This window comes from Erwinia sp. ErVv1, from assembly GCF_900068895.1.
Lineage (GTDB): Bacteria > Pseudomonadota > Gammaproteobacteria > Enterobacterales > Enterobacteriaceae > Erwinia.
On the sequence record NZ_CDPK01000005.1, the window covers coordinates 57,672 to 113,456 of the forward strand.

56 protein-coding genes, 3 tRNA genes and 5 pseudogenes (1 of these 64 cut by a window edge) are annotated in these 55,785 nt (G+C 55.9%); 42 read left to right on the top strand and 22 right to left on the bottom strand.

What is annotated here, in order from left to right; translation table 11 throughout:
• Positions 1–263, top strand: the 3' portion of a protein-coding gene (locus A1830_RS08920) for a DUF2778 domain-containing protein (protein ID WP_067704811.1). The gene continues 262 nt to the left of window position 1, outside the view; the window shows 263 of its 525 coding nt (coding positions 263–525); its start codon lies off the left edge, out of view; the stop codon is at positions 261–263.
• A gap of 239 nt (positions 264–502) precedes the next feature.
• A pseudogene (locus A1830_RS08925) lies at positions 503–883 on the top strand (Hcp family type VI secretion system effector); the annotation flags it as partial.
• A gap of 132 nt (positions 884–1,015) precedes the next feature.
• Here the strand turns inward: A1830_RS08925 and A1830_RS23955 are convergent.
• The 3 genes and pseudogenes from A1830_RS23955 to A1830_RS22140 all read right to left on the bottom strand — a co-directional run.
• Positions 1,016–1,198, bottom strand: a pseudogene (locus tag A1830_RS23955) (IS3 family transposase); the annotation flags it as partial.
• 57 nt (positions 1,199–1,255) lie between these two features.
• Positions 1,256–1,306 carry a hypothetical protein gene (locus A1830_RS23960; protein ID WP_156484981.1) on the bottom strand — a complete coding sequence of 17 codons (51 nt, stop codon included), beginning with the start codon at positions 1,304–1,306 and terminating at the stop codon, positions 1,256–1,258.
• Positions 1,307–1,325: 19 nt separating this feature from the next.
• Positions 1,326–2,120: pseudogene (locus A1830_RS22140) on the bottom strand (IS3 family transposase); the annotation flags it as partial.
• Between the two features lie 447 nt (positions 2,121–2,567).
• Here A1830_RS22140 and hemA point away from each other — a divergent pair.
• Genes hemA through A1830_RS08955 form a run of 4 tightly spaced genes read left to right on the top strand, consistent with a single transcriptional unit; the run spans position 2,568 to position 6,607 of the window.
• Positions 2,568–3,809: a 5-aminolevulinate synthase gene (gene hemA, locus A1830_RS08940; protein WP_067705554.1), complete on the top strand. Its 1,242-nt coding sequence runs from the start codon at positions 2,568–2,570 to the stop codon at positions 3,807–3,809.
• On the top strand, positions 3,806–4,318 hold the full coding sequence (locus A1830_RS08945; protein WP_067704814.1) for a GNAT family N-acetyltransferase: 513 nt from the start codon (positions 3,806–3,808) through the stop codon (positions 4,316–4,318). Before hemA ends, A1830_RS08945 begins: the two co-directional genes overlap by 4 nt.
• Positions 4,319–4,324: 6 nt before the next feature.
• The gene (locus A1830_RS08950) at positions 4,325–5,410 is read left to right on the top strand and encodes a Gfo/Idh/MocA family oxidoreductase (protein WP_067704817.1); all 1,086 of its coding nucleotides are present in this window, start codon (positions 4,325–4,327) and stop codon (positions 5,408–5,410) included.
• 27 nt (positions 5,411–5,437) lie between these two features.
• Positions 5,438–6,607 carry an MFS transporter gene (locus A1830_RS08955; RefSeq protein ID WP_067704819.1) on the top strand — a complete coding sequence of 390 codons (1,170 nt, stop codon included), beginning with the start codon at positions 5,438–5,440 and terminating at the stop codon, positions 6,605–6,607.
• Between the two features lie 129 nt (positions 6,608–6,736).
• Here the strand turns inward: A1830_RS08955 and A1830_RS08960 are convergent, their stop codons facing one another.
• The 3 genes and pseudogenes from A1830_RS08960 to A1830_RS08970 all read right to left on the bottom strand — a co-directional run.
• Entirely contained in the window at positions 6,737–7,750 is a 1,014-nt protein-coding gene (locus A1830_RS08960) for a zinc-dependent alcohol dehydrogenase family protein (RefSeq protein WP_067704821.1), read from the bottom strand.
• 377 nt (positions 7,751–8,127) lie between these two features.
• The gene (locus A1830_RS08965) at positions 8,128–8,505 is read right to left on the bottom strand and encodes an acetyltransferase (protein ID WP_067704824.1); all 378 of its coding nucleotides are present in this window, start codon (positions 8,503–8,505) and stop codon (positions 8,128–8,130) included.
• A pseudogene (locus tag A1830_RS08970) lies at positions 8,502–8,824 on the bottom strand (conjugative transfer ATPase); the annotation flags it as partial. The pseudogene A1830_RS08970 and the gene A1830_RS08965, both read right to left, overlap by 4 nt.
• Here A1830_RS08970 and A1830_RS08975 point away from each other — a divergent pair.
• Positions 8,824–9,389, top strand: a pseudogene (locus A1830_RS08975) (site-specific integrase); the annotation flags it as partial. The pseudogenes A1830_RS08970 and A1830_RS08975 sit on opposite strands and share 1 nt — an antisense overlap.
• Before the next feature lie 195 nt (positions 9,390–9,584).
• Here A1830_RS08975 and A1830_RS08980 read toward each other — a convergent pair.
• The 6 genes from A1830_RS08980 to A1830_RS09005 all read right to left on the bottom strand — a co-directional run bounded on the left by A1830_RS08980 (position 9,585) and on the right by A1830_RS09005 (position 13,504).
• A tRNA-Phe gene (locus A1830_RS08980) sits at positions 9,585–9,660 on the bottom strand.
• A 19-nt stretch (positions 9,661–9,679) separates the two neighbouring features.
• Positions 9,680–9,752: transfer RNA gene (locus tag A1830_RS08985), tRNA-Phe, on the bottom strand.
• Positions 9,753–9,942: 190 nt separating this feature from the next.
• Complete coding sequence (gene hpxZ / locus A1830_RS08990) at positions 9,943–10,326, bottom strand: oxalurate catabolism protein HpxZ (RefSeq protein WP_067704831.1); 384 nt, start codon at positions 10,324–10,326, stop codon at positions 9,943–9,945.
• Positions 10,323–11,723 carry an AtzE family amidohydrolase gene (locus A1830_RS08995; RefSeq protein WP_067704836.1) on the bottom strand — a complete coding sequence of 467 codons (1,401 nt, stop codon included), beginning with the start codon at positions 11,721–11,723 and terminating at the stop codon, positions 10,323–10,325. The genes hpxZ and A1830_RS08995 overlap by 4 nt, the downstream gene beginning before the upstream one ends.
• On the bottom strand, positions 11,720–11,905 hold the full coding sequence (gene hpxX / locus A1830_RS09000; protein WP_082804131.1) for an oxalurate catabolism protein HpxX: 186 nt from the start codon (positions 11,903–11,905) through the stop codon (positions 11,720–11,722). The genes A1830_RS08995 and hpxX overlap by 4 nt, the downstream gene beginning before the upstream one ends.
• Before the next feature lie 12 nt (positions 11,906–11,917).
• Complete coding sequence (locus A1830_RS09005) at positions 11,918–13,504, bottom strand: gamma-glutamyltransferase family protein (RefSeq protein WP_067704842.1); 1,587 nt, start codon at positions 13,502–13,504, stop codon at positions 11,918–11,920.
• Positions 13,505–13,658: 154 nt separating this feature from the next.
• Here A1830_RS09005 and hpxU point away from each other — a divergent pair, with 154 nt between their 5' ends.
• From hpxU to A1830_RS09060, 11 genes are all read left to right on the top strand, one after another.
• The gene (hpxU, locus tag A1830_RS09010; protein ID WP_067704845.1) at positions 13,659–14,498 is read left to right on the top strand and encodes a MurR/RpiR family transcriptional regulator HpxU; all 840 of its coding nucleotides are present in this window, start codon (positions 13,659–13,661) and stop codon (positions 14,496–14,498) included.
• Positions 14,499–14,788: 290 nt separating this feature from the next.
• A complete protein-coding gene (locus A1830_RS09015; protein WP_067704848.1) occupies positions 14,789–15,574 on the top strand; it encodes a transporter substrate-binding domain-containing protein in 786 nt (261 codons plus the stop codon).
• A gap of 7 nt (positions 15,575–15,581) precedes the next feature.
• Positions 15,582–16,250: an amino acid ABC transporter permease gene (locus A1830_RS09020; RefSeq protein ID WP_067704851.1), complete on the top strand. Its 669-nt coding sequence runs from the start codon at positions 15,582–15,584 to the stop codon at positions 16,248–16,250.
• Positions 16,247–16,903, top strand: a complete 657-nt coding sequence (locus A1830_RS09025; protein WP_067704854.1) for an amino acid ABC transporter permease — start codon at positions 16,247–16,249, stop codon at positions 16,901–16,903. Before A1830_RS09020 ends, A1830_RS09025 begins: the two co-directional genes overlap by 4 nt.
• A complete protein-coding gene (locus tag A1830_RS09030; RefSeq protein WP_067704857.1) occupies positions 16,884–17,636 on the top strand; it encodes an amino acid ABC transporter ATP-binding protein in 753 nt (250 codons plus the stop codon). Before A1830_RS09025 ends, A1830_RS09030 begins: the two co-directional genes overlap by 20 nt.
• Positions 17,637–17,651: 15 nt before the next feature.
• Complete coding sequence (locus A1830_RS09035; RefSeq protein WP_067704861.1) at positions 17,652–18,890, top strand: pyridoxal-phosphate-dependent aminotransferase family protein; 1,239 nt, start codon at positions 17,652–17,654, stop codon at positions 18,888–18,890.
• Positions 18,890–20,158, top strand: a complete 1,269-nt coding sequence (gene hpxK / locus A1830_RS09040; RefSeq protein WP_067704863.1) for an allantoate amidohydrolase — start codon at positions 18,890–18,892, stop codon at positions 20,156–20,158. The genes A1830_RS09035 and hpxK overlap by 1 nt, the downstream gene beginning before the upstream one ends.
• Before the next feature lie 27 nt (positions 20,159–20,185).
• Positions 20,186–20,689, top strand: coding sequence for a 2-oxo-4-hydroxy-4-carboxy-5-ureidoimidazoline decarboxylase (gene uraD / locus A1830_RS09045; protein ID WP_067704865.1), 504 nt, complete (start codon positions 20,186–20,188; stop codon positions 20,687–20,689).
• On the top strand, positions 20,676–21,011 hold the full coding sequence (gene uraH, locus A1830_RS09050; RefSeq protein WP_067704869.1) for a hydroxyisourate hydrolase: 336 nt from the start codon (positions 20,676–20,678) through the stop codon (positions 21,009–21,011). Before uraD ends, uraH begins: the two co-directional genes overlap by 14 nt.
• 260 nt (positions 21,012–21,271) lie before the next feature.
• The gene (locus tag A1830_RS09055; protein ID WP_067704876.1) at positions 21,272–21,964 is read left to right on the top strand and encodes a hypothetical protein; all 693 of its coding nucleotides are present in this window, start codon (positions 21,272–21,274) and stop codon (positions 21,962–21,964) included.
• Between the two features lie 238 nt (positions 21,965–22,202).
• Positions 22,203–22,682 (top strand): Hcp family type VI secretion system effector, encoded by a 480-nt coding sequence (locus tag A1830_RS09060; RefSeq protein WP_067704878.1) that lies wholly within the window; start codon positions 22,203–22,205, stop codon positions 22,680–22,682.
• Between the two features lie 112 nt (positions 22,683–22,794).
• Here the strand turns inward: A1830_RS09060 and A1830_RS09065 are convergent, their stop codons facing one another.
• Positions 22,795–23,583: a sulfite exporter TauE/SafE family protein gene (locus tag A1830_RS09065; RefSeq protein ID WP_067704881.1), complete on the bottom strand. Its 789-nt coding sequence runs from the start codon at positions 23,581–23,583 to the stop codon at positions 22,795–22,797.
• A 117-nt stretch (positions 23,584–23,700) separates the two neighbouring features.
• On the opposite strand from A1830_RS09065, the gene A1830_RS09070 reads away from it, so the two are divergent.
• Positions 23,701–24,504: an AraC family transcriptional regulator gene (locus tag A1830_RS09070; RefSeq protein WP_067704887.1), complete on the top strand. Its 804-nt coding sequence runs from the start codon at positions 23,701–23,703 to the stop codon at positions 24,502–24,504.
• Here A1830_RS09070 and A1830_RS09075 read toward each other — a convergent pair.
• The gene (locus A1830_RS09075) at positions 24,494–25,261 is read right to left on the bottom strand and encodes an amidohydrolase (RefSeq protein ID WP_067704889.1); all 768 of its coding nucleotides are present in this window, start codon (positions 25,259–25,261) and stop codon (positions 24,494–24,496) included. The genes A1830_RS09070 and A1830_RS09075 overlap by 11 nt on opposite strands.
• On the bottom strand, positions 25,249–26,409 hold the full coding sequence (locus tag A1830_RS09080; protein WP_067704891.1) for a pyridoxal phosphate-dependent aminotransferase: 1,161 nt from the start codon (positions 26,407–26,409) through the stop codon (positions 25,249–25,251). Before A1830_RS09080 ends, A1830_RS09075 begins: the two co-directional genes overlap by 13 nt.
• Before the next feature lie 201 nt (positions 26,410–26,610).
• Here A1830_RS09080 and A1830_RS09085 point away from each other — a divergent pair, with 201 nt between their 5' ends.
• From A1830_RS09085 to A1830_RS09095, 3 genes are read left to right on the top strand one after another with little or no spacing between them, the layout of a single operon-like run.
• Positions 26,611–27,225, top strand: a complete 615-nt coding sequence (locus A1830_RS09085) for a methylthioribulose 1-phosphate dehydratase (RefSeq protein ID WP_067704892.1) — start codon at positions 26,611–26,613, stop codon at positions 27,223–27,225.
• Positions 27,222–27,911, top strand: coding sequence for an acireductone synthase (gene mtnC / locus A1830_RS09090; protein WP_067704894.1), 690 nt, complete (start codon positions 27,222–27,224; stop codon positions 27,909–27,911). Before A1830_RS09085 ends, mtnC begins: the two co-directional genes overlap by 4 nt.
• The gene (locus A1830_RS09095; protein ID WP_067704896.1) at positions 27,908–28,450 is read left to right on the top strand and encodes a 1,2-dihydroxy-3-keto-5-methylthiopentene dioxygenase; all 543 of its coding nucleotides are present in this window, start codon (positions 27,908–27,910) and stop codon (positions 28,448–28,450) included. Before mtnC ends, A1830_RS09095 begins: the two co-directional genes overlap by 4 nt.
• On the opposite strand, the gene mtnA is transcribed toward A1830_RS09095, so the two are convergent.
• Positions 28,432–29,466: an S-methyl-5-thioribose-1-phosphate isomerase gene (gene mtnA / locus A1830_RS09100; RefSeq protein WP_067704899.1), complete on the bottom strand. Its 1,035-nt coding sequence runs from the start codon at positions 29,464–29,466 to the stop codon at positions 28,432–28,434. The genes A1830_RS09095 and mtnA overlap by 19 nt on opposite strands.
• 157 nt (positions 29,467–29,623) lie before the next feature.
• On the opposite strand from mtnA, the gene mtnK reads away from it, so the two are divergent.
• Positions 29,624–30,823, top strand: a complete 1,200-nt coding sequence (mtnK, locus tag A1830_RS09105; protein WP_067704901.1) for an S-methyl-5-thioribose kinase — start codon at positions 29,624–29,626, stop codon at positions 30,821–30,823.
• 197 nt (positions 30,824–31,020) lie between these two features.
• Here mtnK and fadE read toward each other — a convergent pair whose 3' ends face one another.
• Positions 31,021–33,558: an acyl-CoA dehydrogenase FadE gene (fadE, locus tag A1830_RS09110; RefSeq protein ID WP_073980985.1), complete on the bottom strand. Its 2,538-nt coding sequence runs from the start codon at positions 33,556–33,558 to the stop codon at positions 31,021–31,023.
• Between the two features lie 209 nt (positions 33,559–33,767).
• On the opposite strand from fadE, the gene lpcA reads away from it, so the two are divergent.
• Both lpcA and A1830_RS09120 read left to right on the top strand, forming a co-directional pair.
• The gene (gene lpcA / locus A1830_RS09115; RefSeq protein WP_067704903.1) at positions 33,768–34,346 is read left to right on the top strand and encodes a D-sedoheptulose 7-phosphate isomerase; all 579 of its coding nucleotides are present in this window, start codon (positions 33,768–33,770) and stop codon (positions 34,344–34,346) included.
• Between the two features lie 46 nt (positions 34,347–34,392).
• Positions 34,393–35,160 carry a class II glutamine amidotransferase gene (locus tag A1830_RS09120; protein WP_067704905.1) on the top strand — a complete coding sequence of 256 codons (768 nt, stop codon included), beginning with the start codon at positions 34,393–34,395 and terminating at the stop codon, positions 35,158–35,160.
• Here A1830_RS09120 and dpaA read toward each other — a convergent pair.
• Entirely contained in the window at positions 35,131–35,871 is a 741-nt protein-coding gene (gene dpaA / locus A1830_RS09125) for a peptidoglycan meso-diaminopimelic acid protein amidase (protein WP_067704908.1), read from the bottom strand. The two genes, A1830_RS09120 and dpaA, sit on opposite strands and share 30 nt — an antisense overlap.
• A gap of 242 nt (positions 35,872–36,113) precedes the next feature.
• Between dpaA and dinB the strand changes: the two genes are divergently transcribed.
• Entirely contained in the window at positions 36,114–37,169 is a 1,056-nt protein-coding gene (gene dinB / locus A1830_RS09130; protein WP_067704911.1) for a DNA polymerase IV, read from the top strand.
• Positions 37,170–37,253: 84 nt separating this feature from the next.
• Here dinB and pepD read toward each other — a convergent pair whose 3' ends face one another.
• The gene (gene pepD / locus A1830_RS09135; protein WP_082804132.1) at positions 37,254–38,711 is read right to left on the bottom strand and encodes a beta-Ala-His dipeptidase; all 1,458 of its coding nucleotides are present in this window, start codon (positions 38,709–38,711) and stop codon (positions 37,254–37,256) included.
• Positions 38,712–38,973: 262 nt separating this feature from the next.
• Here pepD and gpt point away from each other — a divergent pair, with 262 nt between their 5' ends.
• The 3 genes from gpt to crl all read left to right on the top strand — a co-directional run bounded on the left by gpt (position 38,974) and on the right by crl (position 41,273).
• Positions 38,974–39,432 carry a xanthine phosphoribosyltransferase gene (gene gpt / locus A1830_RS09140; RefSeq protein ID WP_067704917.1) on the top strand — a complete coding sequence of 153 codons (459 nt, stop codon included), beginning with the start codon at positions 38,974–38,976 and terminating at the stop codon, positions 39,430–39,432.
• A 119-nt stretch (positions 39,433–39,551) separates the two neighbouring features.
• Positions 39,552–40,802: an esterase FrsA gene (gene frsA / locus A1830_RS09145; RefSeq protein ID WP_067704920.1), complete on the top strand. Its 1,251-nt coding sequence runs from the start codon at positions 39,552–39,554 to the stop codon at positions 40,800–40,802.
• 69 nt (positions 40,803–40,871) lie between these two features.
• A complete protein-coding gene (crl, locus tag A1830_RS09150; protein ID WP_067704923.1) occupies positions 40,872–41,273 on the top strand; it encodes a sigma factor-binding protein Crl in 402 nt (133 codons plus the stop codon).
• 56 nt (positions 41,274–41,329) lie between these two features.
• Here crl and A1830_RS09155 read toward each other — a convergent pair whose 3' ends face one another.
• Positions 41,330–42,445 (bottom strand): porin, encoded by a 1,116-nt coding sequence (locus tag A1830_RS09155; RefSeq protein ID WP_067704936.1) that lies wholly within the window; start codon positions 42,443–42,445, stop codon positions 41,330–41,332.
• Between the two features lie 243 nt (positions 42,446–42,688).
• On the opposite strand from A1830_RS09155, the gene proB reads away from it, so the two are divergent.
• The 5 genes from proB (at position 42,689) to A1830_RS09180 (ending at position 47,371) form a co-directional block, all read left to right on the top strand.
• Positions 42,689–43,792 (top strand): glutamate 5-kinase, encoded by a 1,104-nt coding sequence (gene proB, locus A1830_RS09160; RefSeq protein ID WP_067704940.1) that lies wholly within the window; start codon positions 42,689–42,691, stop codon positions 43,790–43,792.
• 10 nt (positions 43,793–43,802) lie between these two features.
• Positions 43,803–45,056, top strand: a complete 1,254-nt coding sequence (gene proA, locus A1830_RS09165; protein ID WP_067704942.1) for a glutamate-5-semialdehyde dehydrogenase — start codon at positions 43,803–43,805, stop codon at positions 45,054–45,056.
• Between the two features lie 49 nt (positions 45,057–45,105).
• Entirely contained in the window at positions 45,106–45,735 is a 630-nt protein-coding gene (locus tag A1830_RS09170; RefSeq protein ID WP_067704944.1) for a LysE family translocator, read from the top strand.
• A 217-nt stretch (positions 45,736–45,952) separates the two neighbouring features.
• A tRNA-Thr gene (locus A1830_RS09175) sits at positions 45,953–46,028 on the top strand.
• Between the two features lie 161 nt (positions 46,029–46,189).
• Positions 46,190–47,371: a tyrosine-type recombinase/integrase gene (locus A1830_RS09180; RefSeq protein ID WP_067704946.1), complete on the top strand. Its 1,182-nt coding sequence runs from the start codon at positions 46,190–46,192 to the stop codon at positions 47,369–47,371.
• 1,476 nt (positions 47,372–48,847) lie between these two features.
• On the opposite strand, the gene A1830_RS09190 is transcribed toward A1830_RS09180, so the two are convergent.
• Together A1830_RS09190 and A1830_RS09195 are read right to left on the bottom strand one after the other, a co-directional pair.
• The gene (locus tag A1830_RS09190) at positions 48,848–49,099 is read right to left on the bottom strand and encodes an ogr/Delta-like zinc finger family protein (RefSeq protein WP_067704952.1); all 252 of its coding nucleotides are present in this window, start codon (positions 49,097–49,099) and stop codon (positions 48,848–48,850) included.
• Complete coding sequence (locus tag A1830_RS09195; RefSeq protein ID WP_067704956.1) at positions 49,096–49,818, bottom strand: hypothetical protein; 723 nt, start codon at positions 49,816–49,818, stop codon at positions 49,096–49,098. Before A1830_RS09195 ends, A1830_RS09190 begins: the two co-directional genes overlap by 4 nt.
• A gap of 519 nt (positions 49,819–50,337) precedes the next feature.
• On the opposite strand from A1830_RS09195, the gene A1830_RS09200 reads away from it, so the two are divergent.
• From A1830_RS09200 to A1830_RS09235, 8 genes are all read left to right on the top strand, one after another.
• Positions 50,338–50,595, top strand: coding sequence for a helix-turn-helix transcriptional regulator (locus A1830_RS09200; protein ID WP_067704958.1), 258 nt, complete (start codon positions 50,338–50,340; stop codon positions 50,593–50,595).
• Positions 50,592–50,840, top strand: coding sequence for a hypothetical protein (locus tag A1830_RS09205; RefSeq protein ID WP_067704961.1), 249 nt, complete (start codon positions 50,592–50,594; stop codon positions 50,838–50,840). The genes A1830_RS09200 and A1830_RS09205 overlap by 4 nt, the downstream gene beginning before the upstream one ends.
• 13 nt (positions 50,841–50,853) lie before the next feature.
• The gene (locus A1830_RS21335; protein ID WP_073980986.1) at positions 50,854–51,381 is read left to right on the top strand and encodes a host cell division inhibitor Icd-like protein; all 528 of its coding nucleotides are present in this window, start codon (positions 50,854–50,856) and stop codon (positions 51,379–51,381) included.
• Positions 51,378–51,647: a hypothetical protein gene (locus tag A1830_RS09215; RefSeq protein WP_067704969.1), complete on the top strand. Its 270-nt coding sequence runs from the start codon at positions 51,378–51,380 to the stop codon at positions 51,645–51,647. Before A1830_RS21335 ends, A1830_RS09215 begins: the two co-directional genes overlap by 4 nt.
• The gene (locus A1830_RS09220; RefSeq protein ID WP_067704972.1) at positions 51,637–51,984 is read left to right on the top strand and encodes a DUF5375 family protein; all 348 of its coding nucleotides are present in this window, start codon (positions 51,637–51,639) and stop codon (positions 51,982–51,984) included. Before A1830_RS09215 ends, A1830_RS09220 begins: the two co-directional genes overlap by 11 nt.
• Before the next feature lie 9 nt (positions 51,985–51,993).
• Complete coding sequence (locus A1830_RS09225) at positions 51,994–54,312, top strand: primase-helicase zinc-binding domain-containing protein (RefSeq protein WP_067704973.1); 2,319 nt, start codon at positions 51,994–51,996, stop codon at positions 54,310–54,312.
• Between the two features lie 259 nt (positions 54,313–54,571).
• Positions 54,572–55,390 carry an RNase A-like domain-containing protein gene (locus tag A1830_RS09230; RefSeq protein WP_067704976.1) on the top strand — a complete coding sequence of 273 codons (819 nt, stop codon included), beginning with the start codon at positions 54,572–54,574 and terminating at the stop codon, positions 55,388–55,390.
• Between the two features lie 8 nt (positions 55,391–55,398).
• Entirely contained in the window at positions 55,399–55,701 is a 303-nt protein-coding gene (locus tag A1830_RS09235) for a contact-dependent growth inhibition system immunity protein (protein WP_067704980.1), read from the top strand.
• The last annotated feature ends 84 nt before the right edge of the window (positions 55,702–55,785 follow it).

Consider the following 55,785-nt stretch of genomic DNA (forward strand, 5'->3'; position numbering starts at 1 on the left):
ATGAATGGTTTGCTTTATACAAGGATGATTGGGGTATTGATGATGGTACCTGGATTGATGGCGTTTATCGCGGGTTATTCCGACTTCATCCGGGGCGAGTGTCTGAGGGATGTATAACTATCGCACATAATTCAGATTATGCATTAATCAGAAATGCGCTTATGAATACAACCCCGATTCAGGTTCCTTGCATGCGTTCACTTATGGCTCGTGGTTGGGTTGAGGTGGTGGCTAGTGACTATAGCTCGAAAACTTGTCCGTAAAATTGCGAAAGTCGCATTCTACATCTTTCTTTCTTTGGCTATAGGCCGGACATTGGGAAGCCCTGAGATCTGGATAAGTGATCGCTTTTCTTCCTGGCTTGGTCATTTCATATATGGTCCGGGGGAAATAGGTGCTGATAACTATTATGATCTCTATTTTTACATATCACTAATGACTGTTTTTCTATAACTACAGTAATTTATTTCATTGTAATGCAGTTAACCGATAAAATAAGGAAGAGATAATAGGATTAAGTCACGGTATTAATTTACCAGTAGATAATGTTAATAGTAAGATTACAGGAACTCGTCAACATTCGTCGATGATCCTTGAAAAGGAAGTCGATAGTTCTACTCCTTATCTTTATAAATCTGCTGCTACAGGCCAGACACTGAATAGTGCAGAAATAAAATTTCATCACATTAGCGATGCAGGACAAGAGGTTTATTATTATACCGTGTTAATGGAAAACGTAAAAATCACAGGTGTTAACTGTGGTATGCCTAATGTTAAGTTAGCTGGTAATGATAAAATGAATCATGTTGAAAGCATCAGTTTACAGTATGAAAAAATTACCTGGCGAATTGTAGATGGCAACATTCAATATACTGATGCCTAGAATGAACGAGCAACTGTTTGAGAAACCATTTCTAACAACAGCAGCAGGAGTCTTTTTTTCCTGTTGCTGGCTCCCGGTAACCCTCCCAAAAAACCGGTGTGTTGATCTTAACCGCGTAATGTGGACACAGCACTAAGCGAGGGTCTGGTTTTCGAACTGTTCCGGGCTGAGGCCACCGCAGGCACAGTGGCGACGCCAGCGATAGTAATCACACTCGATATAATCAAACACCGTTGTCCGCATTATTTCCTGGCTGGCAAAACGTTCTCCGTGGACACATTCCACTTTCATTGAATGGAAGAAGCTCTCTGCGCAGGTACGTGATGTCACCGCACCCTTTCTGGTTCGGACCGCTGGCGCTGAAGTCCTGCTTCAGCAGNCCTGGCTGGCAAAACGTTCTCCGTGGACACATTCCACTTTCATTGAATGGAAGAAGCTCTCTGCGCAGGTACGTGATGTCACCGCACCCTTTCTGGTTCGGACCGCTGGCGCTGAAGTCCTGCTTCAGCAGGTTCTCTGACACCGGCAGCCCGTGCTCACTGTAGCTGACCTGGCTGAACCGCCGGGAGGCCTTTGCATGCAACCCATGCCGCCGCAGGCTGGAAGCGATGGTTTTAACATTACACGTCAGACCCTGCTCCCGTAGTTCATCTGCCAGGCGCGGCGCACCGTAGCGCTGTTTCGCCCGGGTGAAGGCGTCACTGACCGCAATGTCGCAGTCCTGCCTGAAGCGCTGACGCGCATTGATAACCCGGCACCGGTTGCACCAGGCCTGCCAGCCACTTCANACCGCAATGTCGCAGTCCTGCCTGAAGCGCTGACGCGCATTGATAACCCGGCACCGGTTGCACCAGGCCTGCCAGCCACTTCAGGACACACGCAATACCCGGCACGTGGCTTTGATGCTGAATTCAGCCTGATGTTTTTCGATGAAGACATACTTCATTTCAGGCGTTTCGCGAAGTATGTCGCAACCTTTTGGAGAATGGCCAGCTCCTCGTCCCGTTCCGCCAGCTGGCGTTTGAGGCGGGCAATCTCTGCCGCCTGTTCACTCTCGCGCTCAGAGGAGGTTGCCTGATGCTGCTGTTTGCTACGCCAGTTGTAGAGCTGTGATTCATAAAGGCTGAGTTCGCGGGCTGCGGCGGCCACACCAACGCGCTCAGCCAGCTTCAGGGCTTCACTGCGGAACTCAGGCGTATGTTTTACGGGGCTTTTTGGATACTGCTGGTTTTGTCATGTGAGTCACCTCTGGTTGAGAGTTTACTCACTTAGTCACGTATCCACTATTGCTGGGTAAGATCACAGTTCTGTACATGGCTGTCGACGACGTTGGATACAGCATCTGCCATGCTCAGGGCCGGCTCTCTATAGTTCATCATTTATACTTATCCTTTAAGCATGAGGTTTATCTTAAAAAAAGAGAAGTCGCCCATGAGAGGAAAGGGTGTTTTTTAATCAATCTCGTGAGTTTCCTAATAAATTCGTTCGCAAAATAGCCTTTTTAAATAACTTTCAGTTATATATAAATCCTGTTAGGCATAACGCATCGACCTTATAACAAAAAAGCAACTTTAAGTTACAAACAAGCAATAGATTATTAGATTAACTTAGCTATTATTAGCGCCCGCTTAGACACAACTTTACATTTAATGATAAAGCAGGCCGCAAAAAAATGGTTAACTCAATGAAATATATTGAATTTATTGAATCAAGGATTTCTGATCTTAAGGCTAGTGGACAGTATCGCACGTTTCAAACCATCAATCGGATTAATGGTTCGTATCCAGAAGCCTATACCGGCGATGATGACCAGAAGAAAGTGGTAGTCTGGTGCAGTAATGACTATTTAAATATGTCACAAAATCCCCAAGTTATTGAGTCCATGCATCAAGCAATTGAACAGTATGGCGCGGGATCGGGTGGTTCCAGAAACATTGGCGGTACGCACTCCTATTTTGAAAAATTAGAAAACGCTATTGCTGACTGGCATGGTAAAGACGCGGCCCTGGTATTTCCCACTGGCTACAGCTCAAATGATGCCACCATTCAGTGCTTGCTCAGACTCTTCGATGACTGCGTTGTCTTTTCCGATGCTTCGAATCATGCATCAATAATCAATGGTATTCGCAGTACTGTTATTGAGCGAAAGATATTCCGTCACAATGACGTTAAAGATCTGGAAAGACTACTTTCAGAGCAGCCTGTTGACCGTCCTAAAATCGTTATATTCGAATCCGTTTACTCAATGGATGGTGATATCGCGCCAGTTAAAGAAATTGTCGCGCTAGCAAAAAAATATAACGCGCTGACCTATATTGATGAAGTTCATGCCATAGGCATGTATGGCCCCAACGGAGCGGGTATTGCTGCCGGTCTTGGTATAGCCGACCAGATAGATATTATCCAGGGAACAATGGCGAAAGCTATCGGCGTTATCGGCGGTTATATTACTGCAAGCGCGCTGATTATCGACGCTATCCGCTCTTTTGCCTCTGGGTTTATATTTACAACTTCATTACCGCCGGCAATCACTGCCGCCTGCTATACGAGCATTCAATACCTGAAGAGCTCGAACGCAGAGCGGGATGAGCTGCATAAGAAAACAGCACTGCTCAGGAAACTCCTTCTGGAAAAAAACATCCCGGTAATGCCGATCAGTACCACTCACATCCTGCCGGTACTAATAGGGAGTGCGGATAAATGTAAAAAATCGGCACATTACCTTCTTGAGAAAAAAGGCATTTATCTTCAGCCTATCAACTTTCCTAGCGTACCGGTTGGCACAGAAAGATTTCGAGTAAACGTGACGCCAGGCCATTCTGAAGCACAAATCTACGCTTTGGCAGATGCTCTGGAAGAGGTGTTCCGCATAATGGACGTGCCTTTTATTCAGAAATCATCTCAGGAGTTAAAGACTGTCGCATGAAAGTTTTGGAAACCAGAGCCCCCTTCAGCGCAACATGCGTGAAAGCAGGAACAGCGGATATTGAAGGATTAATTCGTCTTCGGAAGCTGCTCCTCAGCGACGGCGACGCCCACTATTCTGCGACCTCATCCGAGGAAGACTTAGCGTGGCAGCTGCACTACCAAAAGTGGCTTCTTCAGAAGCTTAATGAACCCACAGGTAATGTGAGGGTTGTGGTTATACATGACGAAGCGGGCAACATAATTGCCTGCGCAACGGGCATTCTGGATGAACGAGCGCCCATGCCTGGCATTTTGAACGGCGTGCAGGGATGGATTCAGTCTGTGGTAGTGGCACCAGAATGGCGAGGTAACGGCCTCGCCAGCCTTCTCCTTTCTGCTTTATTTTCATGGTTTAGCGCCAGGGATGCTGGAAAGGTAGTGCTGCAAACAACGCCAGCAGGTAATGCGCTGTACAGAAAACTTGGGTTCAAAAATTCAGGTGAAGATCTTCTGATCAAAACACTGTGAGGAAAAATGGCCGCGTTAAATGTTCTTATTATTGGTCCCGGCTATGCCGGGAAAAGGTATATCAACGCTTTTCAGTCCTTAGAAGGGGAATTCAAGGCTACTGAATTTAACTATGCTTATGTCGCAGTAAGTAAGAAAGATCTGCCGTTCACTTACTATTCTTGTATTGATCAAGCGCTTAAGCAGCATCTCCCGGATGTTATTGTTGTGGCGGTCTCAGATGGAAAACATGCTGAAATCCTTTTCCAGCTGGAGGGCTATAGCGGTTTTATTATCTGTGAGAAACCGCTGGTTAATTCGGCAGACGATCTTCATCACATCCGTCAGGCGCTCGTCAATACGCTTGGATTCTGTATGGATATGGTTGAAAGGTATTCTGAAGCCACCGACTATTTAAAAAATTATATTCGCGACAACAGCCTCACTCTGCTACGGGTAAACTTCATTTGGGGAAAAGACAGGATACACGACCACAGAACTACCTGCGGCGTACCCAGTGAAATTATTCATTCCCTTGATCTGGTGGAATGGGTTGCGGGCATAAATGAGCATCTGGAGCTTGATGCCGCTATTGGGATAGAATCTAACTTTTCCATATCTGGCGATGACATCCTTGATAGCGTGTCGGTTACTGCCCGGCTTGGAGAAGCCCTTATCACCGGCTATAGCAGCTTCACCAATATAATTCGTCAGCGTACGCTCGATTTTATCTTTTCATCGCCAGAAAAAGAGCTGGTGTATGCCCGGCTGACGTTTGATACGCCTGAGTGGGACAATGACCATCTTAGGCTATGGAAGCACACAAAGAAGGGTGACGAATTGATTCAGGCATTTACCACCTCTTTCGATGAGTCTGAACAGGAGTTAAAAACTATTCAGAAGCTCAGGAAACAGGTGCGGGAAGTCATTCATTATATTCTGAATAACTTACCGCCTGAACACGCTTTTGCCGATCTCGATACTTCGCTGAGATTGCAGAGTCTGCTTAATACGATTGAGCATAAAGCGCGCCGACTTGGCCCGGCAAACTATGTCCTTAAAGATAAAAGGGAATTGTTCACTGAAAATGGCAGCCTTGAGCAATTAGGCTAGGCGGTTTCACCATTGTTTGAAGGTTCTATGAAAAAAATTATTTTCTTATCCATAGGAATGTTCGCTTTAGGTCTGGATGCGTATGTCATCGCCGGTATACTGCCAGCAATCGGGCTCACCTATGGTACCAGTGAAGCTCAAAATGCCCAGACCGTCACTGCGTTTACGCTTTGTTATGCTGTTGCCGCCCCTCTGTTTTCCGCCCTTCTGGCCGGAAAATCAGTTCGTAAAATTCTTAGCGTCGCGTTAGTGATTTTTTCCGCTGCGAATATCGGCAGCGCATTAAGTCCCGACCTGCATACTTTATTATTCTTCCGGGCGATTGCAGGGACAGGGGCGGGGCTTTTCTCACCGGTTGCAGCGGCGGCAGCAGCAGCCCTGGTTAGTCCGGAACGTAAGGGCCGCGCGCTGAGCATGATCCTGGGCGGTATGAGCACCGGAACGGTAATTGGCGTGCCTTTGGGTCTAATCCTCTCCTCACACTTTGGATGGCAAAGTACCTTGTGGCTGGTAACCGTTATTGGTGTCGTTGGGCTGATTGGCGTGGTGGCGGGCTTTCCTGATATCACCGTTTCAGCACCGCCTTCATTATCGGCTCGCTTTAGGATGTTAGGCAATCGTCAGGTAGCAGCAACAGTTGGTGTCACCTTTCTGACGGCACTCGCCAGTCTTGGCCTTTATACCTTCATTGCGCCCGTGCTTAAGGAAGTCTCTGATGTGAATGCTATTACGCCTTACTTATGGGCGTGGGGCATTGGCGGGATGATAGCAAGCTTCAGTGTGGGCCATGTGATCGACTGGTGTAAAAAACCCGCCATTTTGCTGGTCTTCATTTTGCTGATTATGACCCTGTCGCTGTTGAGCATACCGATTACTTCTCAGTATGGGCCGGCGTTCGCCTTTCTCTCTTTCATCCTCTGGGGAGCTACAGGCTGGTCATCGCTTGCTCCTCAACAGCACAGTTTGCTCAGAATGCAGCCTGAGCACGGCGCAGCTGTGGTAGCGCTGAACAGTTCCAGCAATTATTTAGGCGGTGCGGTAGGGACTATCTGCGGTGGGTTACTGATTTCTTACGGCATCCACGCCAGCAGCCTGCCTTATTTCGCTGGCACAGTGGCAGCACTGGCCCTAGTGAGCCATCTGGGGATTCTGGCATCACGACGGACTGCGGCTCGAGATAACTCTTTCAATAACTAAATAGATTAACAGGGGCCAATTCAGGCCCCTTTATTTTACAGCGTTTGCGGCCTTAGTGACTGATCTGTTCAAACCATACCGACTCTGAATCATATACACAGCACGCTTAAATCCTGCCGCTATTTTAATCTATTGAAGAGTAATAACAATTTTGCCCGTGTGTTTTTTCCCCTGCATAAAGCGCCAGGCTTTTACCGTATCGGCAAACGTAAAAGTCCTACTAATTAAAGGACGGAGTTGTGCCTGAGAGATAGCTCTGTTCATGTCCTCAAAGTCTTCACGCGAGCCCACACTCATCGGCATAAGCACTGCGCCACTTGCATATATATCCATAAAGTTCAGCATGCTGTTGCCCTCGGAAGCAAATCCAAGCAGAATAATTTCGCCACCCTGCGTACAGGACTTTATGGAGTGAGCTATGGTTCCTGGCCCCCCAACTTCTACAATACGATCCACGCCTCTGCCTTCCGTCAATTCTCTGACCTGGTGATACCAGTCGCTATGCTGTGTGTAATTAATTATATGGTCAGCGCCCTGCTCACGGAGTAGCTGCTCTTTTTCCTGAGTTGAGGTCAGTGCAATCACTTTTACGCCCAGCAGCTTTGCAAATTGCAATGCGAACAACGATACTCCGCCGGTGCCCTGTATAAGAACCGTCTGGCCTGCTTTAAGCTGTCGCGGTTTCATCAGGCTGTTCCACGCAGTCACTGCCGCACAAGGCAAGGTGGAAGCCTCTTCAAAAGAGAGATGTTGCGGAATGGAGACCAGCGCCTCCTCACTGATAACTTTATACTGAGTCAGCCATCCATCGTCTTCCAGCCCCCATGCCCCTCTTCCGGTATCCTGAGTTAAGGCGCCAGCCTGCCAGTTAGGGAAAAATATGCCTGCGACCCTGTCTCCCTTACGGAATCTGCTCACATCATCACCTGTCTCGACGATTTCACCGGCCCCGTCAGATAGCGGAATGAGGCCTTTGCGTGGAGAAAGGGTTCCTTTTCCAAAGAGCATTGAGAGATCGCGGTAGTTAAGGCTACAGGCTCTGACTTTGACCAGCACTTCTCTTCGGGATGGTTTCGGCTCGTCTTCAATACGCATATTAAGGGCGTCCAGACTACCAAAGCTGTTGATGCGAAAACATTTCATAATAAAATCCTGTGCTTAATATTTGCAGCATTAACTTTAGACGATTCAGCGAAGAAGAAAATGATATGTACTGTATATGCTGAAGATATAATCAGCTCAGATAGAGCAGTTACTCTGTCAGGAGAAATTTGAAATCAACGCACTGAGCATTTACCGATCATATGAAAGGCGACGTTTCTTTAGGCTCAATATTCGTAACCAGCAAGCGTATACCCTGAATCACCTAATAGCGTAAGTTTCAGGGTATGAAAGTCTATATTTCGCTCATTTCTGACTGAAAAGACCTTACATAAAATAAAACTCGGCCATGCCGGCCGGCATCAAAAAATATCATTTTCCTCTTATTATCAGGCCCTTGCTGAGGGCCAGTCTCTGTTCTAAACAATCAGCCCGTTTATCCACAGCATCAGATACACCAGGTCAGCCGAATCCGGCACCGTGATATACCAGCGCGGATGCGCATACTCATCTTCCTGCGGCCAGCTTGTCTGCCCCGTCACGGTGATAAGGATGTTCACCGCCTGCTTCAGCTTTCCCTCAATATAGATTGCCACGCTGCTGCTGAGCCCCACCCGGTGCGGGTGACAGGTCATTTTCACCGGCCCGGACAGGCGCTGTCTTATCTTTGCCCGCAGCCTTACAAGGTGCTGATGCGTCGCCGGGAGCACGCCGGGCTCCCCCTGAGGCGACAGGGTAAAAAGCGCGCCGCCACTGTGCTCATTAATAGCCGGTTCAGGGTACTTCAGTGTCATCATACCGTGGCAGGCTCCCGTTTTTTTCCGTCAGACCGCGCAGACGGTCCAGGTTCAGCGCGACGCGTTTTGCCGCCTCCAGTTCGCTGCAGTTAAACTGATTCATTAGCGCCCGGCGTTCGGCTTTCTCCTCTTTTTCCCTGATTCCCAGTGCCAAGAAGAGACTTGGGGGCACGGCACGAAACAGCGCTTCAATCCGTTTCGCCAGCACCACGCCTTCCGTATAACAGCCCGAGAGTTTACTGGCGGGAAGCAGCACCGACTCCTGCTCCGGCGTGAGCGCGCGGAAACGGCTGATGTCTTTCACCTCCTCCGGGGGCAACCGTCTTGGATACGCTCAGATATACGGGAATGAGGCAAAATCAACTGCTGCATATTCAACTCAGGGACGTCAATCTGACAGAAGGCTATATAGACCTGCGCCTTGAGGGGAGTAAAACGCATAGGGAATGGCGCGTTCCCGTTGTTAAGCAGCTGCGTTTGCGGCTACAGCTTCTTCTTACACGGGCAACGGAGGCTGGAGCTGGGCCAAAAGATAACCTCTTCGATATCAGTTTTTACATTGCCGGGAAAAAGGCAAAATTTGACAGGAATGATGTGACAGTGATGCATCAAAAGATCCGCTCATTTTTCGCCGTCTGTCAAAGGAATGTGGTTTTGCCGTTTCACCGCACCGTTTCAGACATACCTTGGCTACAGAACTGATGAAAGCACCGGAAAGGAATCTTCAGCTGGTTAAAGATTTACTGAGTCATCGTAGCGTAAGCACAACAATGGAATATGTGGAACTCAAGATGGACATTGTGGGAAAAACACTGGAAGAAGAATTTTCGCTGCACCCAGATCTCTGTGTAGAAAGGGAATTACAACTATTGACACAAAACTGATTGACTGGGCTTGTTGCCAGTTATCGAGAGAAGGGAGCCTGCTGTAACAGGCTCCCTCACTTGATGGACTGATTCAGAAACGTTAACCAGTGCCGATACGCTTACACCGGAGGACATTCCGTAATGGCCGGCCCCTGTATGAACCGCCCGTTAAGATTCTCATCTCTTAACCAGCGTGTTTTGATGCAAAATTAGTGGTGCCCGGACTCGGAATCGAACCAAGGACACGGGGATTTTCAATCCCCTGCTCTACCGACTGAGCTATCCGGGCAACGGGGCGCATTAAACCNTGCCCGGACTCGGAATCGAACCAAGGACACGGGGATTTTCAATCCCCTGCTCTACCGACTGAGCTATCCGGGCAACGGGGCGCATTAAACCCTTTTGGAGGAAAACCGTCAATGGCTTTATTGTGGAATTTGAACCGATTGCACTCTTTTCCATCAATGCGGGCGGTAAACGACACTTTTCTGTGCACTACGGCGAAATTTTGACAGGCTACCTGCCCGAATCCCCGAATCCCCGAATCCTGTGGCCTCTGGAGATAAGCACCTTAGCTCATTAAACTCACCTGGGCGGCGACAATGCGCCATCCGCAGGGGAGTTTGACCCAGGTCTGCTGCTGGCGGCCCACCCGGTCGCTGCTGTCACGGGTAAATTCCGTGCTGCATACCGCGAAGTCTTCGCCAAAGGTGGTAATAACCGTATTGCGCAGCTGGCGATCCAGCCCGGCGGCAGGGCGCGAGGCGCGGAAGGCCCGGATCGCGTCTATGCCATACAGATTTTCTCCGGCACCCAGCCGCACGGTGCGGCCGTCGTGCCAGAACAGCTCGTCGAGCACCACCGTATCATTGCTGATTAGCGCCTCTTCATAGCGGTAAAAGGCGGCGGTGACCTCCGCCAGAATCACCGGGCGGTCGATATATTCGCTCTTCATAGCGTGGCTCCCATAGTTGCTGGCAGTGCGGTGGTGATGCCCATCTGCTCCAGCGCCCAGGCGGCGCGCAGGCAGGCGTCTTCTTTAAAGGGGGCGGCAATAAGCTGTACGCCAATCGGCAGGCCTTCCGGCGTGCGCAGCGGCACCGTGGTCACCGGCAGCCCGAGAAAGGAGATGGGCTGGGTGAGCATGCCCATACTGGCGCGAATGGGCAGGTCGGTATCGTTAATGCGCAGGGTTTCCTGACCAATCAGCGTGGCGCTGTCCGGCGTGGCCGGGGCGATAAGCACGTCAAACTGCTCAAACAGCGGCAGCGTCTGCTGTTGAAAGCGGCGGCGGAAGCGCTGTGCCTGCACGTACCAGGCGGCGGGGATCATCGCCCCGGCCAGCAGCCGCTCGCGCGATAGGGGCTCGAAGCGTTCGGGTTGGCTGCGCAGTGCGGGCAGGTAGAGATTACCCCCTTCGGAGGCGGTGATCAGAAAGGCTGCATTACGTGCCAGTTCAGCGTCCGGCAGGGTAACGTTATCCTGCGCGTTAAGCGCCCGGGCGACCGTGGCGACGGCGGTACGCGCGTTTTCGCTGCACCAGGTGTGAAAGTAGCCATCCAGTACTCCCACGCGCAGCCCATCAGCGCCGCGTTCCAGCTGGTTAAAGACCGGATGCAGGGCTTTTTCCGCCTGAAATCCGTCCTGCGGATCGCGGCCCTGGAGGGCATCATATACCCAGGCCAGATCCTCCGTGCTGCGGGCAAAGGGACCAATATGGTCGAGGCTGGCAACAAATGGCTGGCTGCCGCTGCGGGAGAGGCGGCCAAAGGTTGGCTTCAGGCCGAAAATGCCGCACAGCGAGGCGGGCACGCGGATCGAGCCGTTGGTATCGCTGCCCAGTGAGAAGTTAACCAGCCCGGCGGCGACTGCCGCTGCCGATCCGCCCGAGGAGCCACCGGCGATACGCCGCAGATCGTGCGGATTTTTCGTGGCGCCGTAGTGGCTGTTCTCGGTGGTGAAACCATAGGCATAGGCGTCCATATTCAGCATGCCGGAGAGCAGCGCACCCGCGTCAGCCAGCCTGCGCACCGCCCAGGCATCCTCTGTGGCCGCCGGGCGATCGCTAAACAGGCTGGCTCCCGCCAGGGTGGTCTGCCCGGCCACGTCAAACAGGTTTTTTACCGCATAGGGTATCGCTGCGAGCGGCGGGAGGGGCAGGCCGGATTTTCGCCGGGCGTCAAGCCTGTCGGCCTCGCCGAGCATGCGATCGCGGGTGATATGCGTCCAGGCGTTAAGGGTCGGATTGTGCCGCTCAATATCAGCCAGGGTCTGCCGGGCAATATCGCGGGCGCTCAGTTCGCCACGGGTTAGCGCCGCCCGCACGGCGGCAATGGATAAGGTCATGCTCATGCTTTATACACCCCCGCCACGTCCAGACGCTCATCGAGCGGTAAGGCCATCAGCGGCTGCGCCATGGTGGCTATACGCGTAAACTGCACCCGCAGCGCGTCGCGGCGTGCATCGTCCAGCGTCACGCCCAGCACCTGCTCCATCTGTTCCAGCCACACTGCCCAGTCAGGCTCGTTACTCATGATGTTCTCCTGTTAAAAACCGGCTGCGCTGCCGTCGCTGCGGGGATCGCAGGCACCTTCCAGCATGCCGTTGGTATGCCGGACGATGGCACCTGCATGGCCGACGGCCTCGCTGAAGTCAGGGAGCTTTTCGACCTCATGACCCAGCGCCCGCAGGGTATCGAAGGTTGCCTGGCAAAAGCGGCCCTCCAGCTTCAGGGAGTCCGACGCCTGGCCCCAGGTGCGTCCCAGCAGCCAGCGCGGGGCGCTAACGGCCTGCTGGAGCGGCATGCCCTGTAATACATGGCGGGTAAAGATAGCCGCCTGCGTCTGCGGCTGACCGTCACCGCCCATTGATCCGTATACCAACGTGCGGCCATCATTCAGGCGCGCGGCTGCGGGGTTAAGGGTATGAAAAGGCTGCTTGCCCGGGGCCAGCGCCAGCAGATGCTGTGGATCGAGGCTGAAAGCCGCGCCGCGGTTCTGCCAGGTAATGCCGGTGCCGGGTAGCACCACGCCGCTGCCAAATTCGTGATAGATGCTCTGAATAAAGGAGACGGCCAGGCCGCTGCTGTCCATTACCCCCATCCACACCGTATCGCCCGGGCCTTTACCTTCTCCCCATGGCGCAGCGCAGCGATCGTCAATGCTGTCTGCCAGCCCGTCCAGGACGTCGCCATCCAGCAGCGCCTGCATCTCTTCCTGCATATGCAGCGGATCGGTGATGTAGCGGTCACGCAGGCCAAACGCCAGCTTGGTGGCCTCGACAATGCGGTGAACGGTTTGCGCCTCATTCGCAGCGGGCATATTCAGCCGATCGGTGATGCCCAAAATAGCCAGCGAAACCAGCCCCTGGGTGGGGGGCGTCATATTGAAAATGTCGCCGGACTGATGGCGGAGACGCAGCGGGGCGCGCCGCTTCGCCCGATGATTATTCAGGTCTTCCAGGGTGATCGGCATGCCCAGGCGGGACATCTCTCCCGCCATATGGTTTGCCAGCGGGCCGCGATAGAAGCTCTCCAGCCCCTGTTCGGTCAGTATGCTGAGGGTGTTCGCCAGCGCCGGTTGAGTAAAGCGGCTGCCCGCTTCAGGCACCTCGCCATCGGGCAGAAAGGTGGCGGCAAAACCGGGCTGATCGGCCAGCTCATGATATTTAGACCGGGTGGCATCGGCCTGAGAACCTGTTACCGGAATGCCGTCTGCGGCATAGCGAATAGCATCGGCCAGCAGGCGGGAGAGGGGCAGGGCTGCGCCGCCCATCCCGGCAGAGACGTTTAGCGCTTCGGCCCAGCCGCTGATGGTGCCGGCCACGGTCAGCGCCGCCCTGGGTCCGCGGTGCGGGATAGCCTGCGCCGGTTCATAAAAGGCCAGGCTGGCGAGGGATCCGGCCGCGCCGCTGGCATCAATGGCAATCGGGTCGCCCTTTGGCGGCACGATCAGCCAGAAGCCATCGCCCCCCAGTCCGTTCATATGCGGATAGACCACCGCAATGGTGGCCGCAGCCGCGACCATCGCTTCAATGGCGTTGCCGCCATCGCGCAATACGGCCAGCGCACTTTCGCTGGCGAGGTGGTGAGGGGCGACGGCCATGCCGAGCGGGGCGATATGACTCTGAATCATTTCAGTCTCTTTTTATCGGGTACATATGTGAAGTAAAGCAAGAGATGTTCCAGGTTGCCGTCGGTAATGTTTCGCTGCCGATAAATTTTTCTCCTCAAGGGCGATAATATTTGGTTATGCTGGGAAAAATGAAACGAAAGTTACAAGGTAAGCGATGAAACAGCTTGATGAGCGCCTGAAAAGTCACTATCCCCAGCTCTCCCCGCAGGAGCAGCGGGTCGCGGATTTCGTTTTCGATCATTTCGACGATCTGATCGGCTATAACAGCGCAGAGCTGGCGCGGCTCAGCGGCGTCTCAAAGGCGACCGTCAGCCGCCTGTTTAAGCGGCTGGGCTACGAGAAATACAAGGATATGCGTGACGAGCTGCGTACTCTGCGCCAGAGCGGTATGCCCCTGACCGACAACCGCGATGCGGTTCAGGGCAACACGCTGCTCTCGCGGCACTACAAGCAGGAAATGGCCAATCTGACGCAGTGGGTTAGCGCGATTGATCCCGGGCAGTTTGGCGAGGTGGTGCAGCAGCTCGCCCGCTGTAAACGCATATTTATCATTGGGATGCGCAACGCTTATCCGGTCGCGCTGCACTTTCGTCAGCAGCTCCAGCAGGCCAGAGGCGGTGTGATGGTACTGCCGCAGCCGGGACAAACGCTGGCAGAGGAGCTGGTGGAGATGACGCCGGATGATACGGTGGTGGTACTGGCGTTTCGCCGACGTCCGCGCATTATCAAACCCCTGCTGCTTGCGTTACAGGGCCGCGATATTCCCACGCTGGTCATCTGCGAGCCGCAGGCACAGGCGGTTATCGCGCTGGCCCGCTGGCAGCTGTGCACCCCGCTGGACAGCGTCTCCGCCTTTGACAGCTATGCTTCGGCAAACAGCCTGATCAACCTGCTTGCCAATGCGCTGCTGCATGAATCACTCAGCGAAGGACGGCAGCGGATCCATCATATTGCCGATCTCTACGGGCAGCTTGACGAGCTGGAGCGGCGCTAGTGGGGCACTGTTTTGGTGCTCTGCCCCTTTATGGGGCGATTCCCCGTATCACTCTTTATCTCCCTGAGCTGCGACGAGTGCGCTGAAGACATGCCTCTTACGGCCGTAACCCGGTCATAACCTCTTAAATTTCGAATAAATAGCGCTTTTCTGCTACTTACGCTCCGCGCTCTTCTGGCGGAGCAGTAGCGAAAAGTAATTATCTGTCGCCCCCGATGATGGCACATTAGTTGCAAATAAATTCTTTAAGAATCTTTCGTTTCATGTTTTATTAACCGGGGTAGATAAGAATGAAGAGAGCATTTTTGGCAGTGTTGGGCGCAGCTTTGATGTTGACTCAGGTCACCCAGGCAAGGGCGGATCGGCTACAGGATATTGAAAAGAGAGGCGTTATACGCATTGCCGTGCCGCAGGACTTCCCGCCGTTCGGCTCGGTAGGGACTGACCTTCAGCCGCAGGGTTACGACATTGATATGGCCACGTACCTGGCGAAGCAGATGAAACTTAAGTTGCAGCTGGTGCCGGTCTCCAGTGCCAACCGCGTGCCTTACCTGCAAACCGATAAGGTCGATCTGGTGATCTCCAGCCTGGGTAAAAATCCGGAGCGGGAAAAGGTTATCGCGTTTAGCCGCGCCTATGCGCCATTTTTCCTCGGCGTGTTTGGTCCAAAAGAGGATGACCTAAAGAGCGCGGCCGGGCTGGCCGGTAAATCCATCGGCGTGACGCGCGGGGCGGTTGAGGACATGGTGCTGAGCGATATCGCGCCGAAGAACGCGCAGCTGAAGCGGTATGAGGACAATAACACCACGCTCTCTGCTTACCTGTCGGGCCAGGTGCAGTACGTGGCGACCGGCAACCTGGTGGTCGCCGCCATCACGCGTCAAAACCCCGGTAAGGCGCCGGTCACCAAATTTATGCTGAAGGATTCGCCGTGCTTTATCGGTATGCGTAAGGACGAACCCGCCCTGAAGGCGAAGGTGGATGCGCTTATCGCCCAGGCGCTGGCGGACAAAACGCTCAACGGCCTGTCGCAGCAGTGGCTGAAAGCACCGCTTCCGGCCGATTTCGGCGCCTGAGGGAGCAATGATGGGACAACTTAATTTCCCTGCGCTGTGGCCCTTCTGGCCGGAACTGCTGGCCGGACTTTGGGTTACCGTCCAGCTGACGGTGCTGGCCACCGTGGGCGGGGTGGGGCTGGGGATCCTGGGCGCCGCGCTGCGTAGCGGCAGGCCCACGCTGCTCAGCCGCCTGTGGGGCGGCTACGTGGAGCTGATCCGCAACACGCCGTTTGTGGTTCAGCTGTTCTTTATTGTTTTTGGCCTGCCGAATCTGGGGCTGAAAATGACCGCGGGCGAGGCGGCGCTGCTGGCGATGCTGATTAACCTCGGGGCCTACAGCACGGAAATTATTCGCGCCGGGATCCAGGTCACCCCGCAGGGGCAGTGGGAAGCCGGGCGCGTGCTCGGGCTAAGCCGCAGCCAGACGTTTCTTCGGGTGGTGCTGCCGCCCGCGCTACAGCGCATTTATCCGGCGCTGGTCAGCCAGTGCATTATCGTGATGCTGGGGTCGTCGGTGGTATCGCAGGTTTCGTATGAGGAACTGACCTTTGCCGCCAGCCTGATCCAGTCGCGGACCTTTTTAAGTTTTGAGGTCTATCTGGTGACCACGCTGATTTATCTTGCGCTGTCGGTGGCGATGCGGCTGCTGCTGCTGGCCGCCGGGCGTAAATGGCTGAGAGGAGCGCAGAGATGACCACTTTTACCGACTGGGACATTGTTCGCAATCTGCTGCTGGCCGCACGCTGGACCCTGCTGCTGTCGCTGACCGCTTTTTTCGGCGGCACGGTGGTGGCGCTACCGCTGGTACTGGTTCGCCTCAGTCGCCGACGCTGGCCGACGCGGCTGGTGCGCTGTTACAGCGAACTTTTTCAGGGGACGCCGCTGCTGATGCAGCTGTTTCTGGCCTTTTTCGGCGTGGCGCTGTTTGGCATTGACGTCTCGCCCTGGACCGCCGCCTCGCTGGCGCTGACGCTCTATACCAGCGCCTTTCTGGTGGATATCTGGCACGGGAGCATCAGCGCGCTGCCGAAAGGGCAGTGGGAAGCCTCACGCTGCCTGGGACTGAATACCGGGCAGACGCTCTGGCGGGTGGTGCTGCCGCAGGCGCTGCGCATCGGCATTGCCCCCACCGTGGGCTTTGCCGTACAGGTGGTGAAAGGCACCGCGCTGGCGTCGATTATCGGCTTTGTCGAACTGACCAAAGCCGGCACCATCCTGAATAACGTGACCTATCAACCTTTTAAAGTGTTCGGGCTGGTGGCGCTGGGCTACTTCCTGATGTGTTATCCGCTGTCCCGCTACAGCCAGTATCTGGAGAAGAAATTCAATGCCGCTCATCACCATTAATCAGGTACAGAAATACTACGGTGATAACCACGTCCTTAAGGGTGTGGATCTCGACGTCGATATGGGCGAAGTGATCTCGATTATTGGCCGCAGCGGCTCCGGCAAAAGCACCCTGCTGCGCTGTATGAATGGCCTTGAAGCCTATCAGGAGGGCAGCATCAAGCTGGGCGGTATGACCATCACCCACCGCGACTCGCAGGCGCGCGAGATCAGCCGATCGGTCGGCATGGTTTTCCAGAACTTCAATCTGTTCCCGCACATGACCGCGCTGGAAAACGTCATGCTGGCGCCGCGCCGCGTGCTGAAAAAGAGCGAAGCCGCGTGTCGCACGCTGGCGGCGCAGATGCTGGAAAAGGTCGGGCTCGGCGACCGGATGAACTACTACCCGGCAAACCTCTCTGGCGGACAGCAGCAGCGCGTGGCGATTGCGCGTGCGCTGGCGATGTCGCCAAAGGTGCTGCTGTGCGACGAAATCACCTCTGCGCTCGATCCCGAGCTGGTCGGCGAGGTGTTAAAGGTGCTTGAGCAGCTGGCCCGCGAGGGCATGACCCTGATTCTGGTCACTCACGAAATGAACTTCGCCCGGGAAGTGGGCGATCGCGTGGTGTTTATGCATCAGGGCCGCGTCTGGGAGCAGGGAGACAGCAGGACGGTATTTGCCAACCCGCAGACCCAGGAACTGAAACAGTTTATCTCGTCCGTGCGCGGCCTCGGCCAGGCGCAGGGCGACTGACAAAGGAGAGAACAGATGGAATTAAGCCACTACCCGCAGATTAACCCGCCTCCGCGCCTGCTGATGGGCCCCGGCCCGATCAATGCCGACCCCCGCGTGCTGCGCGCGATGTCCAGCCAGCTGCTCGGCCAGTATGACCCGGCGATGACCCATTACATGAACGAGGTGATGGCGCTGTATCGCGGCGTGTTTCGCACCGAAAACCGCTGGACGCTGCTGATTGACGGTACTTCCCGCGCCGGGATCGAGGCGATTTTACTGTCGGCGATCCGCCCCGGCGACAAAGTGCTGGTGCCGGTATTCGGTCGTTTTGGTCATCTGCTGTGTGAAATTGCCCGCCGCTGCCGCGCGGAGGTGCACACCATCGAGGTGCCCTGGGGCGAGGTCTTTACGCCGGACAGGATCGAGGACGCGATCAAAGCCGTGCGCCCGCGCCTGCTGCTGACCGTGCAGGGCGATACCTCCACGACGATGCTTCAGCCGCTGAACGAGCTGGGTGCCATCTGTAAAAAGTATGGCGTGCTGTTCTACACCGATGCCACCGCGTCGCTGGCCGGTAACGTACTGGAAACCGACGCCTGGGGTCTGGACGCGGTCTCCGCCGGGATGCAGAAGTGCCTTGGCGGCCCGTCAGGCACCTCGCCTGTCACCCTCAGCCCGCAAATGGAGGCGGCGATCCGCCGGCGTAAATGCGTGGAGCAGGGGATCCGCACCGCCGATCACCAGCAGGGTGAAGAGGAGATGATCTGGTCGAACTATTTCGATCTCGGCATGATCATGGACTACTGGGGACCGGAGCGGCTGAATCACCATACCGAGGCCACCAGCGCGCTGTTCGGCGCACGCGAATGCGCCCGGGTGATTCTGGAAGAGGGGCTGGAAAAGGGGATTGCCCGCCACCAGCTGCACGGCGATGCGCTGCTGAAAGGCATTCAGGGTATGGGGCTGGAGGTCTTTGGCGATCTGCAACATAAGATGAGCAACGTGCTGGGGGTGGTGATTCCAAAGGGGATCAACGGTGACCAGGTGCGCCATCTGATGCTGGAGGATTTTGGCATTGAAATCGGCACCTCGTTTGGCCCGCTGCACGGCAAGGTGTGGCGTATTGGCACCATGGGCTACAACGCGCGCAAAGCGTGCGTGATGACCACCCTGAGCGCGCTGGAGTCGGTGCTGACGCATCTTGGCTACCAAACGACCCAGGGCGCGGCCATGCAGTCGGCGTGGGATCGCTATGCGCAGGAGAACGGCTGATGAGTGATTGCCAGATGAGCGAAGCCAGCGCCACGCTGGCCGCTGCACGGGTGATGGCACGCTGTGACGCACTGGCTGAAATCAGTGAAACGGCAGGCGCCCTGACCCGCGTCTATCTGTCGCCCGAGCATCTGCGCGCCAATGCGCAGGTGGGGGCGTGGATGGCAGCGGCGGGCATGCGGGTCTGGCAGGACAGCGTCGGCAATATCTGCGGTCGCTACGAGGGACAAAGCGCAGACGCGCCTGCGCTGCTGCTGGGGTCGCATCTTGATACCGTGCGTAATGCCGGTCGCTACGACGGCATGCTGGGCGTCCTGACGGCAATAGAAGTTGTGCAGGCGCTGCATCAGCAAAACCAGCGTCTGCCGCTGGCGATTGAGGTGATAGGCTTTGGTGATGAGGAAGGCACGCGGTTTGGCATTACGCTGCTGGGGAGCCGGGGGCTGACCGGCCGCTGGCCGGAGAGCTGGGTTAACCATCCTGATGCTAACGGGGTCACGGTGGCGCAGGCGATGGATCAGGTCGGCCTGGACGGGGCCGCGGTGCAGAACGCCGCGCGCAGAGCAGATGATATCGCTGCCTATCTCGAACTGCATATTGAACAGGGGCCATGCCTGGAGCAGGCAGGACTTGCGCTTGGGGTCGTGACCGCCATCAACGGTGCCCGTCGTCTGAACTGCCGGTTTACCGGCGAGGCGGGCCATGCCGGAACGGTGCCGATGACGCACCGTAAGGATGCGCTGGCCGCCGCCGCCGGATGGATGGTATTTATTGAACAGGCCACGCAAAAACGCCATCCGCAGTTGGTCGCCACCGTCGGTACGCTACAGTGCCAGCCGGGCGCGGTAAACGTTATTCCCGGCGAGGTTCAGCTGACGCTGGACGTACGCGGGCCGGACGATCGGGCGCTGGCCGAGCTGCTGGCGGAATTACTGCACGAGGGTGAAGCGATTGCGCTGCGCCGTGGGCTGACCTTCAGCGCCGATGAGTATTATCACATCCCGGCGACGGGCTGCGATGAGAAACTCCAGGCGGCGCTGAGCCTCGCTGTGGATCGGGTTCAGGGTCGCAGCCTGTCGCTGCCCAGCGGCGCGGGCCATGATGCAATCGCCATCGCGGAGCGCTGGCCGGTGGGAATGCTGTTCGTGCGTAACGACCGGGGGATCAGCCACCATCCGGCGGAATCGGTGATGGAAAGCGACGTGGCGCTGGCGCTTCAGGCGTATCAGCAGGCCGTATGCAATGTGGCGCTATCATTAAGTGAGTAACGGGATGGGCAGATTTAGAGGAATCTTATGACGCTGGAATATTTTAATCAGGCGACGGCTGATGAGGCTAAAAACCAGATTGCACACTGCGTGGCGCTGGAAGCGTGGGCCGCCGCCCTGGTCGCGGCCCGCCCCTTTGCCTCGCTGGACGATTTACTCAGGGCCGGAAGCGAGCTGGCCCGTCGCTGGGATGAGCAGGCGTTAAGCCTTGCGCTCTCTGCGCATCCGCGCATTGGCGAAAATGCCTCGGGGAATAGCAAAGAGGCGAGGTTGTCCAGAGGTGAGCAGCAGCAGGTCAGCCGCGAGGATAGTGAACTCCGGCAGGCGCTGCGGGCAGGGAACATGGCCTACGAGCAGCGTTTCGCACAGGTATTTTTAATCCGCGCCAGGGGCCGCAGTGGCGAAGAGATCCTGACCGAGCTGCATCGCCGCCTGCTTAATACGCCGCAGCAGGAACGCCAGGAAGCGCTCGATCAGCTGCGGGAAATCACCCTGCTGCGCCTGAAGGAGACGTTTAATGAGCACGATTAGCACACATGTATTGGACACCGCGCTGGGCAAACCGGCGGCTGGGGTAGCTATTGCGCTGGAACGACAGGAGCAGCGTGGCTGGCGGGCGATCGCTCAGGGCCATACAGATGGTGACGGGCGACTGAAGGCTTTAACCCCGAACCCGCTGCCGCCGGGGCGCTATCGCCTGACGGCGGAGATTGGTGACTACTTCGCAGCCAGCGGGCGCGATGCCCTTTACGTCAGCGCACAGATTGATTTTGTCCTGCCTGAATCGGGCAGCCATTACCATCTGCCATTTCTGATCTCCCCCTGGTCATGGTCCACCTACCGGGGCAGTTAAACCGGCCGTGAATCCACCTCATCCGCCCCGGCTTGCGCATCCCTGCCAATTCCCTCAAATAATGATGGGTGATGCTCAGCTATTACAGATGCAATGACTGGAATGACTGGAATGACTGGAATATTACTGAAAATAAAAGAGCGGAATTTTTTATAATTCAGACTTGCCTCTCATTTTATGAAATAAATGCTCATTTACTCATCAGTACCGAAGGCATATACTCTCCGAAAGGGATGAGTAAAAATTATCATGGAGCGATAATGTATTACGGTAATGAAGTTATAGGCTTTTTACAGTCCAATAAAATCCTCGCACTGAAGCTCGACCACGCCTTTACAGGCGTCGGCAAGATGGTATCAAAGAAGGTGGATACAATAAGCGCAGGTGCAAAACGTGCGCTGTATTACACATCCTGCTTTACTGACGAATATCAGGACGTCTGCCAGCAGCAAAAGATCGAAGATATTCGATTTGCTAAAGGGGTATATTATCTTCTGCGACATGAAGATGTTGTATATGAAATGCTTAAGATTTACTTTCAAGAACTCTTCCGATACAGGGCCTCAGAACAACTTGAGAATATCAAAAAAATGCTTATGGCAGTGAATGTCCATATAGCCGCCAGCTCACTCACCAACGCCGGATTCGCCTTAGCGGCAGCATCGTCCGTCGCCGTTGGTTTGAACCTAAATCTCGAAATCAGCGCACTCTTAGGCAACTGGGCTTCGAGGGGGATCGCGGCTGTTGGCATATATGGCATCATTCAGAAAGCAGCAGAAAGCGCACATCGCCTTCAATTTACTTACCCTGCATTCTACGCTGCGCTCTATGCTCGAGAGTTGGAAATGATGTACTTCCTGACAGAGCCATTGTTTGAAAAAGCGGGTGCGCTTAAAGCAAGGTGGGCGTCGGATGATGACATTAAAGATATCATTATCAACATGATTAGATAGCCATGATGAATCTTATCCGAAGGTTTTTTAGACGATTGTTCAGGTCATTGTTTTCGATGTACGGCCCCGCAGTGCTAACACTGATTTTTGCCGTCGTTCTGGTGCGTTTTTTCCCTGATGGCCCAATATGGCCGGTACCCATATTTCTCCTTTTCATGCTATTTATTTTTGGCCGCTACGTGAAATGGTAACCTACTGAACGTTAGCGCCCTTTAAAATTTATTTATAAGGAAATAACATGTCTGCTCCCGCACATTTGTGGCTTGAAGATGAAAATGGCTCTCCTGTTGTTGGCAGTTGTTTAATTCCACAACGCTTAGGCTCAATCGAATTAAAATCTTTTTCGCATGGTGTAACCATTCCTGTAGAGTCGGGCTGGGGAAAACTTACGGGCACGCGCGTTCATCGGCCTGTCGTAATAGTGAAAGAGTTCGATCAGACAACGCCACTCCTTTATCGCGCTGTATGTGAAGGTCGCACACTGAAAAAAGCCCTGGTCAGGATGTACCGAATTTTTGAATCAGGCATTGAGTCTGAATATTTCAATATCATCATGGAAAACGTCAAAATTACCACGGTTTCGCCTTATCTTGCCCCTAACGGCATAAGTAGCACCCACCTTGAAACGCTTGAAGTGCGTTATGAGGCAATCACCTGGACGTTTACGGAAGGAAATATTATCTACCGCGACGCATGGAACGATCGCGTCTGTGCCTGACGACGGCGGGCATCGGTAGAGGCCATCCTTTAAAGAAGAGGGTACTGAAAAAATCACCGTCCGGAAATTTCAGCGGTTCCGGCATAACACTCTCTGTCGTGCGCTGGCCACGTCACAGCACAATCGCGACCAGCACCGCCAACAGCAGGGCAATATAAACGCGGGCGTGCAGGGCATCCGGTACGGCCGGAACCACGCGGCGGGTAAACAGAATGCCCAGCCAGCCTGCCAGCGTCAGCAGCGCCAGGATTTTCAGATTGATAAAGCCGAGGTAGCCGGGGGCCTTGACCGCCTGTAGCCCGCTTGCGATATAGACAGCCGCGCCGCAAACGGCAACGGGCAGGGAGAGCGGATTCGCCGCGCTTACGCAGTCACGCATTGTGTAGCCATGTCGCCTGAGCAGCGGTACGGTCATCACGCTGCCGCCCACGCCAAGCAGTGCCGCCACCAGGCCGATCGCCACCCCGCCGACGCCAGAGGTTAAGGCCGAAAGCCTGCGCCGGGCGGGGCGGTGTAGAAAGCCTTTGCGCATCAGGCAGTCTGCCAGGGTAACCAGCATATAAATCATAAACAGCAGCCGGATGGTCCGATCGGCAATCTCTCCGGCAAGCAGCGATCCCATTACAGCCCCTATTGCGATGTACCCTGCCAGCGGAAACAGCATGGCGGCTGACAGCCTGCCCGCCCGCCAGTTCTGCCTGCTTGCCCAGCCGGCGTTAAATATCATCACCGCCGTGGAGGTCGCGACGGCAATATGCATGGCGCTGTCGGACAGGTCGGGCTGGCGCACCAGCATCTGATAGACAAAAGGCACCACCACAAAGCCGCCGCCAAAGCCAAAAAGCACCGTGGTGATGCCGGTGACAAAACCCGCGAGTAAAATCGTTATTAACTCCGCCATTCATTTATTCCATCAGATGCGTTAAGCGACGATCCTAACGTGGGAACCTGGCGCTTCCCATTTCTGCGGCGCTCATTTACCCTTGCGAATCGGTCAGGCTGGGGGGTGACGGTGTAGATGCGTAACGTGCATATTGATGATTATGATGCGCTCGCCCGCGAAGTGGTGGCGGTGGGTAACGACTATCCGGAGGGGTATCGGCTTCCCACGCACCGCCACCGGCGGGCGCAGATTTTATATGGCGCTACCGGGCTGATGGAAGTCACCACGGATATGGGGCGCTGGACCGTGCCGCCGCAGCATGCGGTATGGATCCCGCCGCAGATGGCGCACAGCGTGAAGTTTACCGGCGTTTCAACGCGCAGCCTCTATATCGAACCCACCAGCGCCAGCAGGCTGAACGTCGGGGAGGCGTGCAAAATTATCAGCGTGTCGCCGCTGCTGAGGCAGCTACTGATTGAGGCGGTAATGCTGGATCCACTCTACGACTCGCCGCGCGATCGCCTGCTGATCTCGCTGCTGCTGGAAGAGCTGGCACTGATGCCCTGCCGCCAGTTTGATATCCCCCTGCCACGTGAGGAAAAGCTGTTGAAGCGGTGTCAGGCCTTTCTGGCCGCGCCGGATATCCACGATGCGGCGGATGACTGGGCCGCCATGCTGTTTATGAGCCAGAGCACCTTCCGGCGCTACTTCCTTAAGCAGACGGGGATGTCGTTTATGGCCTGGCGGCAGCGGGCCTGTGTGGTTGTCGCGCTCAGCAGGCTGGTGGAGGGAACGCCGGTATCCGGGGTGGCGCTGGCGCTGGGCTACGACAGCGGATCGTCGTTTTCCACCATGTTCCGCCGGGTTACCGGCCAGCCGCCTTCGTTTTACCTGCCTGGCGGTCAGCTGGCGCGTACAGAACACCCGCTCAGAGGGTAAAGGTATCCGCATCGCGCCACGCCGGGAAGCGCTCGCGATAGTCGCTCAGCGTTTCCAGAGACAGTTCAGCATTTAACACGGCGGGCTGATGCGGCTCGCCCGCCGCCAGGATCTCACCCTGCGGGCTGATAATTCGGCTGTCGCCGCTGTAGTGATGGTGGTTGCCGTCGCTGCCCACGCGGTTGCACCCGGCGATGTACGCCTGATTCTCAATGGCGCGGGCCAGCAGCAGCGCCTGCCAGTGGGCGGCGCGCGCTTCGGGCCAGTTAGCCACGTAAAGCGCCAGATCGTAATCATTGCGACTGCGTGAGAACACCGGGAAACGCAGGTCATAGCAGACCTGCGGCAGGATCCGCCAGCCGCGCCACTCGATTATCTCCCGACGGTCGCCCGCCAGGTAATGGTGATGCTCATCGGCCATGCGGAACAGATGTCGCTTATCATAGCGATGCACCTTACCGCCCGGCTCCACCAGCAGAAAACGGTTAACCGCGCCTTTTGCGGTCTGAATGGCAGCACTGCCCCCGACCAGCGCCCCGGTGGCCTTCGCTTTCTCATGCAGCCAGTCTGTCACCCGCGCTTCCGGCAGGGAGCTTTTCGCCGCCTCCATGGCAAACCCGGTGGTAAACATCTCCGGCAGCACAATCAGATCGCGCCCCTTCAGGTCGGCCAGCAGCGTATCGAAAAAGCGCAGATTGGCTTCGCCATCCATCCAGACCAGCGGCTGCTGGAGAACGGTCAGATTTAAAGTTGACACAGGCGCTCCGCGGCAGCATCCAGCGTGGCTTCCTGTTTGGCAAAGCACAGGCGGATCAGTTTATAAGGGAAAGGTCCGGCGCAGAATACCGACAGCGGAATAGCCGCCACGCCCACCTCTTTCGTGAGCCACTGGCAGAACGCGACGTCATCCAGATCGGAAATCGCGCTGTAGTCGGCCAGCAGAAAGTAGGTTCCTTCGCAGGGCAGCACCTTCAGGCGGCTTTTTTCCAGCGCCTGAATAAAGCGGTCGCGTCGGGCACGATAAAATTCGGGCAGTTCGCGATAGTGTTCCGGCTCGGCATTCAGCATATCGGCCAGCGCCAGCTGGGCCGGCGTATTTACCGCAAAGGTCAGATACTGATGTACCTTGCGCACCTCAGCCGACAGCGCGGGCGGCGCTATGCAGTATCCCACCTTCCAGCCGGTCATATGGTAGGTTTTCCCGAACGAAGAGACGGCGATAGCGCGCTCGCGCAGCGGAGCATGGGCCAGCACGCTGGCGTGGCCCGCCTCCGCGAAGCAGATATGCTCATACACTTCATCGCTTAACACGTAAATTTCCTGCCCGCGAATGGCCTGCCACAGGGATTCAAAATCGCTTTTCTGCCAGACGGTGGCAGAGGGATTGTGCGGCGTATTCAGAATAACCAGTCGGGTACGCGGCGAGAGCAGGGCGGCAAACGCCGACCAGTCGACGTGAAACCCCGGCGGCTGGAGAGTCACGCGCCGCATGATGCCCCCCGCGAGGGTGACGGCAGGCGCATAGCTGTCATAGCTGGGATCGAAGCAGATAACCTCATCACCCGGCCGCACCAGGGCGGTAATGGCGGCGAAGAGCGCCTCGGTAGCACCGGCGGTGACCGTGATTTCGCTGTTACTGTCGGGCTGGTGGCCGTAAAGCGCCGCTGTTTTCGCGGCAATGGCCTCGCGCAGCGGCTGCACGCCGGTCATGGGCGCATACTGATTTGCGCCCGCGCTGACGTGGTGGGCCAGACGCGCTTTCAGGTAGTCCGACCCGTCGAAATCGGGAAAGCCCTGAGAAAGGTTAATGGCGTTGTGCTGCTGCGCCAGCGCGCTCATCTGCGAGAAAATAGTGGTGCCCAGAGCGGGAAGTTTGCTCTGCGGTGTCAGTGACGTCTGGCTCATTATCGGTAACCCTTGCGAAACGCTTATCCCGGACTGGCACCCTGTGACTGTTGCGGCAGAGTGAAATCCGTTGGGAATTAATGATGTGTTGGAGGTGTCTTGCTGCCACTATAGCCTCGATGTTAATATTTGGCAATCGAGACGCTTAGACGTCTAAACGCTAACGTTATGCTCGCCGATCCGGCAGAGAAAAGGAAACCTATGACCCTCACTCCGCAGTTAGATCAGCTGGTGGCCGCCTGCCACTGGATCGGTGCCAGGGGCTGGGCACCGGCCACCGGCGGCAATATGTCGATACGTCAGGATGCTGAGTTTTGCCTGTTAAGCGCGTCCGGCAAAGACAAAGGCGCGCTGACCCGCGATGACTTTATTCAGGTTGAAATTGCCAGCAACCTCGTCCCCTCTGGCCGAAAGCCGTCGGCAGAGACCGGGCTGCACACGCTGATTTACCGGCTGTTTCCCGATGCGGGCGCGGTACTGCATACCCACACCGTCAATTCGACCGTCCTCTCACGTATTGCGAAGGGGGCCGCATTAGAATTGCAGGGCTATGAAATGCAGAAAACGCTGGCCGGACAGACCTCGCATCTTGATCGGGTGTCGGTTGCACTGTTCGATAACGATCAGGATATTGATGCCCTGGCGGGCCGTATTGACCAGTACGCTCAGCATCAGCCGCTGCGCTATGGTTTTCTGCTGCGGGGACACGGGCTGACGTGCTGGGGACGGGACGTCAGTGAGGCAAGACGCCATCTTGAAGGGCTGGAGTTTCTCTTCCAGTGCGAACTACAACGTCGGCTATTGGAGGCCAAATGATCCGCGCAATTGTTACCGATATTGAAGGAACCACCAGCGATATTCGTTTTGTTCATGATGTGCTTTTCCCCTACGCGCGGGAAAACCTCGCGGCCTTTATTGCCGCCTTTCAGCATCGTGATGAGGTGGCCCAGGCGCTGAACGATCTGCGCGATGAGATAGCCCAGCCGCAGGCCACCACGGAAGATTTGATTACCGTGCTGTTCGCATTTATGGACGAGGATCGCAAGTCCACCGCGCTGAAAGCGCTCCAGGGCATGATCTGGCGCGACGGCTATGTTAACGGCAGCTTTACGGGTCATCTCTATGCGGATGTCCTGCCCGCGCTGGAAAAGTGGCGACAGCAGGCGATTGATCTCTATGTATATTCCTCAGGCTCAGTCCCTGCGCAAAAATTGTTATTTGGCTACAGCGACGAGGGTGATATTACTGGACTGTTCAGCGGCTACTTTGACACCCACGTGGGAGCCAAGCGCGATACGCTCTCCTATCGCAATATCGCCGATGAGACCGGCTTACAGCCGCACGAACACCTGTTTTTATCCGATATTCATCAGGAGCTGGATGCCGCGCAAGACGCGGGCTGGCAGACCCTACAGCTGGTGCGTGACGGGGCAGACACACAGAGTCGGCACCGTCAGGTAAACCGTTTTGATCAGATTAACCTGGAGTCGTTTTCACTATGAGTGCACTGACCCTGTTTACCGACAGCGAAGCCACCAGGCCGGTGTGGCACAGCACCGATGCTGACGAAATCCGCCAGCAGCTAAATGCAAAAGGCGTGCGCTTTGAGCGCTGGGAAGCGGATCGCGATCTGGGTGAAAACCCCGATGCTGACACGGTGATTAACGCGTATCAGCATGCGATTGACCGGCTGGTGGCGGAGAAAGGCTACCAGAGCTGGGACGTTATCAGCATGCGTGCCGATAACCCGCAGAGGGAGGTGCTGCGCACGAAGTTCCTGTCTGAGCATACGCACGGTGAAGATGAGGTGCGTTTCTTTGTGGAGGGCGCGGGTCTGTTCTGCCTGCATCTGGATGGACATATTTATCAGATCCTCTGCGAGAAGAACGATCTGATATCCGTTCCGGCAGGCACGCCGCACTGGTTTGATATGGGCTCGTCACCCCACTTTACCGCTATCCGCATTTTCGATAATCAGGAAGGCTGGATTGCCAACTTTACCGGCGACGCGATAGCGGATGCTTATCCGCGCCTGCCGTAGAAAGCACCTGCGGCAACCTCTGCCGGGGTGACCACGCCGGTATCCAGCACCCAGCCGCTAATCAGGGCGGCTGGCGTGACGTCAAAGGCGGGGTTATAAACCCGGGCGTTTTCCGGGGCCCACTGCACGTCACCAAAGCTGCCCGCCACGCCGGTGACTTCACTGGCGGCGCGCTGCTCAATAGGGATAGCGTTACCGTCCGGGCAGCTGCTGTCGAGCGTCGTGTGCGGGGCGGCAACGTAAAAGGGAATGCGGTGATAGTGAGCCAGCACCGCCAGGCTGTAGGTGCCAATTTTATTGGCAACGTCGCCGTTGGCCGCAATGCGATCGGCACCGACCCAAATGGCGTCAACCTGCTGCTGCGCCATCAGGCTGGCGGCCATGCTGTCGCAAATCAGCTGGTAGGGCACACCCAGTTCGCCCAGCTCCCAGGCCGTCAGGCGTCCACCCTGAAGTAGCGGGCGGGTTTCGTCCACCCAGACGTTTTCGACATTGCCCTGCTGCCAGCCGCGCGCAATGACCCCCAGCGCGGTGCCCACACCGGCAGTCGCCAGCCCGCCGGTATTGCAGTGGGTCAGCAGGCGGCTGCCCGGTTTGATAAGCGCAGCCCCCGCCGTCGCAATACTCTCGCACAGCGCCTTATCCTCCCCGACCAGGCGCAGGGCTTCCCTGCTGAGCGCGGCGGCTACGTTGTCCGGTGCCTGAGCCAGTACCTGCTTCATGCGGTCGAGATTATTCATCAGATTGACGGCGGTGGGGCGGGCGGCCCGCAGCACCTCCAGCGCCGCCGCCAGTTCGGCTTTTGGCAACCCGTTCTCCGCCAGCAGCGCCAGCAGCAGGCTGGCAGAAAGGCCAATGAGCGGCGCACCACGCACCCGCAGGGCTTTGATATGACCCACCAGCGAGGCCACATCAGGCGTCGGGCACCAGTTTTTTTGCTGCGGAAGCGCCTGCTGATCGAGGATCCAAAGCTGATTGTCACGAACTTGTAAGCTGGTTGTGCTCAGTGTCTGCATGAGAAGTAAAATCCTGGTTGCGTCGTCAGGCGATATTGTGCCAACATGCCTGACGGATGTATAGACGTCTGCACGGCTTGTTTGCAACAAATTAACGTCACGCGAACGTTTCTGTGAGGCAGCGGGCAGACAGCAATGGGCTAATGAGGGTGAGTTGATGTCGCAATATCGTACTTTCACTGCAGCGGATGCCGTGGAATATGCCCGCCAGTATGGCGGTGTTGAAAATCCGGACAGTCTGGTTGAGTCGCAGGAGATCGGTGACGGCAACCTTAATCTGGTATTTAAGATATTCGACCGCGACGGCAACAGCCGGGTCATTGTCAAGCAGGCGCTACCCTATGTGCGCTGCGTGGGTGAATCCTGGCCGCTGACGCTCGATCGCGCGCGCATTGAAGCCGAGGTATTGCAGATCCACGGTCAGTATTGCCCGGAATATACGGTGAAGATCCTGCATCACGATCCCGAGCTGGCGGTGATGGTGATGGAAGATCTCTCCCACCTGGCGATCTGGCGCGGCGAGCAGGTTAGGGGGCGGGACTATCCGCAGGCATCCGCGCAGCTTGGTGAATATCTGGCGCAGACGCTGTTTCATACCTCTGACTTCTACCAGCATCCGTATCAGAAAAAAGCGGAGGTGATTCGCTTTACCAATCCCGAGCTGTGCGACATTACCGAAGAGCTGTTTTTCAACGAGCCGTACGAAGTGCATGAGCGTAACGGCTATCCGCGCGCCCTGGAGCCGCTGGCCGCCTCGCTGCGGGATGACGACGAGCTTCGTCTCAAGGTGGCGGCGCTTAAGCACCGCTTTTTCTCTCATGCTGAAGCGCTGCTCCACGGCGATGTCCATAGTGGTTCAATCTTCGTGGGTGACAATACGCTGAAGCTGATTGATGCAGAGTTTGGCTACTACGGCCCGATCGGGTTTGACGTGGGTAGCGCGCTCGGCAATCTGCTGATTAACTACTGTGCGCTCCCGGGGCTGCTGGCCCCCCGAGAGGCGGCAGACGCCCGCGAGAAACGCCTGAACGACGTACGTGTCACCTGGCAAAGCTTTGCGGATCGCTTCCTGACGCTGACCGCTGAGAAATCGCGCGATCGCGCGCTGGCCTGGCCGGGCTACGGCGCGGCCTTTTTGCGTAAGGTGTGGTGCGATACCCTGGGATACTGCGGTACCGAGCTTATCCGCCGTACGGTAGGGATGTCGCAGGTGGCTGACATCAAAACGATTGAAGATGAGGTGATGAAGGTGGAGTGCGTACGCCAGGCGATCGCGCTGGGCAGAACGCTGATCCTGGCCGCGGATCATGTGGAGAATATCGACGCGCTGATCGCTCGTGTGCGGCAGAACGGTTGAGATACTGACGACTGGCGTGCGGCAGGACGGTTAACGCTGTACAGCTTTCTCTTTGGCGGGGTATGGGTTTCCGTTAACGCTGAACGCTTCCCACCGGCGGTTATTGGCCCGGTGGATTTTCAGCTTTCGTTCGTCGCTATCCTCCCCCTTCAGCCGCTGATTTGCGTTGAAGGGGAAGGGAGGTTGAGTCAATAACGTCAGGCTATGGCCGTTTTTCTTGCATCATCAGGTATCTTTTGCAATGTAGCCTGCTCCTGCTCCTGCTCCTGCTCCTGCTCCTGCTCCTGCTCCTCAGACGCAGATGGAGGCTGAGGCCCGGACGCCCTGCTAAGCGGCTGGGTCGCCAGCGCATCGGCCTCAAACTCATCAACGTTAATCGAGCGCAGGCGGCTGGCTTCGGCGCGGGTCAGGATGGCGGCCTCCTCTTCATTCAGCCACTGCTGCTCCAGCCCCTGCTTCGCCAGCGCGTCCAGGCGGGTAAAGGGCAGGTTTTTTTTCTGCTCTTTGCACAGGCGGTCGTGAATGATTTCGGCTGCCATTATGTCCAGCAGGGCCTCTTCCAGCTGTCCGGCCGGATTATGCTCTGACGCGGTCAGATACTGGCCGCGACCAATGCGGCTGCGGGTCGCGGACGGCACCTGAAGGATGCGCGCCAGCTGGTGATCCAGCCGGTCTGACGGCGGCAGGCAGCGGCGGCCCAGCGGGAATATCGTCAGGCGAAGCAGACCCGCGACGGCGCGGTTAGGAAAGTTCCTTAACAGCGCGTCCGTAGCGTCTTCCGCCTGCTTTAACGCATCCTGCACGCCCCAGTGCAGCAGCGGCAGATCGGCCTTATTGCGGCCTTCATCTTCAAAGCGTTTGAGTGCCGCAGAGGCGAGATAAAGCTGGCTGAGCACGTCGCCCAGACGGGCAGAGATGCGCTCACGTCGCTTCAGGCTGCCGCCCATTACCGACATCGAGACATCGGCAAGCAGCGCCATATTGGCACTCACGCGGTTAAGGTGCTGATAGTAGCGGCGGGTGGCATCGCGGGTTGGCGCGCGGCTGGTGCGTCCGCCGGTAATACCCAGCCACAGGCTGCGCACGGCGCAGCTGCCGACGTGACCGATATGGCTGAACAGCGCGCGGTCAAAAGTAGCGAGGTCGTGATTTTGTGCCGCCGCCATTTCGGTCAGCACATACGGATGGCAGCGAATCGCCCCCTGGCCGAAGATAATCATGCTGCGGGTGAGGATATTTGCCCCTTCCACGGTGATGGCCACCGGCGCACCCTGATAGGCACGGGCAATGAAGTTGCCCTTGCCGAGCATAATCCCTTTGCCACCGGCGATATCCATCGCATCAATAATCGCCCGCTGCCCGCGATGGGTGCAGTGGTATTTAACAATGGCGGAGAGCACCGCCGGTTTTTCACCCAGCACAATACCGTAGGTAATCAGCGAAGCGGCGGCATCCATCATCCAGGCATTACCGGCGATACGCGCCAGCGGCTCTTCAATACCTTCCATTTTGCCTATCGGCAGGCGGAACTGGCGGCGAATATGGGCGTAGGCCCCGATAGCCATTGCAATGCTTTTCAGGCTGCCCGTTGAGTTGGAGGGGAGGGTGATACCGCGTCCCACCGAGAGACACTCGACCAGCATCCGCCAGCCCTGCCCGGCCATCTTCGGCCCGCCGATAATGGTATCAATGGGAACAAAAATATCCTTGCCGCGCGTCGGGCCGTTCTGGAAAGGCACGTTGAGCGGGAAGTGACGTTGACCGATCTCCACGCCCGGCGTATGGGTAGGGATCAGCGCGCAGGTAATACCCAGCGACTCGGTATCGCCCAGCAGATGATCGGGATCGTAAAGCTTAAACGCCAGCCCCAGCACTGTCGCAATCGGCGCGAGGGTAATGTAGCGCTTATTCCAGCTGAGGCGCATACCCAATACCTGCTGTCCCTGCCAGTCACCCATGCAGACAACGCCGGTGTCGGGAATGGCACCGGCATCGGAACCTGCTTCCGGGCTGGTCAGGGCAAAACAGGGGATCTCCTCTCCGCGGGCCAGACGCGGCAGATAGTGATTTTTCTGCGCATCAGTGCCGTAATGCTGAAGCAGCTCGCCGGGACCAAGCGAATTGGGCACGCCCACGGTGATCGCCAGAATGCCGGAGACGCCCGCCAGCTTCTGCAATACCAGCGCCTGGGCGTAAGCGGAAAATTGCAGGCCGCCGTACTCTTTCCTGATGATCATCGCGAAGAAGCGGTGCTCTTTCAGAAAGGCCCACAGCTCGGGCGGCAAATCGGCCATTTCATGGGTAATCGCGAAGTCGTTTGCCATACGGCAGGCTTCCTCTACCGGCCCGGCCAGAAAAGCCTGTTCATCGGCGGTGAGGCGCGGCTGCGGGTAGTCGTGCAGCTTCTGCCAGTTGGGATTGCCGCGAAATAGCTCGCCTTCCCACCAGGTGGTGCCCGCCTCAATCGCCTCTTTTTCGGTACGCGACATCGGTGGCATCACCTTTTGAAAGGTGCGCAGCATCGGCTTAGAGAACATCGCCCGCCTTACGGGCAGCAGGTTTAATGGCAGCAGAATCACCGCCAGCGGAATTAGCAGCCATGGCGTCCAGACGCCACCTGCGGCCCAGGCAATGCACCATACCAGCAGGGCGAGACTGCTTAACGGCAGGTTTACGCGATGATAAAACAGGGCGGCAATCAGGACGATCGTCGCAAGGCAGCTAAGAGCCAGCATAAAATTTCTCCAGAAGTAAGAGGTCTGACCTGTTAGGAGTATATGTAGTTGAGATGGTTTTTATTAGCAATCTGGTTACATAATAATTACAACCTGGCTCACACTCCGCGTGTATCACGCGTGAAACGTCTGGACCGGCAGGAAGGGTGCTGTTCCCCCCTCCTGCAAGTTGATAAACTGGCGGCGACCTCACTTAAAAGGATCTCTCTATGTATCAGGACATCATTCGTGCAGAACTCAATGAAGCCGCCGAAACGCTCACCCATTTCCTGAGCGATGACGCCAATATCCATGCCATTCAGCGCGCGGCCGTGCTGCTGGCAGATGCATTTAAAGCGGGGGGCAAAGTCCTTTCCTGTGGCAACGGCGGATCGCACTGCGATGCGATGCACTTTGCTGAGGAGCTGACAGGACGCTACCGGGAAAACCGTCCGGGCTATCCGGCCATTGCCATCTCGGACGTCAGCCATATCTCCTGCGTCAGCAATGACTTCGGCTACGACTATGTCTTCTCACGCTACGTTGAGGCGGTAGGCCGCACGGGCGACGTGCTGTTTGGTATCTCAACCTCGGGTAATTCGGCCAACGTCCTGAAGGCGATTGAGGCCGCGCGTGCGCAGGGCATGAAGGTGATCATCCTGACCGGCAAAGATGGCGGCAAGATGGATGGCCTGGCTGACGTAGAGATCCGCGTGCCGCACTTCGGCTATGCCGATCGCATTCAGGAGATCCACATCAAGGTTATTCATATCCTGATCCTGCTGATTGAAAAAGAGATGGCGAAGTAACCCTTTCCCGGCCCTGGTAGCAGGGCCTTACTGCGAGGTAGTCGCTATGTGTGAACTGCTCGGGATGAGCGCCAACGTTCCTACGGACATCTGTTTCAGCTTTACCGGTCTTGTCCAGCGCGGTGGGGGAACCGGTCCGCACAAGGATGGCTGGGGGATTACGTTTTATGAAGGAAAAGGCTGTCGCACATTCAAGGATCCCCAACCCAGCTTTAATTCGCCTGTCGCACGGCTGGTGCAGGAGTATCCGATTAAATCGCATTCCGTGGTGGCGCACATTCGCCAGGCGAACCGGGGTGAGGTGGCGCTGGAAAATACGCATCCCTTTACCCGCGAGCTGTGGGGCCGCAACTGGACCTATGCGCATAATGGGCAGCTGAAAGGCTACCGGACGCTGGATACCGGTCCCTTTCGGGCGGTCGGCGAGACCGACAGCGAGCAGGCATTTTGCTGGCTGCTGCACAAGCTGACCACGCGCTATCCGCGCACGCCGGGCAACTGGCCTGCGGTATTTCGCTATATTGCCGAACTGGCGACGGAGCTGCGGAAAAAGGGCGTATTCAATATGCTGCTGTCGGATGGCCGCTATCTGATGGCTTTCTGCTCGACGAATCTGTTCTGGATAACCCGTCGGGCACCGTTTGGCAAGGCGACGCTGCTGGATCAGGACGTTGAGATTGATTTTCAGAAGCAGACCACGCCGAATGACGTGGTCACGGTGATCGCTACCCAGCCCCTGACGGGCAATGAAACCTGGCACAAAATTGCGCCAGGCGACTGGGCGCTATTTTGTCTGGGTGAGCGCCAGCGTTGAACCGGTAGCCGGGGCGCTGAGCAGTGACCCCGGGCTATTCAGCACATAGTGACCGTCGCTGACGCTGACCGAAGGCGGCAGGTGGGTCTGCACAAACTGGGCGTAGCCCGGTTGCAGCTGCTGCCAGAAGCTGTAGTACACCGAGTTACGGTGACGCTGCATATTGCTTTCGGTCATGCGGAACGGATAGATGCTTAATTCGATACGTGGCTGACCGTTACGCAGCGCGGCTTCCACAAAGCGATAGATATCCTGAATATTGGTATCGGTCATCGCATAACAGCCGATAGACACGCAGCTGCCGTGGATCATCAGATATTTCCCTTCATATCCCTGCTGACGATCGTAGGCGTTGGGGAAGCCGACGTTAATCGCCCGATAAAAGCGGCTGTCAGGTTTTAACTGGGAAAGCCCGACGCTGTAAAATCCTTCCGGACTTTTAAAATCTCCCTGACGGCGCTTAGGCCCCAGGCCACCAGAGAAATTACAAATTCGATAGCTGTCTATTAAACGATAATCGTTGCCAATTTTGCCATAAAGCTCAAGCGTGCGTTCTTCTTTGAATATCTGAATATACACAGGCGTGCCAATTAGCTGTTTCTTTAATTCTTTGCTTACCGGTGCCAGCGGCAGTACCGGGGTGGTGGGTACGCTGGCGAAAACAACGGCTGGCAGAAAAAACATCGCAAAAAGGAGTGCGATTTTGCCCATTCTGGTTCCCTTGAAAAAGGAGGGGTGGATGCGGCGTCCGGGACGCGTTTACAGGCAATATCAGTTAATAGCCGCTATTGCTGCGTCACATTAGCATTGTCTATTTTTTTATCAAGAGAGCAGAGTATAAAATACTGAATAAAAGTGTGGCTCAGCCCTTTGCCGGTGTGCTTTGGCCAAACGGGTAATATTGTCATTCGCTTATTTCGCTGTATACTTATCCAGTACAGTTGGAGGGGGATATGCGGAAGATCATTCACGTCGATATGGACTGCTTTTATGCCGCAGTAGAGATGCGCGACGATCCCAGCCTGCGCAATATCCCGATAGCTATCGGCGGCAGCCATCTTAAGCGGGGGGTGATCAGCACCGCCAACTACCCGGCGCGCAAGTTTGGCGTACACAGCGCCATGTCCACCGCGATGGCGCTTAAGCTCTGCCCGCATCTTAAGGTGGTGCCTGGCCGTTTCGATGCCTACAAAGAAGCCAGCGCCCATATTCGTGAAATATTCTCGCGCTATACCTCCCTGATTGAGCCGCTCTCTCTGGATGAAGCCTATCTTGACGTCACCGACAGCCTGCACTGCCACGGGTCGGCCACGCTGATGGCGCGCGAAATTCGCCAGACCATCAGTCGGGAGCTGAATCTGACCGCCTCGGCAGGGGTAGCGCCGGTGAAATTTGTCGCCAAAATTGCCTCCGATCTGAATAAACCCGACGGGCAGTTCGTGATAACCCCTGATGAAATGTCGCAGTTTCTGCTGACGCTGCCGCTGGCGAAGATCCCCGGCGTCGGCAAGGTGACGGCCAAAAAGCTGGAGGAAATGGGGCTGATGACCTGCGGCGACGTGCAGAAGACCGATCTTGCCGCGCTGCTCCGGCGCTTTGGCAAGTTTGGCCGGGTGCTGTGGGAGCGCTGTAACGGCATTGATGAGCGGGAGGTGGTCACCGATCGCCTGCGCAAATCCCTCGGCGTTGAGCGTACCCTGTCGGAGGATATCCACAGCTGGGAAGAGTGCCTGAAAATTATCGACTTCCTTTATGAGGAGCTGGAGCGCCGCCTGATTAAAATTAAGCCGGACCGGCTGATTGCCCGCCAGGGCGTCAAGCTAAAGTTTAATGATTTCCAGCAGACCACGCAGGAGCACGTCTGGCCCGAGCTTAATAAAGACGACATGATTGCGGTGGCGAAGAAGGCCTGGGAGGAGCGGCGAAGTGGGCGCGGCGTCAGGCTGGTCGGGCTGCACGTGACGCTGCTCAATCCCCAGATTGAACGTCAGCTGCTATTGGGTTTATAGCGGGTAAGAGCGGGCAGCAACAGGGGCAGGCGCACGGCCCGCAGGGAAGCGGCAGGCGGAACAGGGTCCGCCTGCCGGTCAGGCTTATTTCGCCGGGATAGCCTTAAGCAGCGCCGTCAGCAGCTGCCAGTAGAGGCCCACGCTGGCAATATGGACCTGCTCATCCGGCGAATGTGGCCCGGTGATGGTTGGCCCGATGGAAACCATATCCATATCCGGATAGGGCTTTTTAAACAGACCGCACTCCAGACCCGCGTGGATCACCTGAATGTTTGGCGTTCTGCCAAACAGCTTTTTGTAGGTTTCCCCCACCAGCGCCATCACCGGCGAAGTTGCGTCCGGCTGCCAGCCAGGATAGCTGCCTTTCGCCCGCGCCGTGGCGCCGGCCAGTTCAGCCAGCGCGGTCAGGGTTTCCACCACGTACTCTTTACCGCTGTCGATCAGCGAACGGATCAGGCTGTTGATTACCGCTTCGTTTTCGCGGATCGCCACCACGCCGACGTTTAGCGAGGTTTCGACCACGCCCTTTACTACGTCAGAGTTGCGGATAACGCCGTTTGGCGTACTGTTCAGCAGCGCGATAAAGGCGTCGCGGCTGGCTGCGGTCAGCGCCGGGCCACTGGCCGCCACGTTCTCCACCACCAGATTAATGTTCTTCTCTTTCAGCGCCAGCTCACTTTTTAGCGTCTCCAGATAGTGCAGCGCCTGGCTTTTCAGTACGTCCAGCCTGTCTGCCGGGACGGCGAGCGTCGCCGTGGCCTCACGCGGGATAGCGTTACGCAGCGTACCGCCGGTAAAGTCGACCAGGCGCAGATCCAGTGCCTTAGCCTGGGTGAACAGAAAGCGGGCCAGCAGCTTGTTAGCGTTACCCAGGCCGACGTGAATATCACAGCCGGAGTGGCCGCCCTTCAGGCCCTTAAGGGAGAGCTGAATATGCGCGAAGCCTTCGGGTACCGCTTCACGGTCGATCGGCAGCGTCGCGGTAAAATCAATGCCGCCCGCGCAGCCCATATAGATTTCACCCTCTTCTTCCGAATCGGTGTTAATCAGGATGTCTGCCTGCAGCCAGTTGGGCTGAAGGCCAAACGCACCCGCCATGCCGGTCTCTTCGGTCATGGTCAGCAGCACTTCCAGCGGGCCGTGCTCAACGTTTTTATCCGCCAGCACCGCCAGCGCAGAGGACAGGCCAATACCGTTATCCGCGCCCAGGGTGGTGCCGCGCGCCTTAACCCATTCGCCGTCGATCCACGGCTGGATGGGATCTTTCGTGAAGTCGTGAACCGTGTCGTTGTTTTTCTGCGGCACCATATCCAGGTGCGCCTGCAGCGCCACCGGCTTCAGATTTTCCAGCCCGGCGGTGGCAGGTTTGCGGATCAAAATATTGCCCACTTCATCGCGTTCGGCCCAGAAGCCCTGTTCTTTCGCCCAGCCCAGAATGTACTGCGCCAGGGCTTCTTCATGATAAGAGGGGTGCGGAATAGAGCAGACTTTGGCAAAGATATCCCACAGCGGCTGTGGTGACAGTTGAGATAATTCAGACACGATAACTCTCCTGTGCCAGCACCATCGTTTAGCATGAGCCGTGGATGGCGAGCAAGATTAGCGGTTAAACAGCTCGCGTCAGCGGATCTGACGCTGTTGGCAAAGAATATCATCGTTTCAACGGGGATGCTTACTTCGCAACAGCAAAAAAGCGGGCTGGAGGCCGATCGGTGCTGGTTTTTAGCGCCTCAGATCTCTATAATTCCGCGCAACCTCACCCATAGTACATTTTTAAGCCAACACCACTGGTCGGGACACCTTTATGAGCGAAAAATACATCGTCACCTGGGACATGCTGCAGATCCATGCCCGTAAACTGGCTCAGCGCCTGCTTCCCGTTGAGCAGTGGACAGGCATTATCGCGGTCAGCCGCGGCGGACTGGTTCCCGCTTCCCTGCTGGCCCGTGAGCTGGGTATTCGCCATGTGGATACCGTGTGCATCTCCAGCTACGATCACGACAATCAGCGTGAAATGAAAATCCTTAAGCGCGCTGAAGGCGACGGTGAAGGCTTTATCGTCATTGACGATCTGGTGGATACCGGCGGTACCGCGCAGGCGATCCGCGAGATGTATCCGAAAGCCCACTTTGTGACCATTTTCGCCAAGCCTGCCGGTCGCCCGCTGGTTGACGACTATGTGGTTGATATTCCGCAGAACACCTGGATTGAACAGCCGTGGGATATGGGCGTGGCCTATATTCCGCCCATTGTTAAAGGCTGATTGATCCCGGTCAACGCAACGCCCGGTTCTGCCGGGCGTTGCTGTTTTTACGGTTAGCGCAGCCGCAGGGCCTGGGGTAGACTGGTCCCATGCCCTGTGCGCCGGAGGACCGCCACGCTATGTCACCGAAAAATCTGAGCGAAGAGCTGTTCAAACCGCGCTTCAAACACCCTGAAACCTCATCCTTAGTGCGTCGCCGACATCTGCATAAGCCGCTGCCGGTTCATTCGGCGCTGGAGGGGGAGAGTCACGCTGGCTGGTACCGGATGATTAACCGCGTACTCTGGACGTGGCGCGGCCTGCCGCCGCTTGAGATCGGCGAGGTGCTTGCCAGAATCGCCAACAGCCGCGCGGAGCACACCGATGAAAGCCTGCTGGATACGGTGATCGGCTATCGCGGCGGCAACTGGATTTACGAGTGGTCTTCCCAGGCGGCGCAGTGGCAGCAACGGGCCAGCGCCGCCACCCGCGACGAAGAGGCGGGGCGCTGCTGGCTGCATGCCGCCAATTTGCTCGGCGTGGCGGGCTACCCGCATCTGAAAGGCGATGAGCTGGCCGACCAGGCGCAGCTGATGGCTAACCGCGCCTACGAAGAGGCCACAAAGCGTCTGTCGGGCGAGCTGAGAGCGCTGACGTTCGCTATCCCCGGCGGCAGCCCGATTGAGGGCTTTCTGCATATGCCCGCAGGCGTCAGTGCGCCTTATCCTACGGTGCTGCTGTGCGGCACGCTGGACGCGCTGCAAACCGACAGCTATCGCCTGTTTCATGACTACCTTGCCCCGCGCGGGATCGCCATGCTAACCATCGATATGCCTTCAGTGGGGTTTTCGTCGAAGTGGACGCTCACCCAGGACACCAGCTTTCTGCACCAGCAGGTGCTGCGTCAGCTGGAAAATGTACCCTGGGTCGATCACACCCGCGTGGCGGCCTTCGGCTTCCGCTTTGGCGCTAACGTGGCGGTACGGCTGGCCTATCTTGAGTCACAGCGTCTGCGCGCGGTCGCCTGCGTCGGCCCGGTGGTGCATCATCTCCTCAGCGATAGCGTGCTCCAGGACCATGTGCCGGAGATGATGATGGACGTGCTCGCCAGCCGCCTGGGCATGATGAACGCGGCGGACTCAGCCCTGCGCGCCGAGCTGGGCCGATACTCCCTGAAAACCCAGGGGCTGCTGGGCAGACGCACCACCACGCCGCTGCTTTCCGCCTTCTGGCCGAACGACCTCTTCAGCCCGGAGGAGGAGTCGAAGCTGATTGTGCAATCCTCCAGCGACGGCAGGCTGCTGCCGGTATCGCTGACGCCGGCGATGCGTAACTTCGATAAGGCTTTACGTGATATTGTTGACTGGATAGCAAAGCGGTTGCTGCGATGATTTGCTATAGTTCAGCACTTTCCTGCTCCTGAGCGGGGTGATAACAGGCTCAATGATGGAGGTTTTACAATGACGTTACCAAGTGGGCATCCTAAGAGCCGCTTAATGAAGCGCTTTGGTTCTCTGGGACCCTATATCCGTGAAGCTAAGTGCGAAGGCGATCGCTTTTTCTTTGACTGCCTGGCCGTTTGCGTCAATGTGAAACCGGCACCGGAGCTGCGTGAGTTCTGGGGCTGGTGGATGGAGCTGAATGCTGAAAGCGACCACTTCACCTACGAATACTACTTTGGTCTGTTCGACAAAGAAGGAAACTGGAAGCCGAGCGCCATTAAGGGTAAGGAAAACAACGAGCGACTGGAAGAGACGCTGCGTAATTTCCACGTGCGTCTTAAAGCGCTGCTGGAAGAGCTGGAGCTGGGCCTGAAGCCCGCCGCCGACTTTGCGGATGAACCGGTTAAGCTGACCGCCTGACGAGGAAAGAGGGCTGGACATTGCCAGCCCTGTTTTATCTGTCATGAGGGTAATATTCAGAACTGATAGACAATTCCTACCGCCACCACATCGTCATTCTTGAGACCCAATTTGTTGTCGCTGGAAAGCTGGTTGATTTGGTAATCGACATAGGTATTCATGTTCTTATTGAAATACCAGGTGGCGCCCACATCAACATATTTCACCAGGTCAACGTCGCCCAGGCCTTCGATGTCTTTACCTTTGGTCTGTACCCAGCCCAGGGAAGGACGCAGGCCGGAGTCGAACTGATACTGTGCAACCAGTTCTATATTCTGTGCCTTATTCGCTGCGCCAGAAACAGAGGTTTTCACGTTATTGATGACCGCTGTACCGCTGATGGGCGTCATATTCCGCGTTTCGGTGTAGATCGCCGCCAGATAAACGCTGTTAGCATCATATTTCAGGCCCGCTCCCCACGAATCCGCTTTATCACCCTTGCCCCAGCGGCGAGCGGTCTGCTGGTCGGTGCGGTCAGAAGAGGTGTAAGCCCCGCTGATACTCACGCCCGTGTTGCCCAGCGCATACGCGGTAGAGGCGCCGTAACCATCACCGTTCTGGCGGCTCACATCGGTGCGAGAATTAGCCGAGCCGGCGTCGTTTTTACCCTGGTATTGCAAAGCAAACTTAAGGCCGTCAACCAGCCCGAAGAAGTTGCTGTTGCGGTAGGTCGCTACACCGCTGGTGCGCTGAGTCATATAGTTGTCGGAGCGCATGGTTGCGCCGCCGCCGAACTCCGGCAGCATATCTGTCCAGGCTTCAACGTCGTAAAGCACGCCATAGTTTCGACCATAATCGATGGAACCAAAAGGACCGAACTTTAGCCCGGCAAAGCCCAGGCGCGTTTTGTTCCCCGTATTGGCATCAGAACCTTCAGAGTTGCTGGCGTTAAAGTGGTATTCCCACTGGCCGTAACCGGTCACCAAATCGTTAATCTGCGTCTGGCCCTTAAAGCCCATGCGCACGTAGGATTTGTCCCCGCTGTATCCCGCGTTGTCGCTAAAATAGTGCAGGCCTTTGACTTTCCCGTAGAGATCTAATTTATTACCGTCTTTGTTATAAACTTCCGCGGCCTGAGCAGAAGAGGATAAAGCCAGTGCTGTGATTAAAAAGGTCAGTGCTGTGTTCTTCATTTTGCTATCAATCCCGAATGTCTGAATATTATTTTGGCTTCCAGAGTGCTCTGAACGCAGAGACGTTCTACAGGATGAATATGATATTTTTATTACATATTTACACATTTGGAATTAAAATGAATTATTTAACGGGTTTGAAATAAGGCTGTTTTTTGCCTTTTTCCCGCTCCCCTGTTGGCTTCCAGCACCACACCTGATAAAACGTCTTCTTGCAGACCTCTCACGTAACGGCAGGAAATAATGAGCAGCAGCCAGACCCTGGTAGTGAAACTGGGGACCAGCGTATTAACCGGCGGATCGCGTCGGCTGAACCGGGCACATATCGTCGAACTGGTGCGTCAGTGTGCGCAGCAGCACGCGGCGGGCCACCGCATTGTGATTGTGACCTCCGGGGCGATGGCCGCCGGACGTGAGCATCTTGGCTACCCGGAACTGCCGCCGACCATCGCCTCAAAGCAGCTGCTGGCTGCGGTGGGGCAGAGCAGGTTGATTCAGCTGTGGGAGCAGCTGTTCTCTATTTACGGCATCCACATTGGGCAGATGCTGCTGACCCGCGCCGACCTTGAAGATCGCGAACGCTTTCTGAATGCGCGGGATACGCTGCGGGCGCTGCTGGATAACCACATCGTGCCGGTGATCAATGAAAACGACGCGGTTGCCACGGCGGAAATCAAAGTGGGCGATAACGATAACCTCTCGGCGCTGGCGGCGATTCTGGCCGGTGCGGATAAGCTGCTGCTGCTGACCGATCAGCAGGGGCTGTTTACCGCCGATCCGCGTAACAACCCGTCAGCGGAGCTGATCCGCGACGTGCACGGCGTTGACGATGCGCTGCGTGCGCTGGCGGGTGACAGCGTCTCCGGTCTGGGCACCGGCGGCATGACCACCAAGCTACAGGCAGCGGATATCGCCTGCCGGGCGGGCATTGATACGATTATCGCCGCCGGTAGCCGTGCAGGCGTCATTGGTGACGTCATCGCCAGCAACCCGGTCGGTACCCGCTTTCACGCGCTGGAAACGCCGCTTGAGAACCGCAAGCGCTGGATCTTCGGCGCACCGCCAGCGGGCGAAATCACCGTCGATGACGGTGCGCTTTCGGCGATCCTCGAGCGGGGCAGCTCGCTGCTGCCAAAGGGCATTCGCGATATCGGCGGCAACTTCTCACGAGGCGAAGTGATCCGTATCCGCAGCCTCCAGGGGCGGGATGTGGCGCACGGCGTCAGCCGCTACAACAGCGATGCGATGCGCATGATTGCCGGGCATCACTCCCAGCGAATCAGCGAAATTTTAGGTTATGAATATGGTCCGGTTGCCGTTCACCGCGATGATATGATCGTCAGCTAAGGAGCAGGGCATGCTGGAAGAAATGGGTAAAGCCGCGAAAGCGGCATCTTATGCGCTGTCGGTGCTCTCCACCGCAGAGAAAAACCGGGTCCTGATGACCATCGCCGACCGCCTGGAAGCACAGAGCGCTGAAATCCTCACCGCAAATGAGCGCGATCTGGCCGACGCGCGCCAGAACGGCCTGAGCGAAGCGCTGCTGGATCGCCTGATGCTCAACCCGGCACGGCTGAAAGCCATCGCCGACGATGTGCGCCAGGTCTGCCGCCTGGCCGATCCGGTCGGCGTGGTGCTGGACGGCGGCCTGCTGGACAGCGGCCTGCGCATTGAGCGTCGCCGCGTGCCGCTGGGCGTGGTGGCGGTTATTTATGAAGCGCGCCCCAACGTCACCATCGACGTCGCCGCGCTCTGCCTGAAGACCGGCAACGCCTCTATCCTGCGCGGTGGGAAGGAAACCTGGCGCACTAACGGCGCAACGGTTCGCGTTATTCAGGACGCGCTGCGTCAGCATGGTTTACCGGCCGGGGCCGTCCAGGCGATTGAAAGCCCCGATCGCGAATGGGTTAATCAGCTGCTGAAGCTGGATCGCTATGTGGATATGCTGATCCCTCGCGGCGGCGCGAATTTACATAAGCTGTGCCGCGAACAGTCGACCATCCCGGTGATCACCGGCGGCATTGGCGTCTGCCACATCTTTGTCGACAGCGATATCGAGCAGCAGGCGGCGCTGAAGGTGATTATCAACGCCAAAAAACAGCGCCCCAGCGCCTGTAATTCACTGGAGACGCTGCTGGTTCATGCGGACGTGGCAGAAAGCTTCCTGCCCGTGCTGAGCCACAGCATGGCGGAGGCGGGCATCAGGCTTCACGCCGACCCGCGCTCGCTGCCGCTGCTGCAAAACGGCCCGGCCGACGTTACCCCGGTCACCGACGCCCAGCTGCGCGACGAGTGGCTGTCGCTGGATCTGAACGTGGTGCTGGTGGACTCTCTGGATCAGGGCATCGCGCACATTCGCGAATATGGCACCCAGCATTCGGATGCGATCCTCACCCGCAGCCTGCACAACTCAAACCGCTTTGTGAATGAGGTCGACTCCTCGGCGGTGTACGTTAACGCCAGCACCCGCTTCACCGACGGCGGCCAGTTTGGCCTGGGCGCAGAGGTGGCGGTCAGCACGCAGAAGCTGCATGCGCGCGGCCCGATGGGTCTGGAGGCGCTCACGACCTATAAATGGATAGGTTTTGGCAGCGATACCGTGCGCGGTTAACGCTTTAGCATCATAACCACCGGCGCCAGGTGCGCAGGGAGAGTCAAGTATGGTGACGTTTTCACAGCTTTTTCCCTTCGCCGCCATCGCCCTTGGGCTGGTGCTGACGCCGGGGCCAAATATGATCTACCTGATTTCCCGCTCGCTGTGCCAGGGCCGCCGCGCGGGTTATATCTCGCTAAGCGGCGTGGCGCTAGGCTTTATATTTTATATGCTCTGTGCCGCAATGGGCATCACCGCGCTGATTATGGCGGTGCCGCTGGCGTACGACGCGCTGCGCATTGCCGGGGCGCTTTACCTGCTGTATATGGCCTGGCAGGCGGTATTCGGCGGCAGATCGCCCTTTCAGCTGCGCAACCTGCCGCCCGACAGCGATCCTAAGCTCTTCACCATGGGCCTGCTGACCAACCTGTTAAACCCCAAAACCGCCGTCATCTACCTCAGCCTGCTGCCGCAGTTTATCCGTCCCGAACAGGGGCAGGTGCTGATGCAGTCGCTTATACTCGGCTTCACCCAGATTGTGACCAGCATTATCGTCAACAGTATGATTATCTTCGCCGCCGGCACTATCGCCACCTTTCTCGCCCAGCGCCCCGGCTGGCAGAAGCTCCAGCGCTGGATAATGGGTACGGTGCTGGCAGGCCTGGCGGTCAGAATGGTTAGGGAGGGAAGGAAGTAGGGTAGTGAGTGGGGGAAGTAAGTTGGGAGCAGAGAAAGAGCAGCAGGTGAGTGGGGGAAGTAAGTTGGGGGTAGAGAAAGAGCAGCAGGCTAGGAAAGGAGGAGAATCACCCGAGGTTTGCCTTGCCGCCAGATGAAAAAAGCGGCGACTGATTCGCGCCCCCTTGACTCCCCGGGCATTTTTTCTTAACGTAACGCCCCGTAGTTCACCTCCCCAAGCCGATATAGCTCAGTTGGTAGAGCAGCGCATTCGTAATGCGAAGGTCCCAGGTTCGACTCCTGGTATCGGCACCATATCCTCATCCGTAATTATCCCCGAAAGTCCAAAAATTCCTTTAAAAACAAACAATTTATTAGTTTTTCATCCGTATTAGTCCGAGGTCATCCAGTAGAATCCAGATAGAAAAGTGTATAGGATCGTGTATAACTCTGTTCGGTCTGGAAATTCTATACACATGCGTCTTAACGATATGCAAATTCGTCGCGCCAAGGTTGAAGATAAAGCCTATACGCTTAGCGACGGCCTCGGCCTTTCCCTCCTTATTGAGCCTAACGGCAGTAAAAGCTGGCGGTTCCGCTATCGCTATGCGGACAAGCCTAAAATGATCTCGTTTGGTGTTTATCCTGTGGTTACGCTTGCTGATGCCAGACAGCGTAGGGAAGAAGCGCGTAAGCAGGTGTCCGATGGCATCAACCCCAGCGAAGCCCGAAAAGAACAGAAGCGTGCCTTAAAAATCGGTGTTGAGAATACGTTTGAAGCACTGGCGCGTGAATGGCACGGTCTTAAAAGTGCAAAATGGTCACCAGGATATGCCAGCGATATTATGGAAGCTTTCACTAATGATATTTTTCCGTATGTTGGAGATAGACCCATCGCTGAGATAAAGCCGCTGGAATTACTTAATGTGCTGCGAAAAATTGAGGCCCGTGGCGCGCTGGAAAAGATGCGTAAAGTTCGCCAACGGTGTGCTGAGGTATTCCGTTATTCTATAGCGACGGGTAGAGCGGAGTACAATGCAGCAGCCGACCTATCAACTGCGCTTAGCGTTCATCAATCTAAACACTTCCCTTTCCTGACAGCTGAAGAAATTCCTGATTTTCTCAAAGCTCTCAATGCTTATAGCGGGAGCATTTTGGTCGTTCTGGCTACTAAGTTATTGATACTAACAGGCGTCAGAACCATTGAACTACGAGCAGCCGAGTGGAAAGAGTTTAATCTGGATGAAGCACTATGGGAAATTCCTGCAGAAAGAATGAAAAAACGGCGCTCACATCTTGTGCCGCTATCTCAACAAGCGTTAGATTTAGTTAAGCAAATCCAAACTATGACGGGAAACTACAGGTACGTTTTCCCTGGCCGTAACGAACCGAGCAAACCTATGAGCGAAGCAAGTATAAATCAGGCGATCAAACGTATTGGTTACGGCGGCAGAGTAACCGGGCACGGTTTCAGGCATACCATGTCAACCATTTTGCATGAACAAGGCTACAACACAGCATGGATTGAGATGCAGTTAGCACACGTTGATAAAAATAGTATTCGTGGCACTTATAACCATGCACAATATTTAGAGCAAAGAAGAGAAATGTTGTCATGGTATTCAAAATCAATAATTAAAGAGAATGCAAATGGCTAATAATAACATTAAGAACAACCTAAATTCATTTTTACAAATGCTTGAAAGCATAGAGGATATACTTCCATCATTAAAGGAGAGCTTGAGGGATGATTTCGATAAGAAACAGAAAGATTATGTCACCTTTGTAAGTGAATACGGTCGGGAAGTTACTGTAAAAAAAGAAGGGAAGGATGTAAAAGTACAATCGATACCGCGTAGTAAATTAGCCTATTTTAAAAAATTAAATTTGAACCTTAATAAATCCGCCATGCTTTTGCGGGTTGTTCCGCAAAACTTCCTTGTGTCGATTGTAAGTGAGTATGATGCTTTCCTTGGTGGCTTAATAAAAGAGATTTATAAGAAGAAGCCAGAGGTAGTAAATAATTTTGAAAAAGAGTTTTCTTTCAAGGAGGTTGTAGAATTTGGCAGTATTGATAAGATTAAAGATTATGTTATTGAAAAGGATGTGGAGAGTTTATTACGTAAAAGTCATATTGAGCAGATATCCATACTGGAAAAAAAATTTTCTATAAGCTTGAGGAGTGGATTGCCTGTCCTTAAGGATTTTATAGAAATTACAGAAAGAAGAAACTTGTTTGTGCACTGTAAAGGTGTTGTGTCATCACAGTATCTAAAGAATTGCTCGGATAACTCAATAAAAACAAAAGAATTAAATGTTGGCTCTCGGCTTTATGCATCAAATAAATATATATTTAATGCTATTCATGTTTTGTCAGAAATGGCTATAAAAATCACCCATGTTCTTTGGAGTAAAATATCAAGCGAAGAGAGTGGTATTATTGGGGATAGTGCATTGAGTACATCTTTTGAACTTTTGCAAAGCGAGAAGTATCAGCTTGTGATAAGTGTTGTACCTCTATTTCAAACACCCCCATTTCAAGGTTTTAAAGAGATGGTTAAAGTAATGCTTTTAATAAATATTGCTATTGCATATAAATATTCCGGGGACGAAGTTAAATGTTCTTCCTTGTTAAAAGAATGTGATTGGAGTACTAGGATTCCAATGTTACGAATGGCTGAGAGGATTCTTAATGATGATTTTGATTCGGCCTCACATTTGATGAGGAAATCTTGTGATTCAGATGATCTAAAAAAAGAAAATTTGCTTGAGTGGCCGATATTTAAGTTTTTTAGAGAGAGTGATCAATTCAAAGTCACTTATGAGGAGCTTTATGGCAAGGAAGAAGTAATTAACGTCGAGCTTGAGAAACCCTTTGATTCAGGTGGCAAGTTGGAGCCACGCTCNCCCCCGCCTCGCCTGCCCGCTTTATGCATCGTTTTTTATGCAGCTGCATGAACCGGGCAAAGCCGCGCCGGGCGTGGGCTGAATGGGTGTATGATGTCCCGCATTCTGCATGCAAAATCATGCACCCTATGCATGCATTGCTCTTTACAAACCGGCTGGCCAGAAAAAGGGCGCTGAAAGGACGAAAAGCGGACACAAAAAAGCCGCTGTTTAAGCGGCCGGTGTGGTCAGTGGAGAGTGCGGAAGGACGAGCCGTAGCGGCCCAGCGTCTGGCGTTCTTTTACCGGCTCCGGGGTAATTGCGGGAACCGGTTCGGGCTGCGGCGGCGCGGTGATGACTTTGGTGATGCTCTCGCTGGTTTTGAACGAGCAGGAGCAGTCGAGGTTAGTGCACTGGTGATAGCGCTCCTTCACCTGTTCGGACATATAGCGGCTTGATTTGGCATGCGCCGGGCTTTTGCAGTACGGGCAGTGCATCATGCCTGGCTTTCCTTCTGCTGTTTTCTTTCAAGCTTCTCTTTACGCCCCTGTACCAGCAGGTGCATAGCGCACGGGCTGTTATACAGGCGCATATCCACGCCGGTCAGCGCGGGGCGATAAAGCCCCATCTCCGACAGCACCGGCTCGGCATCCATATCCAGCCGTGCGTCTTCCGCTTTGCCGGTCAGCAGTTTACCCACTTCACGGGCGAGTATGACCTCCGGCTCCTCGTGTTGCGGGTCGGTATGGCGGCCCTGGTCGTTGAGCCTGAGCAACAGCAGCTTCAGCCGGATGGCGCGTACCAGCGTCGGGCTGACGTTGCGCATGGCTGCGTCCCACTGGCCGTTCACGTACTGTGTAAAGGCCGTGCTGTGCGCGTCAACATAAGCGCGACCGGTGCGCACGGCATTTATCGTTTCTCCCTCATGCTCAAACTCCAGTTCTTCAATCAGGCCAGTGAACTCTTCAGCCAGCTCGCGGCTGGCGATGCGCTGGCTGTGCTCGGCGCGCAGCTCCGGCGTGATGGCCCCGCGCAGGTCGCGAAAACGGGTACGCCAGTTAGTTTCCGCCTCTTTCCCGTTTTCAATGGCTGCCTCACGCTCTTTTTTGCTGCGGGCAATGGCGGCGGTAATATCGTTGATTTTCATCATCTGTGCCGTATGGGCGGTACGTGCATCTGCCAGGCGCTTCAGTGCAGGGCTTTTTTCCGGGGTGCTCATAGCGTTGTCTCTCCGTCTGTAAAGTGTGTCGCTATTCTGTCGTTCACCACCGGACAAATCATTTCATTGCTGTCTGCCTGTCGCTCACCAAACAGGGCTGTATTTTCACCGGATACCCCCACTGAGGTTTTAGTTTTATATAAAACTGTTCACTACTCTTCACCTCTAGAAAAAAGATAATAAATACAGTAAGTAAAGGGGTGAACACTTGAGAATGAACTGTTCACCAGGTGTTCACCACTGTTCACCCGCTTTTAAAACAGCCTTTTTCTGGCGAGCATTTTTTGATTGTTATTACCTGTTAATTAATCTGAATTTCAGGTCAGTTTTTTATAAATGACAATCTCTGACAATCGTTGATAAACAGTGAGCAACAGGATGCAACAAAACGCGATTTTGCTCATTTACCACCGGACGGCGGCTTGTTTACACGGGCAAAAATATTCTCACAATAGGGGGTTACCAGCACACACGACCGGAACCGGCCAGCGCCGCCCGGATTCAGAATGAGGTAACACCATGCTTTCCACCGCCATACCTTCAGCACCGGCCACGCCGTCCGTAAACGACCTGCAATACCCCCGTGACCGCTTTATGCGCCTGCCGGAAGTTATCAGCACCTGCGGCCTGTCCCGCTCCACCATTTACGACCTGATTTGCCGCGAGCAGTTTCCGTCACAGATTTCCCTCGGCGGCAAGAACGTCGCATGGCTGGCGTCGGAGATTGACGACTGGATGCAGGCCCGCATCGCCCAGCGTGCCGGAGGTGCGGCATGATCAAGCTTAACTTTGGCAGCCGCAGCTACCCGCTCAGCCAGGAAGAAGCCGTGTACGTGGCCGAAAGCCTGCTTTCCGCCGTCGGTGGCAAAAAAGCCACGCTGCCCGCGTTTACCAGCGGCCGCCACGGCCATATTTCCGTGCTCACTGAGCAGCCGCAGCCTGCAAAGGGAAGCAGGGGCGCACAAAGCGAGAACTTCCGATCAAATCCGCCGCAGTCCGATCACGTCCTGACCGATTGCTAAGGAAAAAGGCCCGATGTGTAAAAAAAGGCTTTTTTCTGGCGGGCCACCGGTATACAGTTTCCCCGCTGCCGCAAAATCGGCAGCCGGGATTTGCAGCCCGTGTAACTCAATGGCGACACAGCACGCGCCACGCGTGTTTTTTTGTGTCATTGCCCTGGTGCACCCATTTTACGGGCAGCGGTTCTTACACCGTTGTCTCGTCTGCGTAATGGTGACCCGGGCGGGGCAGCCTTCGGGCTGGCCGGTATCCATTGAGGCCGGTACTGCAAACCCCGTTCGGGCCACCACCATTGAGATTTGCAGCTCCGGTGGTGGCGTTAACCGTCACTCAATGGAGACAGCCACTATGGCCGCAACCCTTATCCCTGCACGCATGCAGTTCACCTTTCTTTTTGCCGCCGTGCGCCGCGCCGATACCGCCGCCCGTCCCTGCATGCTGCGCACCACTGCCGAAACCGAATCCGCCGCCCGCCGTCTGCTGGCCCGCGATTACGTGCTCTCTTTTGCCGGTCGCCTGCCGCACTGTGAGGTGGCTGCATGAACACGCTTTCCGCCCGACTCAACGGCCACGCCAGCTACCCTATCCCGCACGCTGATTTCCTGCGTCTTCAGCATGCCCACAGCGTGGGTGTGACCGTGCTCGACATGCTGGACGTTATCGAATGCTCCGGCAACCGCCATGGCGGCCCGGACAGCGACGCGCTGGCGTCCGTGGTGGCGCTGCTTACCGACCAGCTGGGTAAAGTGGTCAGCACCTGTGAATCCGTCATGCTCACCGATATGGAGGTCTCCGCCCGTGACAGCTAACAATTTCAGTAATCAGTCCTGCCTGCCCGTTGAGGTTCGCACCGCCGTTTACCGCCGCGCCGTTGCCCAGGGCTATCTTTCTGCCTGCGAGCACTACGGGCTCGACGTGTCTGCCTCGCTGGACGAGGTGCAGATGACAATCGCCCTGGAGCTTGAGGGTTATTACGTGCGCAGGTACGGCCCGGAAAACGGCATGGACATGGCCTGCACCATGCTCAGCGAAATGGTACAGCCCGACGTGCTGGTCGCCGCGCCGCGACTGACGCGCATGGGGGAAACCATGATGGATGAACTGCTGTGTGGCTGCCTGGCCGCGTCCAAAGCCACGCTGCATTAAGGAGGCCGCATGAAACATATCGTCACCGACACCGTGCGCGCTGCCGCCGGTCACTGGCCTCAGCTGCTGCCCGCGTTGGGTATCAGCATCAACGCTGCCGGACAGCACTCGCCGTGCCCGGTCTGCGGCGGGAAAGACCGCTTCCGCTTTGACAATCAGGCCGGGCGCGGGACGTGGGTCTGCAACCAGTGCGGCGCGGGCGACGGGCTGGCGCTGGTTGAAAAAGCGCTGGACGTCAACACCAGGGAGGCCGCCTGCCGGGTGGCCGGGCTGATTGGCACCCTGCCGGTTAAGCAGGAACAGGCATCCGCAGAGAAAACCGGTGAAGAAAAGGCACGGGCGCGCCTTAACGCCGCAAAAGAGGCTGCACGGCTTATTGCCGGTGCGAAAACACAGACCGGTAACGCCTACCTGACCGGCAAGGGGCTGGCTGAAACCCCCGTTCTGACGCTGACCACTTCAAAGCGTATCAGCGATACCACCTATCAGCCGGGCGACCTGATTGTGCCGCTGACCGACATTTCCGGCGAAACGATTAACGCCCAGCTGATAAACGCGGACGGCACCAAACGCACCCTGGCGGGCGGCCAGGTGAAAGAGGCATTCCACCGCCTGGGCGAACACGGCAACACGCTCTGGCTGACCGAAGGGTACGCCACCGGCCTGACGGTGCACCGGCTGACCGGCCAGGCGGTTTATGTCGCCTTAAGCGCCAACAACCTGCCCGCGCTGGCCGAACGCCTGCATGCCGAATACCCGGAGGCGCTGATACTGACTGCCGCCGACAATGACGAGAACGGCACCGGCCAGCTGCGCGCCGAAGCGGCGGCGAAGCGCTGTAACGGCAAAACGGCCCTGCCGCCGGTGTGCGGTGACTGGAACGACGTCTTTCAGTCACAGGGGGAAACAGCTGCTCAGGCGATGCTGACCGCTTTTACCCAGCCGAAAGCGCTCAGCCCGTTTGAGTCGGTGAGCGAGGCCGACCTGAAGGCGATGAGCGCCAGCCAGAAAGCCGAACTGCTGGCTGCGCACTACCTCAACACGCTGGCCGTACCAATGGTGGGCGAAGACCTCTGCCGCTACGAGGGCGGCGCGTGGCAGGTGCTGCCGTACCGGGTATTAAGCCGGGAAATCGCCGCGCTGTTTCAGAAGGTGCGCGCGCCGTTCTCCGCCACCGGTATCGGCGGCATCGTGGACACGCTCAAGCTGATGGTGCCACAGATGGGCGCACCGGCCCGGCGGCTGATTGGCTTTCGCAACGGCGTGTTTGACACCGCGACCGGCACCTTCGGCCCGCACAAAAAAGAGCACTGGCTCCGCACTATCAACAGCGTCGACTACACCACGCCGAAAGCGGGCGAGAATCTGGCCGACGATGCGCCGCACTTCTGGCAGTGGCTGACGCGGGCGGCCGGGCGCAATGAGGCGAAGCAGGAGCGTATCCTCGCGGCGCTATTTATGGTGCTGGCGAACCGCTACGACTGGCAGCTGTTCCTTGAAGTCACCGGCCCCGGCGGCAGCGGGAAAAGCGTGATGGCGTCCATTGCCCGCCTGCTGGCCGGAGAAGACAACACCACGGCCGCCACCATCGACACGCTGGAGTCGTCACGGGAACGCGCCTCGGTCGTGGGCTACTCCTTAATAATCCTGCCGGACCAGGAGAAGTGGAGCGGCGACGGCGCGGGCATTAAAGCCATTACCGGCGGCGACGCCGTGGCGATTGACCCGAAGTACCGCGACGCCTATTCAACGCACATCCCGGCGGTGATACTGGCGGTGAACAATAACCCGATGCGCTTCAGCGACCGCAGCGGCGGCGTCTCCCGTCGCCGGGTTATCCTGCCGTTCCCTGACGTGATACCGGCAAACGAACGCGATCCAAAGCTGCTGGAAAAGATTGCCGGTGAGCTGGCCGTTATCGTGCGCCACCTGATGCAGCGCTTCACCCGCCCGGCCGACGCCCGCGAGCTGTTGCAGGCGCAGCAGTCGTCGGAAGAGGCGCTGGAAATCAAGCGCAGCGCCGACCCGCTGGTCGACTTCTGCGGCTACCTGACGCCGCTGAGCACGCCGACCGGGCTGTTTATCGGCAACGCCAATATCCGGCCCATGAACCCGCGTCGTTACCTGTATCACGCTTATCTGTCCTTTATGGAGGCCAGAGGTCATCAGCACCCCATGAGCCTGACGGCGTTCGGCCAGGCGGTGCCGCAGACGCTGAAGGAGTATGAAATTGAGCTGTTGAAGCGCAAGACGAAGAACGGTATCCAGACCAGTCTGGAGCTGAGCGAAGACTGCGAGGCCGACTGGCTGCCGCGCTGTGATGCATAAGCCAGACGATAAACACCAAACCGGCCCCGGCCGGTTTTTTTATGCCTGAAGGTGAACAGTGTTCACCCCGGGTGAAGAGTGGTGAAGAGTACCAACTAAAGTGATCACCACTTAACTGTATGAATGTAAATGATAAAACTCAAAGGTGAACAGGGTGAACACTTTTCCATAAAATCTTTTTTTTAGCTGTCAGTGGAGCTAAAACCTGAAATATGGATACAATCTGGCCGCGTATCTACTATTTATATGAGGTTTCATTATGGATGATGGCATAAAAATCGTGATGTCCCCGGTTCAGCTTACTGCTGCGCTCTCTGATAAAACCGTTACGGAAGGTGAAACGCTCAGTAACCGTTTATACGGTGGGCTGAATCTGGCATTAGGGACGCTTGAATTAACTGGAGCAACCGCGCTATGCATAGCGCCAGATCCAACCGGACTGACTAAGGCGGCATGCGTTGTAGTTGGCGCACATAGCCTGGATAGCATTCATGCTGCCGCTAATCAGGTACTAACAGGCACAAATACACGTACAGCAACTTTTCAGGTAGCAGCTGCGGCGGCTAAAAAGCTTGGCGCGGATGATAAGACCGCAATGAACATAGGGTTGACCGTAGATGTTTCTGTTCCTGTGGCTTTTGCATTTGCTGCCGGAGCGGCACGTGTCTCCTCTGTTCGCTTTGGTAAGCTAAAGCTGGCTGAGCATGAAGCCGTCAAAGGTATTAAGGCTGGCGGGCATACTATTGCTAAGCATGTAAATATTCCTGAAGCGGATTTGCTGGCGCGTCTTGCGCGAAGCCCTAAAACGCCTCTTGCAAGTTCGTTTGTCAGTATTGAGCAGGCAGAGAAATTAATAAGCGCCGGTTTGAAAGCCAATCGATGGAAGATAATCTACTGGGCCACAGCTAAAAGCGAAAGCATACTGGAATTAACCTGGCAGGCCCGAACCGTAGTCGGTTATGGTTTCAGGCAGGGTAGTACAACTCGTCTGGATGCTTATGCCGTCAGGATTGTTCTGCACCGCAAAGTGTTTAACGGCAAACCCTATTATCTTCTTACTGCATATCCTTCTTTTTGAGGCTGGCAATGAATAAAAGCTATAAAAATATTGGAACGCTTATTCGGGTGTTTTTTGGTCAGGATTACGATCTGTTTGGCGAAACGGTAGAAGAAGTACTGGACAGTTACTTAGAAACTGAGAACCAAAAAACAGCAGAGAAAGTCTGTCAGGAAGCTGAGAACTTACTGTTGTTAAATGATGAAGCACTTACAGAAGAGTTTGAAACCATCAGTCAGAGAGAGTTCTATCCTGAACCCTGGGGAGAAACCGTACGCACTTTTCTGGAAAAGATAAAAAGTCATTTACGTGCCAGACTTCAACTTCCCTGATTAACTGGTCATGACTGTGAGTAAAGTTTTTGGTTCAGTGAATGGTAGATAAGGAGAGGGAGCGCAAGGCGTGTCCAACCATGC

Coding starts and splice junctions, on each gene's coding strand:
- uraD (WP_067704865.1), top strand. CDS start 20,186: ATGACGCTGGAATATTTTAATCAGGCGACGGCTGATGAGGCTAAAAAC.
- A1830_RS09205 (WP_067704961.1), top strand. CDS start 50,592: ATGATCAAGCTTAACTTTGGCAGCCGCAGCTACCCGCTCAGCCAGGAA.
- A1830_RS09235 (WP_067704980.1), top strand. CDS start 55,399: ATGAATAAAAGCTATAAAAATATTGGAACGCTTATTCGGGTGTTTTTT.
- A1830_RS21335 (WP_073980986.1), top strand. CDS start 50,854: ATGTGTAAAAAAAGGCTTTTTTCTGGCGGGCCACCGGTATACAGTTTC.
- A1830_RS09230 (WP_067704976.1), top strand. CDS start 54,572: ATGGATGATGGCATAAAAATCGTGATGTCCCCGGTTCAGCTTACTGCT.
- A1830_RS08960 (WP_067704821.1), bottom strand. CDS start 7,750: ATGAAATGTTTTCGCATCAACAGCTTTGGTAGTCTGGACGCCCTTAAT.
- mtnA (WP_067704899.1), bottom strand. CDS start 29,466: ATGCAGACACTGAGCACAACCAGCTTACAAGTTCGTGACAATCAGCTT.
- uraH (WP_067704869.1), top strand. CDS start 20,676: ATGAGCACGATTAGCACACATGTATTGGACACCGCGCTGGGCAAACCG.
- A1830_RS09120 (WP_067704905.1), top strand. CDS start 34,393: ATGTGTGAACTGCTCGGGATGAGCGCCAACGTTCCTACGGACATCTGT.
- A1830_RS09225 (WP_067704973.1), top strand. CDS start 51,994: ATGAAACATATCGTCACCGACACCGTGCGCGCTGCCGCCGGTCACTGG.
- A1830_RS08950 (WP_067704817.1), top strand. CDS start 4,325: ATGGCCGCGTTAAATGTTCTTATTATTGGTCCCGGCTATGCCGGGAAA.
- A1830_RS09020 (WP_067704851.1), top strand. CDS start 15,582: ATGATGGGACAACTTAATTTCCCTGCGCTGTGGCCCTTCTGGCCGGAA.
- gpt (WP_067704917.1), top strand. CDS start 38,974: ATGAGCGAAAAATACATCGTCACCTGGGACATGCTGCAGATCCATGCC.
- A1830_RS09180 (WP_067704946.1), top strand. CDS start 46,190: ATGCGTCTTAACGATATGCAAATTCGTCGCGCCAAGGTTGAAGATAAA.
- A1830_RS08955 (WP_067704819.1), top strand. CDS start 5,438: ATGAAAAAAATTATTTTCTTATCCATAGGAATGTTCGCTTTAGGTCTG.
- A1830_RS09195 (WP_067704956.1), bottom strand. CDS start 49,818: ATGAGCACCCCGGAAAAAAGCCCTGCACTGAAGCGCCTGGCAGATGCA.
- hpxU (WP_067704845.1), top strand. CDS start 13,659: ATGAAACAGCTTGATGAGCGCCTGAAAAGTCACTATCCCCAGCTCTCC.
- A1830_RS09080 (WP_067704891.1), bottom strand. CDS start 26,409: ATGAGCCAGACGTCACTGACACCGCAGAGCAAACTTCCCGCTCTGGGC.
- A1830_RS09155 (WP_067704936.1), bottom strand. CDS start 42,445: ATGAAGAACACAGCACTGACCTTTTTAATCACAGCACTGGCTTTATCC.
- A1830_RS09095 (WP_067704896.1), top strand. CDS start 27,908: ATGAGTGCACTGACCCTGTTTACCGACAGCGAAGCCACCAGGCCGGTG.
- hemA (WP_067705554.1), top strand. CDS start 2,568: ATGAAATATATTGAATTTATTGAATCAAGGATTTCTGATCTTAAGGCT.
- proA (WP_067704942.1), top strand. CDS start 43,803: ATGCTGGAAGAAATGGGTAAAGCCGCGAAAGCGGCATCTTATGCGCTG.
- dinB (WP_067704911.1), top strand. CDS start 36,114: ATGCGGAAGATCATTCACGTCGATATGGACTGCTTTTATGCCGCAGTA.
- A1830_RS09055 (WP_067704876.1), top strand. CDS start 21,272: ATGTATTACGGTAATGAAGTTATAGGCTTTTTACAGTCCAATAAAATC.
- A1830_RS09200 (WP_067704958.1), top strand. CDS start 50,338: ATGCTTTCCACCGCCATACCTTCAGCACCGGCCACGCCGTCCGTAAAC.
- hpxZ (WP_067704831.1), bottom strand. CDS start 10,326: ATGAAGAGCGAATATATCGACCGCCCGGTGATTCTGGCGGAGGTCACC.
- A1830_RS09005 (WP_067704842.1), bottom strand. CDS start 13,504: ATGATTCAGAGTCATATCGCCCCGCTCGGCATGGCCGTCGCCCCTCAC.
- lpcA (WP_067704903.1), top strand. CDS start 33,768: ATGTATCAGGACATCATTCGTGCAGAACTCAATGAAGCCGCCGAAACG.
- A1830_RS09215 (WP_067704969.1), top strand. CDS start 51,378: ATGAACACGCTTTCCGCCCGACTCAACGGCCACGCCAGCTACCCTATC.
- hpxK (WP_067704863.1), top strand. CDS start 18,890: ATGAGTGATTGCCAGATGAGCGAAGCCAGCGCCACGCTGGCCGCTGCA.
- A1830_RS09025 (WP_067704854.1), top strand. CDS start 16,247: ATGACCACTTTTACCGACTGGGACATTGTTCGCAATCTGCTGCTGGCC.
- A1830_RS09190 (WP_067704952.1), bottom strand. CDS start 49,099: ATGATGCACTGCCCGTACTGCAAAAGCCCGGCGCATGCCAAATCAAGC.
- A1830_RS09085 (WP_067704892.1), top strand. CDS start 26,611: ATGACCCTCACTCCGCAGTTAGATCAGCTGGTGGCCGCCTGCCACTGG.
- A1830_RS08965 (WP_067704824.1), bottom strand. CDS start 8,505: ATGATGACACTGAAGTACCCTGAACCGGCTATTAATGAGCACAGTGGC.
- mtnC (WP_067704894.1), top strand. CDS start 27,222: ATGATCCGCGCAATTGTTACCGATATTGAAGGAACCACCAGCGATATT.
- dpaA (WP_067704908.1), bottom strand. CDS start 35,871: ATGGGCAAAATCGCACTCCTTTTTGCGATGTTTTTTCTGCCAGCCGTT.
- frsA (WP_067704920.1), top strand. CDS start 39,552: ATGTCACCGAAAAATCTGAGCGAAGAGCTGTTCAAACCGCGCTTCAAA.
- mtnK (WP_067704901.1), top strand. CDS start 29,624: ATGTCGCAATATCGTACTTTCACTGCAGCGGATGCCGTGGAATATGCC.
- fadE (WP_073980985.1), bottom strand. CDS start 33,558: ATGCTGGCTCTTAGCTGCCTTGCGACGATCGTCCTGATTGCCGCCCTG.
- A1830_RS09065 (WP_067704881.1), bottom strand. CDS start 23,583: ATGGCGGAGTTAATAACGATTTTACTCGCGGGTTTTGTCACCGGCATC.
- hpxX (WP_082804131.1), bottom strand. CDS start 11,905: ATGAGTAACGAGCCTGACTGGGCAGTGTGGCTGGAACAGATGGAGCAG.
- A1830_RS08995 (WP_067704836.1), bottom strand. CDS start 11,723: ATGAGCATGACCTTATCCATTGCCGCCGTGCGGGCGGCGCTAACCCGT.
- A1830_RS09070 (WP_067704887.1), top strand. CDS start 23,701: ATGCGTAACGTGCATATTGATGATTATGATGCGCTCGCCCGCGAAGTG.
- A1830_RS09030 (WP_067704857.1), top strand. CDS start 16,884: ATGCCGCTCATCACCATTAATCAGGTACAGAAATACTACGGTGATAAC.
- A1830_RS09170 (WP_067704944.1), top strand. CDS start 45,106: ATGGTGACGTTTTCACAGCTTTTTCCCTTCGCCGCCATCGCCCTTGGG.
- crl (WP_067704923.1), top strand. CDS start 40,872: ATGACGTTACCAAGTGGGCATCCTAAGAGCCGCTTAATGAAGCGCTTT.
- proB (WP_067704940.1), top strand. CDS start 42,689: ATGAGCAGCAGCCAGACCCTGGTAGTGAAACTGGGGACCAGCGTATTA.
- A1830_RS08945 (WP_067704814.1), top strand. CDS start 3,806: ATGAAAGTTTTGGAAACCAGAGCCCCCTTCAGCGCAACATGCGTGAAA.
- A1830_RS09035 (WP_067704861.1), top strand. CDS start 17,652: ATGGAATTAAGCCACTACCCGCAGATTAACCCGCCTCCGCGCCTGCTG.
- A1830_RS09060 (WP_067704878.1), top strand. CDS start 22,203: ATGTCTGCTCCCGCACATTTGTGGCTTGAAGATGAAAATGGCTCTCCT.
- A1830_RS09015 (WP_067704848.1), top strand. CDS start 14,789: ATGAAGAGAGCATTTTTGGCAGTGTTGGGCGCAGCTTTGATGTTGACT.